This window comes from Coprococcus sp. AF16-22, assembly GCF_003461545.1.
GTDB classification, from domain to species: Bacteria; Bacillota; Clostridia; order Lachnospirales; family Lachnospiraceae; genus Coprococcus; species Coprococcus aceti.
The window spans coordinates 1-57,671 of sequence record NZ_QTXH01000013.1 but is presented as its reverse complement, the minus strand read 5'-3'; the positions used below and the strand labels follow the sequence as shown (position 1 = coordinate 57,671).

52 protein-coding genes (1 of these 52 running past the window's edge) are annotated in these 57,671 nt (G+C 44.1%); 46 read left to right on the top strand and 6 right to left on the bottom strand.

Translation table 11 applies throughout. The features are described 5' to 3' along the window. The 9 genes from DWW60_RS12055 to DWW60_RS12015 all read left to right on the top strand — a co-directional run. Window positions 1-161: the 3' portion of a hypothetical protein gene (locus tag DWW60_RS12055; RefSeq protein ID WP_133300880.1), read on the top strand. Its footprint begins 274 nt before the window's first position; 161 of the gene's 435 nt are visible here — the last part of the coding sequence; the start codon falls outside the window, past its left edge; its stop codon occupies window positions 159-161. Window positions 162-187: 26 nt separating this feature from the next. Beyond that, on the top strand, window positions 188-667 hold the full coding sequence (locus DWW60_RS12050; RefSeq protein ID WP_117875470.1) for a GNAT family N-acetyltransferase: 480 nt from the start codon (window positions 188-190) through the stop codon (window positions 665-667). 129 nt (window positions 668-796) lie between these two features. Beyond that, window positions 797-1,366: a cytidylate kinase-like family protein gene (locus tag DWW60_RS12045; RefSeq protein ID WP_055145241.1), complete on the top strand. Its 570-nt coding sequence runs from the start codon at window positions 797-799 to the stop codon at window positions 1,364-1,366. Window positions 1,367-1,439: 73 nt separating this feature from the next. Continuing rightward, window positions 1,440-3,212 (top strand): MutS-related protein, encoded by a 1,773-nt coding sequence (locus DWW60_RS12040; protein ID WP_117875469.1) that lies wholly within the window; start codon window positions 1,440-1,442, stop codon window positions 3,210-3,212. A gap of 103 nt (window positions 3,213-3,315) precedes the next feature. After that, window positions 3,316-4,035: a response regulator transcription factor gene (locus DWW60_RS12035; RefSeq protein WP_117875468.1), complete on the top strand. Its 720-nt coding sequence runs from the start codon at window positions 3,316-3,318 to the stop codon at window positions 4,033-4,035. A gap of 67 nt (window positions 4,036-4,102) precedes the next feature. Beyond that, the gene (locus tag DWW60_RS12030) at window positions 4,103-5,320 is read left to right on the top strand and encodes a sensor histidine kinase (protein WP_117875467.1); all 1,218 of its coding nucleotides are present in this window, start codon (window positions 4,103-4,105) and stop codon (window positions 5,318-5,320) included. Between the two features lie 107 nt (window positions 5,321-5,427). Continuing rightward, on the top strand, window positions 5,428-6,189 hold the full coding sequence (locus DWW60_RS12025) for an ABC transporter ATP-binding protein (protein WP_117875466.1): 762 nt from the start codon (window positions 5,428-5,430) through the stop codon (window positions 6,187-6,189). An 11-nt stretch (window positions 6,190-6,200) separates the two neighbouring features. Continuing rightward, window positions 6,201-8,657: an ABC transporter permease gene (locus DWW60_RS12020; RefSeq protein WP_243002958.1), complete on the top strand. Its 2,457-nt coding sequence runs from the start codon at window positions 6,201-6,203 to the stop codon at window positions 8,655-8,657. A 59-nt stretch (window positions 8,658-8,716) separates the two neighbouring features. Further along, window positions 8,717-9,295: a DUF1294 domain-containing protein gene (locus DWW60_RS12015; RefSeq protein ID WP_117875464.1), complete on the top strand. Its 579-nt coding sequence runs from the start codon at window positions 8,717-8,719 to the stop codon at window positions 9,293-9,295. Here DWW60_RS12015 and DWW60_RS12010 read toward each other — a convergent pair. Then, window positions 9,282-9,800 (bottom strand): DUF6512 family protein, encoded by a 519-nt coding sequence (locus DWW60_RS12010; RefSeq protein WP_117875463.1) that lies wholly within the window; start codon window positions 9,798-9,800, stop codon window positions 9,282-9,284. The two genes, DWW60_RS12015 and DWW60_RS12010, sit on opposite strands and share 14 nt — an antisense overlap. 171 nt (window positions 9,801-9,971) lie before the next feature. Between DWW60_RS12010 and DWW60_RS12005 the strand changes: the two genes are divergently transcribed. Together DWW60_RS12005 and DWW60_RS12000 are read left to right on the top strand one after the other, a co-directional pair. After that, complete coding sequence (locus tag DWW60_RS12005; RefSeq protein ID WP_117875462.1) at window positions 9,972-11,144, top strand: exonuclease SbcCD subunit D; 1,173 nt, start codon at window positions 9,972-9,974, stop codon at window positions 11,142-11,144. Window positions 11,145-11,232: 88 nt separating this feature from the next. After that, window positions 11,233-14,004 carry an AAA family ATPase gene (locus DWW60_RS12000; RefSeq protein ID WP_117875461.1) on the top strand — a complete coding sequence of 924 codons (2,772 nt, stop codon included), beginning with the start codon at window positions 11,233-11,235 and terminating at the stop codon, window positions 14,002-14,004. Between the two features lie 5 nt (window positions 14,005-14,009). On the opposite strand, the gene DWW60_RS11995 is transcribed toward DWW60_RS12000, so the two are convergent. After that, the gene (locus tag DWW60_RS11995) at window positions 14,010-14,555 is read right to left on the bottom strand and encodes a type III toxin-antitoxin system ToxN/AbiQ family toxin (RefSeq protein ID WP_117875460.1); all 546 of its coding nucleotides are present in this window, start codon (window positions 14,553-14,555) and stop codon (window positions 14,010-14,012) included. A 445-nt stretch (window positions 14,556-15,000) separates the two neighbouring features. Between DWW60_RS11995 and DWW60_RS11990 the strand changes: the two genes are divergently transcribed. From DWW60_RS11990 to DWW60_RS11940, 11 genes are all read left to right on the top strand, one after another. Continuing rightward, window positions 15,001-15,552, top strand: coding sequence for an NUDIX hydrolase (locus DWW60_RS11990; RefSeq protein WP_117875459.1), 552 nt, complete (start codon window positions 15,001-15,003; stop codon window positions 15,550-15,552). 59 nt (window positions 15,553-15,611) lie between these two features. Beyond that, window positions 15,612-16,211, top strand: a complete 600-nt coding sequence (locus tag DWW60_RS11985) for a TetR/AcrR family transcriptional regulator (protein WP_117875458.1) — start codon at window positions 15,612-15,614, stop codon at window positions 16,209-16,211. Window positions 16,212-16,328: 117 nt separating this feature from the next. Further along, complete coding sequence (locus tag DWW60_RS11980) at window positions 16,329-17,150, top strand: class I SAM-dependent methyltransferase (RefSeq protein ID WP_117875457.1); 822 nt, start codon at window positions 16,329-16,331, stop codon at window positions 17,148-17,150. A gap of 84 nt (window positions 17,151-17,234) precedes the next feature. Then, window positions 17,235-17,660: a Fur family transcriptional regulator gene (locus DWW60_RS11975; protein ID WP_117875456.1), complete on the top strand. Its 426-nt coding sequence runs from the start codon at window positions 17,235-17,237 to the stop codon at window positions 17,658-17,660. A 96-nt stretch (window positions 17,661-17,756) separates the two neighbouring features. Further along, window positions 17,757-18,050 (top strand): hypothetical protein, encoded by a 294-nt coding sequence (locus DWW60_RS11970; RefSeq protein ID WP_117875455.1) that lies wholly within the window; start codon window positions 17,757-17,759, stop codon window positions 18,048-18,050. A gap of 174 nt (window positions 18,051-18,224) precedes the next feature. Next, window positions 18,225-19,241 carry a metal ABC transporter substrate-binding protein gene (locus tag DWW60_RS11965; protein ID WP_117875454.1) on the top strand — a complete coding sequence of 339 codons (1,017 nt, stop codon included), beginning with the start codon at window positions 18,225-18,227 and terminating at the stop codon, window positions 19,239-19,241. 43 nt (window positions 19,242-19,284) lie between these two features. Next, window positions 19,285-20,010: a metal ABC transporter ATP-binding protein gene (locus DWW60_RS11960; RefSeq protein WP_117875453.1), complete on the top strand. Its 726-nt coding sequence runs from the start codon at window positions 19,285-19,287 to the stop codon at window positions 20,008-20,010. Continuing rightward, window positions 19,976-20,839 carry a metal ABC transporter permease gene (locus tag DWW60_RS11955; RefSeq protein ID WP_055272305.1) on the top strand — a complete coding sequence of 288 codons (864 nt, stop codon included), beginning with the start codon at window positions 19,976-19,978 and terminating at the stop codon, window positions 20,837-20,839. The genes DWW60_RS11960 and DWW60_RS11955 overlap by 35 nt, the downstream gene beginning before the upstream one ends. A 10-nt stretch (window positions 20,840-20,849) precedes the next feature. Next, window positions 20,850-21,575 (top strand): hypothetical protein, encoded by a 726-nt coding sequence (locus tag DWW60_RS11950; protein WP_147341861.1) that lies wholly within the window; start codon window positions 20,850-20,852, stop codon window positions 21,573-21,575. Window positions 21,576-22,023: 448 nt separating this feature from the next. Then, window positions 22,024-22,635, top strand: coding sequence for an NUDIX hydrolase (locus DWW60_RS11945; protein ID WP_055280265.1), 612 nt, complete (start codon window positions 22,024-22,026; stop codon window positions 22,633-22,635). 84 nt (window positions 22,636-22,719) lie between these two features. Continuing rightward, window positions 22,720-24,456: a phospho-sugar mutase gene (locus DWW60_RS11940; RefSeq protein WP_117550309.1), complete on the top strand. Its 1,737-nt coding sequence runs from the start codon at window positions 22,720-22,722 to the stop codon at window positions 24,454-24,456. A 71-nt stretch (window positions 24,457-24,527) separates the two neighbouring features. Here the strand turns inward: DWW60_RS11940 and DWW60_RS11935 are convergent, their stop codons facing one another. Continuing rightward, a complete protein-coding gene (locus tag DWW60_RS11935; protein ID WP_243002957.1) occupies window positions 24,528-25,028 on the bottom strand; it encodes a sensor histidine kinase in 501 nt (166 codons plus the stop codon). A 240-nt stretch (window positions 25,029-25,268) separates the two neighbouring features. On the opposite strand from DWW60_RS11935, the gene DWW60_RS11930 reads away from it, so the two are divergent. From DWW60_RS11930 to DWW60_RS11910, 5 genes are all read left to right on the top strand, one after another. Next, window positions 25,269-26,993 carry a phospho-sugar mutase gene (locus DWW60_RS11930; RefSeq protein ID WP_117875450.1) on the top strand — a complete coding sequence of 575 codons (1,725 nt, stop codon included), beginning with the start codon at window positions 25,269-25,271 and terminating at the stop codon, window positions 26,991-26,993. 110 nt (window positions 26,994-27,103) lie between these two features. Beyond that, window positions 27,104-28,867, top strand: coding sequence for a phospho-sugar mutase (locus tag DWW60_RS11925; protein ID WP_117875449.1), 1,764 nt, complete (start codon window positions 27,104-27,106; stop codon window positions 28,865-28,867). 263 nt (window positions 28,868-29,130) lie between these two features. Next, window positions 29,131-29,922 (top strand): hypothetical protein, encoded by a 792-nt coding sequence (locus DWW60_RS11920; RefSeq protein ID WP_117875448.1) that lies wholly within the window; start codon window positions 29,131-29,133, stop codon window positions 29,920-29,922. A 35-nt stretch (window positions 29,923-29,957) separates the two neighbouring features. Then, a complete protein-coding gene (locus DWW60_RS11915; RefSeq protein WP_117875447.1) occupies window positions 29,958-32,159 on the top strand; it encodes an alpha-galactosidase in 2,202 nt (733 codons plus the stop codon). 60 nt (window positions 32,160-32,219) lie between these two features. Beyond that, window positions 32,220-33,245: a LacI family DNA-binding transcriptional regulator gene (locus DWW60_RS11910; RefSeq protein ID WP_022216158.1), complete on the top strand. Its 1,026-nt coding sequence runs from the start codon at window positions 32,220-32,222 to the stop codon at window positions 33,243-33,245. A gap of 23 nt (window positions 33,246-33,268) precedes the next feature. Here DWW60_RS11910 and DWW60_RS11905 read toward each other — a convergent pair whose 3' ends face one another. Further along, window positions 33,269-34,189 (bottom strand): helix-turn-helix domain-containing protein, encoded by a 921-nt coding sequence (locus DWW60_RS11905; protein ID WP_117875446.1) that lies wholly within the window; start codon window positions 34,187-34,189, stop codon window positions 33,269-33,271. Window positions 34,190-34,479: 290 nt separating this feature from the next. Here DWW60_RS11905 and DWW60_RS11900 point away from each other — a divergent pair, with 290 nt between their 5' ends. From DWW60_RS11900 to DWW60_RS11865, 8 genes are all read left to right on the top strand, one after another. After that, the gene (locus tag DWW60_RS11900) at window positions 34,480-35,925 is read left to right on the top strand and encodes an ABC transporter substrate-binding protein (protein WP_117875445.1); all 1,446 of its coding nucleotides are present in this window, start codon (window positions 34,480-34,482) and stop codon (window positions 35,923-35,925) included. A gap of 148 nt (window positions 35,926-36,073) precedes the next feature. Further along, on the top strand, window positions 36,074-37,105 hold the full coding sequence (locus DWW60_RS11895; protein ID WP_117875444.1) for a carbohydrate ABC transporter permease: 1,032 nt from the start codon (window positions 36,074-36,076) through the stop codon (window positions 37,103-37,105). 1 nt (window position 37,106) lies between these two features. Further along, on the top strand, window positions 37,107-37,991 hold the full coding sequence (locus DWW60_RS11890; protein ID WP_022216162.1) for a carbohydrate ABC transporter permease: 885 nt from the start codon (window positions 37,107-37,109) through the stop codon (window positions 37,989-37,991). A gap of 24 nt (window positions 37,992-38,015) precedes the next feature. Continuing rightward, the gene (locus DWW60_RS11885; protein ID WP_117875443.1) at window positions 38,016-39,191 is read left to right on the top strand and encodes an AGE family epimerase/isomerase; all 1,176 of its coding nucleotides are present in this window, start codon (window positions 38,016-38,018) and stop codon (window positions 39,189-39,191) included. A gap of 41 nt (window positions 39,192-39,232) precedes the next feature. Continuing rightward, window positions 39,233-40,411 (top strand): glycoside hydrolase family 130 protein, encoded by a 1,179-nt coding sequence (locus DWW60_RS11880; protein ID WP_015534705.1) that lies wholly within the window; start codon window positions 39,233-39,235, stop codon window positions 40,409-40,411. A gap of 129 nt (window positions 40,412-40,540) precedes the next feature. Beyond that, the gene (locus tag DWW60_RS11875; protein WP_022216164.1) at window positions 40,541-41,566 is read left to right on the top strand and encodes a glycoside hydrolase family 130 protein; all 1,026 of its coding nucleotides are present in this window, start codon (window positions 40,541-40,543) and stop codon (window positions 41,564-41,566) included. A 578-nt stretch (window positions 41,567-42,144) separates the two neighbouring features. Continuing rightward, window positions 42,145-43,092: a type I phosphomannose isomerase catalytic subunit gene (locus DWW60_RS11870; RefSeq protein ID WP_022216165.1), complete on the top strand. Its 948-nt coding sequence runs from the start codon at window positions 42,145-42,147 to the stop codon at window positions 43,090-43,092. Between the two features lie 38 nt (window positions 43,093-43,130). Continuing rightward, window positions 43,131-45,104, top strand: coding sequence for a GGDEF domain-containing protein (locus DWW60_RS11865; protein WP_243002956.1), 1,974 nt, complete (start codon window positions 43,131-43,133; stop codon window positions 45,102-45,104). Between the two features lie 70 nt (window positions 45,105-45,174). Here DWW60_RS11865 and DWW60_RS11860 read toward each other — a convergent pair whose 3' ends face one another. Together DWW60_RS11860 and DWW60_RS11855 are read right to left on the bottom strand one after the other, a co-directional pair. Then, on the bottom strand, window positions 45,175-45,579 hold the full coding sequence (locus tag DWW60_RS11860) for a hypothetical protein (RefSeq protein ID WP_158565911.1): 405 nt from the start codon (window positions 45,577-45,579) through the stop codon (window positions 45,175-45,177). Between the two features lie 43 nt (window positions 45,580-45,622). Continuing rightward, entirely contained in the window at window positions 45,623-46,009 is a 387-nt protein-coding gene (locus tag DWW60_RS11855; RefSeq protein ID WP_147341860.1) for a hypothetical protein, read from the bottom strand. Between the two features lie 223 nt (window positions 46,010-46,232). On the opposite strand from DWW60_RS11855, the gene DWW60_RS11850 reads away from it, so the two are divergent. From DWW60_RS11850 to DWW60_RS11800, 11 genes are all read left to right on the top strand, one after another. After that, window positions 46,233-47,096, top strand: coding sequence for a DegV family protein (locus tag DWW60_RS11850; RefSeq protein WP_117875439.1), 864 nt, complete (start codon window positions 46,233-46,235; stop codon window positions 47,094-47,096). Between the two features lie 254 nt (window positions 47,097-47,350). Further along, on the top strand, window positions 47,351-47,761 hold the full coding sequence (locus tag DWW60_RS11845; protein ID WP_015534709.1) for an RrF2 family transcriptional regulator: 411 nt from the start codon (window positions 47,351-47,353) through the stop codon (window positions 47,759-47,761). A gap of 109 nt (window positions 47,762-47,870) precedes the next feature. Then, window positions 47,871-48,620 carry a Fe-S cluster assembly ATPase SufC gene (gene sufC / locus DWW60_RS11840; protein WP_004851768.1) on the top strand — a complete coding sequence of 250 codons (750 nt, stop codon included), beginning with the start codon at window positions 47,871-47,873 and terminating at the stop codon, window positions 48,618-48,620. Window positions 48,621-48,623: 3 nt separating this feature from the next. Beyond that, on the top strand, window positions 48,624-50,030 hold the full coding sequence (gene sufB / locus DWW60_RS11835) for a Fe-S cluster assembly protein SufB (RefSeq protein WP_117875438.1): 1,407 nt from the start codon (window positions 48,624-48,626) through the stop codon (window positions 50,028-50,030). A 14-nt stretch (window positions 50,031-50,044) separates the two neighbouring features. Then, the gene (locus DWW60_RS11830; RefSeq protein ID WP_117875437.1) at window positions 50,045-51,112 is read left to right on the top strand and encodes a SufB/SufD family protein; all 1,068 of its coding nucleotides are present in this window, start codon (window positions 50,045-50,047) and stop codon (window positions 51,110-51,112) included. After that, window positions 51,093-52,310 (top strand): aminotransferase class V-fold PLP-dependent enzyme, encoded by a 1,218-nt coding sequence (locus DWW60_RS11825; protein ID WP_117550342.1) that lies wholly within the window; start codon window positions 51,093-51,095, stop codon window positions 52,308-52,310. The genes DWW60_RS11830 and DWW60_RS11825 overlap by 20 nt, the downstream gene beginning before the upstream one ends. Continuing rightward, window positions 52,300-52,740 carry a Fe-S cluster assembly sulfur transfer protein SufU gene (sufU, locus tag DWW60_RS11820; protein WP_004851759.1) on the top strand — a complete coding sequence of 147 codons (441 nt, stop codon included), beginning with the start codon at window positions 52,300-52,302 and terminating at the stop codon, window positions 52,738-52,740. The genes DWW60_RS11825 and sufU overlap by 11 nt, the downstream gene beginning before the upstream one ends. A gap of 165 nt (window positions 52,741-52,905) precedes the next feature. After that, window positions 52,906-54,018: a sensor histidine kinase gene (locus DWW60_RS11815; protein ID WP_330416307.1), complete on the top strand. Its 1,113-nt coding sequence runs from the start codon at window positions 52,906-52,908 to the stop codon at window positions 54,016-54,018. Continuing rightward, window positions 54,008-54,736: a response regulator transcription factor gene (locus DWW60_RS11810; RefSeq protein ID WP_117550346.1), complete on the top strand. Its 729-nt coding sequence runs from the start codon at window positions 54,008-54,010 to the stop codon at window positions 54,734-54,736. Before DWW60_RS11815 ends, DWW60_RS11810 begins: the two co-directional genes overlap by 11 nt. Window positions 54,737-54,815: 79 nt before the next feature. Then, entirely contained in the window at window positions 54,816-57,326 is a 2,511-nt protein-coding gene (locus DWW60_RS11805; RefSeq protein WP_117875436.1) for an Ig-like domain-containing protein, read from the top strand. Between the two features lie 145 nt (window positions 57,327-57,471). Next, window positions 57,472-57,671: hypothetical protein (locus DWW60_RS11800; protein ID WP_147341859.1), on the top strand; the 200-nt coding region annotated here is incomplete at its 3' end.

The following is a 57,671-nucleotide window of genomic DNA, read 5'->3' as shown; positions in this document are numbered from 1 at the left end:
ATAAAATATATACGATGTTAAAACTATTGCTTAGTACAGATGAGGATGATTTTAAGATAGCTAATGCAGTTCTAAGATTCTCAGAGATGTGTGCGTCAGATTGGAATGAACCAGAACTGGATGATAGTATATACAATAAAGAACTGCTTGATTTGTTGTAATCATTTTTAGAAAGAGGATCAGACATATGAAGATAATAAATGCAACACCAAAAGACAAAGAAGAACTGCTCTCGCTCTATCACGCCATGATAGGCGGACCGTGTGAGTGGAGCGAGAATTATCCTGACGAGAATACCATAGCATTTGACCTGAAGAATGAGGATCTGTTTGTTATGAAGAATGACAAAGAAGAGATTGTGGCCACAATATCCATAGATCACGACGATGCTGTTGAGGCACTTACGTGCTGGAGAGCAGATCTGGCTCCATCGGGAGAACTTTCAAGGCTGTGCGTCAGGAAGGATATGCAGGGACAGGGAATTGCGAAGACTATGATGAACTATGCCTGTGATGTCCTGAAAAGCAGAGGCATGAAGGGCGTTCATATGCTTGTCAGAGAAGGACATGTGGTGGCGCTTTCGACATACGCCAAGATTGGCTTTGAAACGGTTGGAGAGTGTGATCTTTTTGATAAGCATTTCGTATGTATGGAACGGGGATTCTAAAGATGTAGATATTGCAAGTTATAGGATGCAGCTGCAGCTATATTGTAATATAATGGGGGTGTATTGTTTGATGAGTTATAGAGATGAGACATTTCTATTATATAAGAATGACGAGTGGAGGTGCACAGAATGATAATTACAATAGGCAGAGAGTGTGGATGTGACGGCGATGAGGTGGCAGCAAGACTTGCCTCAAAATATGGTATAGCCTGTTACACAAAGAAAGAGATAATAAGGCTGGCAAAGGAGAAGGGTGTGTATGACAAATATCCGTTTTTCTTTGGAGAGAAGGCTATAGATTCTATGATGCAGTCGGTGTCAGATGACTTTGTCGTGAAGAGAAGAAAGACCCCGGAGGATGTACTTGAGAGATTGCTTGACGGACAGGATGGCGTTGTAGTGGGAAGAGCCTCGGACTTTGCATTCAAGAACAGGAACGATGCAGTGAGAATATTCCTGTGCGGAGATAAAGACAGCAGAATAAAGAGGATAATGGACAAGCATGGCATATCAGAATCAAAGGCAAAGAGTCTTGTGGAGGAGACTGATGCCAAGCGAAGAAGCTATCATGACTATTACTCAGGAGAGAACTGGGGATATTCAGGACATTATGACCTGTGCCTTGATGAGGCGAAGCTCGGCGTGGACGGCGTCGTGGAGATGGTTTCAGCGTATATGAAGGTGATAGGCAGAAATTAGAATTGAGCTTGGCGGAAGATATATGGTATGAGCTGGATTGACAGGCTTTAGGCATTACTTGAAAGGTGTAGATATGGGGAAAAATACAACAGGAAAATACAGTCTTCTGGTACCGGATGGTGAGTATTCATTTAGGGCACTGAGCCCTGTGGTCATGCATGACCTTGGGCTTGATATGATATGCAGACAACTGTCGGCAAATGAGTCTGAACAGAATTATATAATGGGAGTTATGTCACGAATATATGCAGATCCATCTGTTACAAAGTACAGAGGTGGTGTGTTTGACGACATAATTGGAAATAAAAAACTCAGAGACGACATGATGGAGATTCTTGGGAAGATAAGCTTTCTCAAGGATTACGGCAGCTTTAAACGCGATTATGATGAGAATTCAGGTATATGGGATCTTATGCACAGACTTGATGAGATAGGCGATTACATAGAATGCGTAGATTCGTTATATTCCTGCCTGAAGGATAAAAACTTGCATTCCGAGGGATTTACAGGTCTTAAGGAGTATGTTCAGAATATATATGAGGACAACGGTTTCAGTGAGCTGAAGAAGGACATATCAGAGCTGAAAAAGGTGAGTGGTGAGGTTCGAAGTATAACTATAGGAGTTAATCTGAACAGCAGATATGAGGCTGATGGCGTTGGCTTGATATCTGTAAATAGTAAGCAATTTACGAGGGGCGGTGTGCTGAGCAATTTCTACGGTCATTTGATGTCCAGAGATAAGATAAGTGACAACCTCGACGCTAAGAGTGACTTCAGATTTCAGCCGTTAGATGCGGTAAATGAAGCATTATCCAAATTTCAGCAGGAACTTCAGGGAAGAGTGGTAACTGGAGGTGCAAATAACTTGGCGGCAGGAATTGTTGGTATTCCTGATTCTGACAAATCTAAAGACATTACGAGGTATACAGACAGGGTAGTCACCAAGCTCATAACAAGAATTGTAAAGAGAATGAGGGAGACGTTAAATAAGTATGTGTCGATTACCATAACTGACATGACGGATCTCATACCGGAGCTTACATACTATATAAGATGGGCTGAGTACATAGAAAAACTGCAGAAACGCGGCGCAGCATTTTCCAAGGCAAAGGTTGTGAACTCTGCATATCAGCCGAACGCAGATATTTCCGAGGAGGACGATTCAAAGAGCAGATATTATATGAAGGCTCGTGGCATATACAATATCAAGCTTGCGGCATTTGACACGGAGGAGTCGGAGCACATAGTGACCAATGATCTGGACTTTGACAGCGAGCACAGAGTGTATATTCTGACAGGAGCAAATAGGGGTGGAAAGACGACCATAACCCAGACGATAGGTCAGCTTTTTGTACTGGCTCAGGGTGGTATATATATCCCGGGTGATGAATTTGAATTTGCTCCGGTGGACTGCGTATTTACACATTTCCCTGCTGACGAAGACAAGACCCTGGATCTTGGAAGACTTGGTGAGGAGTGTAAGAGATTCAGGGAGATATTTGACGGTGCGAATGATCGCAGTCTCATACTTCTCAATGAGACATTTTCAACTACGTCATTTGAGGAGGGCTATTATATAGCCAGGGATTCCGTGAGAGCGATTCTGACAAAGGGAACGAGAACGATATACAACACGCATATGCATAAGTTGGGCTTTGATGTGGATGCAATGAATGAGGGACGAGCAGTGGGAGCGGGAAAGGCTTACTCACTGGTCGTACATAATGAAGGTGCTAAGAGATCATACAAGATAGAGATAACGCCACCTGCTGGTAAATCATATGCCAGTGACATAGCGGAGAAATATGGTGTTACATATGACATGCTGGTGAATAAAGAAAAATAGTTGGCTGTATGCACTGCTTGCGGATGATATTACAGACGATATGTGGGCGGTTTAGAGTCATATAATATGAATTGTCTACAGTGAAGATATTGGAGGGTATAGGATGACAGAAAAGCATACAGACAAGAGAACAGTACTTATAGTGGATGATGACGCTGATCTGTCTATGCTGATACAGGATATGCTGGAGGACAACGGCTATGCTTTTCTGTACGCAGCCAGCATAGACGATGCATATGAAGTGCTGACAGATAACAAATGTGATCTCATACTTCTGGATATCAATCTTCCCGATGGTACAGGTTTCTCATTCTGTAAAGAACTCAGGCATACTTCGCAGGTGCCAATCATATTTGCAAGTGCAAGGACGAGTGAGGATGACAAGGTGAATGGCCTTGATATGGGTGGAGATGACTATATCGCAAAGCCGTATTCACTGAAAGAGCTTATGTCTCGTATCCGTTCGATACTCAGGAGAACTTATGGTGTTGATGACAATAAGTCTGAGATGTTGACCCTGAACACAGACGGGAACGAGATAGAGATCAACAGGCACGCACGGACTGTGGGCAGAAACAAAAGTAATGTGGATATGAAGCCGAAGGAATTTGACCTGCTTGTATACATGGTGGAGAACAGAGGCAGGGTATTGTCCAAGGAACAGATCATGAGTGCCGTGTGGGGGCTGTACAGTGATGTGGAGCCATCCACGGTTGCGGTGCATGTGAGGTGGCTCAGAGAAAAGCTTGAGACAGATCCGTCACATCCGCAGCTTATCCGTACGGTATGGGGAACGGGATATGTGCTGGGAGATAGTGAATAGACAAAGACAGTGAGGATAATATGAGCTTGTAATGTGGATGTCCACTTGGCAGCTATAGGGAGTTTATATGAAACGATATTCAGTAAGAAACAATATAATAAAAATGCTGATCGTGTTCATGTGCGCCATAACCATAGTTTTTGGCTGGCTGTTCTACAGGGAGAAGCAGGACGAGACACGGCGGATAAAAGATGATGAATATGGGCAGTATATAGTGGAACTGAATGAAGTGAAACAACTGTATGATTCGGGATCCACAGATGCTGACGAAAAGCTTGACGCTGTAATGAATGAACTCAGGGAACAAAAGATAGATACCGGCAAGTCAGGACTTAGGAATATAGTGATCATGTATATTGTTGTCTTGTGTGTTGTGATTGTATTATTCCTGTACATATACGTGTGTGTTCTCAGGCCATTTGACGAGCTGGAGGATTATGCATCACATCTGGCAGCAGGGGATATGGACACCGAACTTAAGTACAGACGGGTAAATATGTTCGGAAGCTTCACGTGGGCATTTGACCATATGAGAACGGAGATAGTGCATGCAAGGCGTAGAGAGCAGGAAGCGATAGAGAACAACAAGACAGTTATAGCCACGCTGTCACATGATATAAAGACTCCGATCGCATCCATAAGAGGATATGCGGAGGCATTGGTCATGAATATGGATGCCACCCAGGAGCGCAGGGAGAGGTATGCGTCGGTCATCATGAAGAAATGTGATGAGGTGACGTCCATAACGAATGACATGTTTATTCATTCCTTGCATGATCTGGACAGACTGGTGGTGAAGAGTGATGAGGTTGAGATAAAACCTCTGATGGAACAGGTCCTGTCAGATATAGGACTTGGTATGAATATCGTGGTGAATGGAGATATAACCGAGGCAGTGCTTGAGCATTCAGATTCGGGAAGAGTAGTTCAGGTGATAGAAAATATACTGTCAAATGCCTCTAAGTATGCCAGAGACACGGAGATAAGTATTGTTACGGAATGTATATCGCCCGAAAAACTTCCAAGAAATGTCCATGTGGGCGGCGCTGATATGATATACAGTCTGTCCATAAAGGATCATGGAACAGGAATTCCGGATAAGGATATGCCGTTCATATATGAGAAGTTTTATCGAGGGGAAAACTCCGGTGATGAACCTGGAGCGGGCCTTGGACTATTTATTGTCCATTATCTCATGGACAGAATGGGCGGAGATGTGGAACTTGTAAATCATGCTGATGGCCTGGAGGCAGTGTTATATTTTGCAGCAAGAAAGGTTTGTTAAGGACTTGTTAATAAATAGGGTGATATGGTTGTAGCACGGTGGCGAGGTGAAGATCTGTAGAGGATGTCTGAATGCCCCCGTGCTACAACTATAAAAAGGAGAGAAAAATGGCAGATATAATACTTCAGGCAAGAGACCTTTGCAAAAGCTTTTCCAGTGAGGGCGTGCAGAATCATGTGCTCAACAACATGGATCTGGATATCTATAAGGGAGATTTTACAGTCATCATGGGAGCGTCAGGCTCGGGAAAATCCACACTGCTTTACAGTCTGTCCGGGATGGACAGACCGACTTCGGGAAAGGTCATATATGATGACGAGGATATAACAGAATATAATGAGAAGCGCATGGCAGAACTCAGGGTGTATGAGTTTGGATTTGTGTTTCAGCAGATACATCTTGTTAGTAACCTCAGCATTAGAGAGAACATACTTGTGCCGGGGTATATGAATAAGGATACGAGAACAAAAGAGACTGAAAACAGGGCTGATGAACTCATAAAAAAGATGAATATAGAAAGTGCTGCTGACCGACTTCCTGCACAGGTGTCCGGCGGAGAGGCACAGAGGGGCGCTATTGCCAGAGCGGTCATCAACAGTCCGGGTATCCTTTTCGCGGATGAGCCGACAGGCGCATTAAACCGCAGAAATACCCAGGATGTGCTGGACCTTCTCACCGAGCTCAACGTGGAGGGACAGAGCATACTCATGGTTACCCACGATGTGAGGGCTGCTATCAGGGCGAACAGGATCATCTACATAGAGGATGGAAGGATCATAGGTGAGCTGAAGCTGTCACAATATATTGAAGAAGATCGCAAGAGCCGTGAGAGCCAGATAGATGCATGGCTTGGTTCCATGCAGTGGTAGGAGGTGCCGGGATGAGATATATCATGATGGTGCTTCGAGGAAATATGAGAAGAAACAAGGGCGTGCATATAAGTGTGTTCGTGCTTATGCTTATCATTTCTCTGGCATTCTGTTCAGTGCTTTCTTACTACACGAATTCCATAAGGCATGATTCGGAAGCTATGGAAGAGGTTGGTTATGGAGGTATGCTTGCCGCACTTTATGGGGAGAACAGGCTGGATGCCTATGGAACAAGTGCAGACAAGATAATAAAGAATATTGGCAAATGTGATGCGGTGCAGGAAGTGAAAGCAGCAGATGTTGTATATCTGCTGCTTAAGGACTGCAATGGAAAAGGCGGAAACAGCAGCTTCGTTTTGAATGATACAGACAGCGTGCTCACATATGATCAGTATGATGTGGATAACAAAATGACAGATCGCCGGCTTGAAAAAGGTGAGGTAAGTGTGCCGTTCAGTTTCATAGGTATGTATGACTGCAAGATTGGTGATACAGTCGAGCTGGGCAATGATAACGGTTCTTATACCTTCAGAGTTGCGTCATTTTTCGAGGATCCATATATGGGATCTTCGGTCATGGGAATAAAGACGATATTGATCTCAGATGAGGATTTTGCGGATCTCAAGGCAAAGGCTGCGGAAGATAATAGAAGCGGACTGGAAGATGACAAGAGATCCTTTGAATTGTCAAAGCTTATCATAATAGATAAAAAGCCGGGCCTGGACCTCACGGAGATGGAGTTTGAGAGAGAACTGAATAATGTGAGTGATTTCGCGTCATATTGCTGGATAACTTTATCAAAGGAGCAGGCGGGAAGTTACATGCTTCTTATGACAAAGGTATTCTCCGCGGTGCTGCTTATATTTGTTGTGCTGCTTCTAGTGGCGGCTATGATAGTTCTAGGACACAACATCGGCAGCAGCATAGAGATGGATTTTGTTAACATAGGAATACTCAAAGCGGTCGGAATGACAAATGCATCGGTGAAGCTGGCGTTGCTTGCCGGGTATATGTGCACTGTGGCGGCTGGACTGTTTGCTGGAATACCACTGGCCATTCCGATACTAAAAATTATAAATAGTGCCACAAGATCTTCTTCAGGACTTGAAGTTCCGTCTGATATTAATGTAGGACTTGTGCTGTGTGTCATATTGGCGATACTGCTTCTGGTAGCAGCATTTATCATGTTGAAGACAAGGAGAATATCCGAGGCCACACCTATAAAGGCGATAAGAGGCGGACGGGGCAGTGTGCATTTCTCAAGCGTTCTGAAGCTTCCGGTCTCAGGCAAGAAACTTGGTGTGAGTCTTGCATACAGACAGTTTATATCTGGGAAGAAACAGTATGCCGCAGCCATCATAGTGACTGCTATACTTGCCATGTTCATGATACTTATGAACGATATGATGCGCTGGTTTAATTCACAGAATATGCTGGTGGATATGTTTTCAGTCACGAAGTATGACCTGACTGCTTCGTTTGTCGATGAGGATACGCAGAAGGATATAGAGAATGTTATATCAGAACACACAGCGTATAGAAAATATCAAATGTTCAGCGAGTACCTTCTGTTCGATGATGTGCAGATGTATTGTTATATAGTGGAGGACCCTGATATGATCAACACGATAAGAAAGGGAAGAACCTGCACATATGACAATGAAGTGCTGATAACCCAGTATGTGGCTGATGGATTTCACATGAACGTAGGTGACACAGTCACAGTCAAGCGCGGCGGCGTGGCAAGGAAGATGGTGATATCCGGCATATACGATTCGGCAAATGATATGGGCAAGAACTTTGCAATTAGTAAGGCTGCATATAGTAAGTTTGCCCACGAAGAGACCGTAAGTGAGTCTGGTGTCAGTGGAGCTGCCAAAAGCAGTTCAGATGAAGAGGAATGGAGCGGCAAAGGAATATGTTATGATCTTGACAATACTGATGAATGTGATGCGATAATCCAGGAGATAGATAAGAGATATGGCGATAATCAGGGCATCACGTATTCAATACATTCAGCAAAGGATGATTTTGAAGGAGTGGCGGGTACAGTCAACATTGCAATACAGGGACTCACATTGCTCACATATATGTTGGGGGCTGTATTCGTGATAGTCACGGTCATAATCGTCTGTGGCAAGGTTCTCATGCGTGAGCAGAAGGATATCGGAATATATAAGGCACTTGGATTTACATCCTTCAGGCTCAGATGCCAGCTTGCGGTCCGCTTTATCGTGACGGCAGTTGTGGGTTCGCTGCTTGGTATAGTTCTTGCACTTATCGTCAGCAAGCCATTCTTCAAGGCAGGATTTGAATCATTTGGAATATACAGTTTTAATTTAAGTACAAGCGTGATATCACTGGTTATACCATTGGTATTTATGAGCGTGTTATTCTCTGTGGTAGCATTTATCAGAGCGGGGAACATCAGAAAGGTTCAGCCGCAGGTGCTCATCGCAGATCAGTAGAAGTATATAGGAGAGTGGAACTATGTATACAATGTCAGTAGACAAGGTGGGTATATATAATGGATAAGCTGATCATATATCTGATATGTATAAATATACTGGGAGCTGTCCTCGACGGGGTGACAGCGGCAAAGCGCAGGAGAACAAGCCATAAGGCACTCAGTGTTCTGTTGGGAATCATAGCCATTGCCGGTGGTGCGCCTGGCATGATAATTGCATTTGCGTTGTGTGACAGAACTGCATCCAAGACGAATATGATGCTTAGAGTGTTTACTGTGTGCGTGTGTGTGATAGAGCTGGCGGTGTTCATGACTTGGAAGCTCAGACCTGCGGGCAAATTGAACTTTGCATTCTGGGATGTGTTTGTGGAATACAGATGGACGTTGTGGTTCGTTGCGGCAGTGAGTGTTGTAACATTTGTCATGTTCGGAATTGACAAATACAGAGCGGTCAAGGGCGGATACAGGATACCCATAGCTGTACTGCTCGGCATGGCATTTGCCGGTGGAAGTATCGGTGCTCTGCTTGGAATGGTGGTGTTCAGGCATAAGATAAGGAAGAATTATTTCTCGGTTGGAGTGCCACTTATACTTGTAATGCAGGTGGTGCTTTTGATGTGTGTGGTTAATCTGTTGTAGGATCCGCAAATATCCCCAGTTCAGGCGGATAGTTGGTAAATGCAAAGAATGCAACCGCGAGAATTGCCAGGATAGTCATGGAAACGTAGTCGTTTATGCACATTTGCCTGGATTCTAATCTGTTTTCGGTGTGCAATGCATATACAACCCCAGCGAAATAAAGTGCGATATTCAGAAACTCATAATTCCTGCCCAGTACACCATTTAGAGTGTAGAAACCGACCACAATGAATGCCATACCTGACAGGATACCGACAGTCCTTGCTGGAAGATAATGTTCCGGCAGGGGCTTATCTTTTATATGATCCCAGAGAAATTCAATCATTGTCAGCAGGAGCATTGGGAAGAATATAAGTTTTAGGTGTTCCCAGGTTGATTCGTTCACTGCTGAGAATAGTCCGACAGCGGGATTGTCATTTGACCACTCGTAGGTGAAATGCAGCAGCACTCCAAGGATCGATATGAAGAAAAAACGAAAAAAATTGAGTTTGTTAGTAGTTGCCATAGAGCGTTCTCCGATGAAAACTAGTACTATATTACATAGTATATGACGAATATGGTATTTCATGTAGCGGAGAAACCGAAATCAACGAAATTAAGATAAACATAATTGGGATATATTGTCGGTGATGTTATAATTATTTCAACGAATGTTTTGTTTAAAGGGGAAGTACATATGCGTTTGATCCATTTATCTGATCTTCACATAGGAAAGCGTGTAAATGAATTTTCCATGCTGGAGGATCAGGAGTATATATTAAAAGAAATACTGTGCATCATCGATGATGAGCAGCCGGATGGAGTCATCATAGCCGGGGATGTATATGATAAGTCTGTGCCGAGCGAGGAGGCGGTGAAACTGCTGGACAGCTTCCTGACTTCGCTTGCAAAGAGAAAGCTGCAAGTATATATCATCAGCGGCAACCATGATTCGGCGGCCAAGCTGGCATTTGCATCAAGTCTGATTGATCTCAGTGGAATCCATATATCGCCGGTATATGATTCGGCACAGATAGCCATGATGGGAGATGGGTTGGTCAGACCATATAAGCTGGAGGATGGAAAAGGACAGATGGTGAACATATACATGCTGCCATTTGTGAAGCCGGCAATGGTCAGATCGGTGTTCCCTGATGAGGCGGATGATATAAATGATTACACGGATGCCTGCCGTGTGGCGGTAGAGCATATGGATGTAGATGAGAAAGCGACAAATATACTGGTTGCCCATCAGTTTGTAACCGGGGCTGTGCGCTCAGAGTCGGAGGAGAATGTGGGCGGACTGGACAATGTGGATGTATCGGTATTTGACTCATTTGACTATGTGGCGCTGGGGCATATACATGGGCCGCAGAAGGTGGGCAGGGAGACTGTCAGATACTGTGGCACACCACTTAAGTACTCACTTTCGGAGGCTAACCACACCAAATCGGTGACGGTTGTTGACATACCTGAGAACAAAAAAATAGAGATAAGGACTGTTCCACTTGTTCCAATGCATGAGCTGCGCGAGGTAAAGGGAACATTTGACGAGCTGATGGACAGGCGAAACTATGAGGGGACGGCTGTGGATGATTATCTGTATGTGGTTCTCACGGACGAGGATGACGTGCCGGATGCTTTGGGAAAACTCAGAACGGTCTATCCAAATGTGATGAAGCTTGGATACGACAACACCAGAACCCGTGTGACACAGACGATAGACGATGGTGCTGTGCTTGAAGGGAAAAAGCCTATAGATCTGTTTGGAGAGTTGTATGAGAAGCAGAACAACCAGGAAATGAGCGATGAACAGAGGAGTTTTGTTCAGGATATTATAGACTCTGTATGGAAGGAGGAGCGCTTATGAGCGAAGCGAATAACTCAAATGCGCTCCGACGACCTGCCCCGCTCGCAGAGGCGAGAGGGGCGATACATTGTGAAAGAGAGGAGCGATTATGAGACCACTTAATCTTACGATGTCGGCATTTGGACCATATGCGGGAGTCCAGATGCTTGACATGGCCCAGCTTGGGGCTGAAGGCTTGTATCTTGTGACTGGGGATACAGGTGCGGGAAAGACCACGATATTCGATGCCATCTGTTATGCGCTGTATGATGAGCCGAGCGGAGCGAGCCGCGATGCGAGGATGATGAGATCAACGTATGCCGATGTGGACACAGATACCTACGTTGAACTGACATTTGATCATATGGGGAAGACTTACAGAGTTAAAAGAAATCCTTCCTATGAGAGACGTAAGAAAAAAGGTGAGGGAACTACCCTGCAGGATGCGGCTGCAGAACTGTATCTGCCGGATGACTTGGTCATTGCCAACAGAACGAAGGTAAATTCATATCTTCAGGAATTGTTGGGTGTGGACAGAGAGCAGTTTTCGCAGATATCCATGCTTGCTCAGGGTGAGTTCAAGGAACTGTTGGTGGCGGAGTCCGGGGACAGACAGAAGATATTCAGCAAGCTTTTTCACACATCAAGGTATTTTGTTCTGCAGAAGCGTCTTCAGGATGAGACGAGAAGGCTTCAGAGTGAACGCGACGATATGAAGAAGAGTATAGAGCAGTATATATCCGGGATAGTCTGCGGAGAGGATGACCCTTTTGGGCTCAGTGTTCAAAAGGCGAAGGACGGCCAGATGCCAATTGATGAGGTGATCACACTCATCGGAAAGCTTATTGTAACGGAGAAGGCAAGAACAGATTCATATGAAAAGCAGATAGGTACACTTGAGACCCGGGTCGGGGAACTTGACACGCTGATAGGCAAGGCACAGCAGACAGAGAAAGCCAGAGTGCAGCTTGAAAAGGCACATTTGGAGCTTGCAAATGTACAGAATGACAGAACTGCTGCTGAGGCAGAGTTAAACAGGACAAAGGAAGCGCGCCCAGAAACGGAAGAGCTCCAAAGGCAGGCAGCAGTTATAAATAACGAGCTTCCAAACTATGAGAAACTGGACGAGAAGCGAAAAAATATTGCAGACGAGGAACAGCTCCTACAAAGGCAAAATGAACAGGCAGAGAAGGGCAGAATGATTGTGACAGACAAACAGAAGAGCATAGAAAAGCTGAGACTGGAACAGACACAGCTTGCGGATGCGGGGGAGAAAATAGTTGCAATCACGGCATCGAGGGAGAAGATGGCTGACGCTGTTGACTATCTGAATGGCATAAGCAGACTGCTCATGGAATACAGCAGAAGAAAACAGGCGGTGGACAAAGCACAGAAGCAGTATCTGTTTGATAATGATATGTATACCAGAAAACAGGATATGTATGAGCATATGAGCACGCTCTACAGGAATGCCCAGGCGGGAATCCTTGCAAAGGATCTGAAGGAGGGACAGGCGTGCCCTGTGTGTGGTGCGACGGAGCACAAACTCCTTGCATTGCTGCCAAAGGAGGCTCCGACAGATGCGCAGTTAGAGGACGCGAAGAAGGATGCGGACAGAGCACGCGACAGGGCAAATGCCAGTGCTACGGATGCAAAGATAAAGCTTGCCAGTGTCATGGAGATCAGAAACAGCATTATTGAGCAGGCTGAAAAGAAATTTGACGATCCGGAGGATATAGACGGTCTGCCGGAAAAGGTTGAGAAGAATATTGGATACTATAATGAGAAGATTGCGAAGACTGACAGACAGATCGAGGCTGAACGCAAAAGGGTCAGCAGAAGGGATGAGCTTGCTGCAAAACTTCCTCAGGAGGAAGAAGCATTTGCCGGGATGCAGGTGAAGCTGGCGGATCTTGAGAGAAATATATCGGCGCTCACGGCAAAGGTTGTCTCAGACAGAGAACAGGCGACAGAACTGGCCGCGGGGCTCAGATTCAGGAATCGGAGTGAGGCGGAAACGAAGATGAACGAGATTCTTGGCAGAGCAAAGAAACTGCAGAATTCATTTGACGCCGCTGAGAAGAGACATAATGCTGTGATCCAGAATATTAAAACGCTGGAGGGGCAGATAAAGGCTCTGACAGACACGCTGGAATCAGCAGAGAGGCTCGAACTTGCTAAGCTTGAGAAAGATAAAACCGCAGTGAGAGATGAACTGGGAAGGATCAGGCTTCTCATGCAGGATGGAAACAGCCGCATCCGTGCAAATGAAACGGCGATGGCGAATATAAGCAGAAAGTCCGATGAGCTTTCGGCAAAAGAAAAGAAATATGTAAGCGTGAAGTCGCTCTATGACACTGCCTCAGGAAATGTATCCGGCAAGAACAAGATAAACCTTGAGGCGTATATACAGATGTCGTATTTTGACAGGATAATTCAGCGTGCAAATCTGAGATTCCTGAAGATGTCAGACGGTCAGTATGAACTGGGGCGTGTGACGGACAGCAGTGACAGGCGAAGCCAGATCGGCCTTGACCTCTGTGTTGTGGATCATTACAACGGCAGCAGACGAGACGTTAAGTCTCTTTCTGGGGGCGAGTCATTTATGGCATCACTCTCCCTTGCACTTGGACTCTCCGATGAGGTGCAGGCTTCGGCTGGCGGCATACAGATAGATACGATGTTTGTGGATGAGGGCTTTGGATCCCTTGATACAGAAAAGACTCTGCCACAGGCATACAAAGCGCTGGTCAGCGTGACCGAGGGACGCAAACTGGTGGGAATAATATCGCACGTGACTGAACTCAAGGAGAAGATTGACAAGCAGATAGTGGTGGAAAAGGACAGAACCGGCAGGGCGAAGGCGAGGCTGGTGGTGTAGGAATTTTAGTCATCTGAGTATTTAGATAAAATTTGCTCAAGTTTATTAAAGTCTACACATCTTTTTGTAAGGTTGCGATTTTTGTCGGGAAAATCAGTTATGAGAGAGTAGACTTTATTGGCTCTGTTGATTATAGTATCGGAATGATCCCGACACCAGGATAATTGTTTCTGCATAAGAATCTTTCGTTTTGTTTTATCTGGGGTATCGTGAGGGTTTAATTTCAGATTGACCTTAGATATAACTGAGTTGTTAACTGGAATCATATTGTTTAGATTGAGAATTCCTATGATTTTAGAAGAATACTCAGGATGCTTGCTGTTGTGGTCAAATACTTTGATGAAATCAATCTGGCTTTTCATATTTTCAAATTTCTTTTTGGGTGAGGTAAGGGGGAGGCAATATTTCTGACCACCTATAAGAATGATTATTCCAAGAAATGGTCGATTCTCCTTACCTACCTGAGGGGAGACTGACATTACGTTGTCATCTGCACGAGACAGATTTCTTATGTATTTTAAATCAATATAGTAAAAATTTAGGATATCCATTATCGCCTTTCTGAGAATATAAAAGAGCTGTGCTAAAATGCACAGCTCTTAAAAACCTTTTTGCATGGTAGGGCTCCCATAAAATTGTTCCATTTTGTATGGTAGAACATCCATATTAAAATTGTTCATTTGTTTTATATGGTAGAACACCCATCTCTTAAAGTTCCCATTTCGCATGGTAAGGTTACCATAATCATATCATACAAGAATTCTAACATTCAATAATGTTAGTGTCAATTAGAGCTGACTTATTTAGTAACTTATAGTGATCTGAGAATATCCTAAAAAGTGGTCAATATCAAGTGCGATTACTGATATTTTATAAAACGTTTATAAAAGTATACAAAGTGTAGAATAGTAGAAAAATGTTAGCTGTTTGCTTTACAAATCGGAGTTGATAAACAATAATGGTTCATGTATGAATGAATAAGGACGGTACACTATAATGGAACTTTTTGATATATGCGACGAACAGGGCAACCCTACCGGAGACACAGTGGAGAGGAGCGAGGCACATGCAAAAGGCATATGTCACAGGACTGCCCATATCTGGATAGCGAAGCAAGAGAATGGAAGGTATAAGGTTCTTCTGCAGAAGAGGTCGATAGATAAGGATTCTTTTCCCGGAAGGTATGACACTTCCTCTGCCGGACATATACAGGCGGGCGATGAACCGATGGGGTCGGCACTCAGGGAACTCGGAGAGGAGCTTGGCATCAAAGCTGAGGCCGCAGATCTTGATTTCGCGGGAACATTCAGGATCCGGTATGAGAAGGAATTTCATGGCAGAATGTTCAGGGACAACGAGGTGGCATTTGTGTTCGTGTATCAGAAACAGGTGGACATAGCAGATCTGACAATACAGAAGGAAGAGCTTGACGGCGTGTGCTGGTTTGATCTTGAGGACACTTATGAGGCATGTAAGAATCATGACCAGAAGTTCTGCGTGCCACTCGGCGGCCTTGAGACGGTGCGAAGATACCTAGATGGCAAATAGAGATAACTTTCAAAAATATGTTGCCAGACTAGTTAGTTTGTGCTAACATAACATATGTTATGGAAAACGACAAGCGCAGTGAAACGATAGAAAAACTGAAAAAAGCAGGTAAAGAGGAATTCCTTAAAAATGGTTACCAGAGGGCAAGTCTTAGAATGATATGCAATAGTGCGGGAGTTACCACCGGAGCCTTCTACTTTTCATTTGAGAGTAAGGAGGCATTGTTCAAGGCGATACTTGAACCGCTTGTGAACCAATATGAAGCCATGCTTGGAGAACTTATGAAGGGGGAGATTGAGAACCCCGCTACGGGCGTAGATGCAGATAAGATCATGATGCAATTCCTTCTGGCACACAGGGAAGAGGTAATGATCATCATGCATGGCGCTGATGGCAGCTGTTATGAGAATTATCACCAGAGGGTTGAGGAGTTCATGAGGCATTCATTTGCGGCATATTACAGGTCACAGCTTGGATGCGAGCCGGATGAGACTTTGGTTCGCGTGCTGGCTAAGATGCGGCTTGAGGGAGCCATGGCGATACTGAACGAGGATGTAGACGTGGAGAAGAAAATGTATCTGACAGAAAAGATCGGCATTCATGCCACAGGCGGTACAGAAAAGTTGATAGAGAGTTTAAAGAAAGAGGTTCATCGATGATGAACCTCTTATTTTTATGAACATAACAAAACATGACAAATGTTATATTTTATGTAAACGCCGCGCGCAGCGCCTCTCATGCGTTTGCACAATTAAAAGGCAGGAGGAAATGAGAAAATGGTTAGCACACAGAACAGCACAGCAGACAGGTCAAAGGTAGACATAACGGGAGTCCCGGAGACGATGCTCCAGACACTCTATGCCAGAGCGAAAGAATCAAGAAAACCGGATCATGTCATATATGACGGCAAGGCTATAGAGATAGTGGACAGTCTGGATTATGACTTTTCACTGGCGGACAAGGATCTGGCGATGGGAAGCGGAGTTATAGCGAGAACCATAGTGCTTGATAAGCTTGTATCAGAATTCCTGAAGAAGCACAAGGGTGCTGTGGTTGTGAATATCGCCTGTGGTCTTGACACCCGTTGCTATAGAAATGAGGGTAAATATAAAGGCTGGTACAACATTGATCTCCCGGAGACCATGACTGTAAGGGCAAAGTTCCTGCAGGAGGACGGACCGGTGTACCAGATAGCGGAATCCGCCATGGACGGCAAATGGGCAGACCTGGTAGAGTATGCAGGTGAACCTGTGCTGGTCATCATAGAGGGGCTTACGATGTATCTCACAGAAGCTGATGTGAAGAAAATATTCGACATAATAGACAGGAAATTTACTCATGCTACGGTGCTCGTAGAGACTATGGCTCCGTTCATGGCAAAGCATATCAAGGAGAAATCCATCCATGGAAGCCATGCCAGGTTTTCCTGGGGCGTGCCAAATGGAAAGAAGCTGGCGGAGATCATACCGAAATACAGATACATAGAACAGCACAGTCTTGTAGAAGGAATGGCTGAGTTCATACCGGTATATAAAGTCATTGGCAAAATACCATTTGTCAGCAATATATCTAACAAGATAGTAGTGCTGGAAAAGTGATAAAAAAGTGTTGACATAAAGTTAAAAGCCATTTATGATACAGTAAAATGCAAATGACTTGCAAATTCAAAAAAGAGGAATACTATGGCGAGGGAGTATAAAACGAGAATAAGTCAGGCTATAGAGGCATTTGCTGCAGAGAGGCAGGACAGAGGTTTTTGTGTGGCTGATGTAAGTGTGTATTTGGATGAGAATGGCATAGATGCGAATACAACGACCGTATATCGCAATCTTGACCGCATGGTCACCCAGGACAAATTGATAAAGTATCAGAGTGCTGATGGTAGTTCAAGTATGTATAGAATGGAAAAGGCTGATCATAGTTGTCACGAGCACCTTCATATGCAGTGTGTTAAGTGTGGAAGAGTCATACATATTGACCGCGATATCATGAATCACATAGCTAAAGGAGTTCAGGAGAGGTATGGATTTATGATCGACTGTGACAGATCGTCGATATGTGGTATTTGCAAAGATTGTCAGAGACGTTGTGGAGTCGCTGTAGTCTAAGCTAAACGGGATTGTTACAGACGGGCTGTATCGTTACGGTCGCATCAAAAACTATATATCCCGAAATTTTCTAAGCATGAAAAGGAGGTGTGCAGCATGAGTAAAAAGAGAATAATGTCATGGATTCTTATAGTGTTCTTTGTGTCAGGAATACTTTTCTCTTACGGCTATATTGCGCGCAATGTGGAGCATGACTGTACGGGGCAGGAATGTCCTATATGTATGCATTTGCAGCAGGCTGCACAGTTCCTTTCAAATATAAAGACATTGTCAACTACGCCTGTGTTCTTGGTGTTCTTAAGTGTGTTCACACTAGGAGTTGTATTGGTGTATGCCCACGAGTATTGTACTGATACGCTCGTTTCCCTGAAAGTGGAATTACTGAATTGATTTAAAGTACGGATATTGACTGAGAATTGCGTCTGGAAATACATCTAAAGATAAGGGCGAATACTTATTATTGGTGTTTTTTGATCTAGAGGCAGTTTATTAAATTTACCCAATTATAGGCATCAAAATATGCCTGTCAATTATATCAATCAATTCGGAGGTTTATTGATCATTATGAAAAATAGAATATTTGGCCTTGTTATGGCATCGGTACTTACTGTTTCAGCATTTTGTGGCTGCGGAGCATCAATGACGGCAGCAGATTCTGATCAGAAAGGGGGCAGTGCGCCTGAAAATGCGGCAAATGCTGCGGCGTACAGCATTGTATGTACGACTTTTCCTCAGTATGACTGGATCCGCAATATTATAGGCGGTGATTCCGACAAGTTTCAGCTTACTATGCTGCTCGATCAGGGGATGGATCTTCACAGTTATCAGCCAACTGCAGAGGATATAGCAAAGATAGCTGACGCAGATATGTTCGTGTATGTTGGCGGTGAGTCTGATGGCTGGGTGGATAGTGCCCTGAAAGAAGCGACTAATAAGGATATGAAGGTTGTAAATATGCTTGACGCTTTGGGAACTGCAGTCAAAGAGGAAGAGGTAGTTCCAGGCATGCAGGCAGAGAAAGAAGAGGAAGGAGAGGAAGGCCCGGAGTATGATGAACATGTATGGCTTTCACTCAAGAACGCAGTGGCGTTGACGAATGTGTTGGCGGATAATATCCAGGCACTTGATCCAGATAATAAATCTGATTACATGGAGAATGCAGGCAAGTACGTTGATGAACTCAATGATCTTGATGGAAGGTACGAACTAACAGTTTCTAAGGGAAAACGTCAGGCAATTCTGTTTGGCGACAGATTCCCTTTCCGATATATGGCGGATGATTATGGGCTTACCTACTATGCTGCATTTGTGGGATGCAGTGCTGAGTCGGAGGCAAGTTTTGAGACGATAACATTCCTTGCGCAGAAGGTGGATGAGTTAAAGCTTCCGGTTATTCTGACGATAGAGGGTGCAGATCACAGTATAGCAGAGTCGATAAAGAAGACAACAGATTCGAAAAATCAGGAGATCCTGACGATGAATTCGATGCAGTCTGTGACTGCAAAGGCTGTAGCTGATGGTGAGACGTATCTGAACGTGATGGAAGATAACCTGAACGTACTTTCTCAGGCATTGAATTAATTGCTGAACAATAAAACAAATTTAGATTTATAGGAGAAAACAAATGTCATATATAACGTGCAAAGACCTGGCAGTCGGGTACGACGGAAGAGCGGTTGCGTCAGGCCTTAATTTCAGTATAGACAAGGGAGACTATCTCTGTATAGTTGGAGAGAACGGAGCGGGAAAGAGTACCTTGGTAAAAACTCTGCTTGGCCTGTTGAAACCGGTTTCAGGAGAGATAAAGTTTGGCGATGATCTGACATCGCGTGATATAGGCTATCTGCCGCAGCAGACACCTGTGCAGAAGGATTTCCCTGCGACTGTATGGGAGGTGGCTTTGTCGGGAACGCTGCCTAAGTGCGGAGCACGTCCTTTTTATGGCAGAAAGGAAAAGCAGCTTGCACAATCTCAACTTGAACGACTTGGAATATGGGATATACGCAGGAAATGTTACAGGCATTTGTCAGGAGGACAGCAGCAGCGCGTCCTTCTGGCGAGAGCCCTGTGTGCAACTGAGAACCTTCTTCTGCTTGACGAACCGGTAACTGGCCTTGATCCTGTTGCAACGGCACAGTTCTATCAGATGATACAGCAGTTAAATGAAAATGGTGTGACAGTGATCATGATATCACATGATCTGAGGGCAATAGATTGCGCCAGACATGTGCTTCATATGAATCATGGGGGCTCGTTCTGGGGCAGCAGAGAGGAATATAAGAACAGCAGATATTGGAACATCATTTCGGTAGAATATGAGAAAGGTGGTGGACAGAGTGCAGCTTGTTGATAAGTTAATTTACTATATGCAGTATCCATTTGTTAAGTATGCTCTTGTGGTTGGTATTCTTATAGCATTGTGTTCGTCACTTTTCGGTGCAACATTGGTTTTGAAAAGATTTTCATTTATCGGCGATGGACTTTCGCATGTTGCATTTGGAGCAATGGCGGTAGGATCTGTTCTGAAACTGACAAACAACACGATCATAGTGATGCCGGTGACTGTGGCTGCTGCAATTCTCATACTTATGTCGGGACAAAATGCGAAGCTTAAGGGGGATGCCGCGATAGCTATGATGTCTGTCGGTGCTTTAGCCGTAGGTTATCTGATAATGAATGTATTTTCCACGTCGGCAAATGTATCTGGCGACGTGTGCTCAACGTTGTTTGGTTCAACCTCAATACTTACATTGACAATGGGAGAAGTGTGGCTGTGTATAGTTATGTCAATATGTGTAATAGCGTTTTTCTGTTTATTCTACAACAGGATATTTGCAGTCACATTTGACGAGAGTTTTACCAGGGCAATCGGGAAAAATGCAGGGGCATATAATCTGGCGCTGGCGGTGATAATCGCTGTGATAATAGTGCTTGCAATGAATCTGGTGGGCTCCCTGCTCATCACGGCGCTTCTGGTATTCCCTGCACTTTCAGCAATGCGAGTTATGTATAGCTTCAGGTCGGTGGTATTATATTCGGCTGTATTGTCAGTTGTGGGAACTTTGGCTGGAATGTTGGTATCCATATTATTTTCAACACCGGTGGGTTCTACGATAGTTGCGTGTGATATGGTTATATTTGCTTTTAACAGTATAGCAGGGAAAGTGATGAGGAGATAAGAATATGTATATGAATAGAAATAGAAGAATGCATGGATGCAGACACAGATTTAAGCGATTGATTATGTCAATATTGGTGCTTAGTATGCTGCTGACTGTCACAGGCTGTGGTGGAGCATCTCAGACTGCGGGCAGTCGTTTGAACACACAGAATGCAGTGGATAAGGTGCTTAATCAGAAAACAGGCGATGGTGATGTGGAAAGTAAGTCGTCAGTGGGAGCCACAACAGAGACGATGATCACAACAGAGATGCAAACCACGACAGAGACAGAATCCGCATCTGTAACTGAGGCGACATCAGAACCAACATATGGGCAGGTTGTGAATGGAGACAGCTCAGTTATAGCGCAATACAAGTCTGAGGGTGTGGATGTGGATCTCACACTTATGGGAAGCGATCTTGTATATGCGACGGTATATCAGATGATGTCAAAACCTGAGGAATATGAGGGCAAGACGATAAGGATAGAAGGAAAGTATTATGCATCCTATTATCCAATAACCGACAAATATTATAATTATTGTCTCATAGCTGACGCTCTGGCATGCTGCAGTCAGGGGCTTGAATTTGAACTTGGTGGAGGTGCAGTATATCCAGGCGATTACCCGGCGGACCAGAGTGAGGTGATCGTTACGGGAGTATTTGAAACCTACACAGAGGAGGCTGGACAGACATTTTATTACTGCAGGTTGAGAGATGCAGAATATCAACTGGTATCGACAGAGAATCAGTAGAGTATAAATTGCATAACATTTTTGGAATCCGGGCAGATCAAAGTGCCCGGATTTTTTGAGTAAAAAATATTCAGAATCAGGAGGAACATAGTTGCATCAAAACCAGGAATCACATAGAAAAATATGGCAAAATGACGCAAATATACTAAAAAGCATTAAAAATAGCTAAAAAATGATAAAATTACTTAAAAAAGAATTTGATATATTGTAAAAACTATGCTAATTTTGAATAAAGGTAAATATTCAGCCGTGCAGGATAAGAACAGCGGATTCGACATGCTTGCATGTAAGAATCAGGTGTTCTTATCCTGTGGTGACTCGAATAGAGTCACCGCCCCATACAATGAGCAAAATAGCTGCGCAGCAGCGAAAGAACACGGGAACCGTGCGGTTTTGCGAATGTATGGTCGGCTGAATACATTAAAATACACAGAAGGGATGTGATGAAGTGAAAGAGAAATACAAAGGTGTACAAAAACTCACAGATAATCCGTTCCTCAATCTCTATCATATAGATGCGGTTGACACGGCTGGAAAAGACTTCAATTATTACTTTGCTTCAAGGAATAAAGAGAACGACATCAAGATAAAGACCCACGATATAAAACCGGAAGGAATAGTTATATATGGAGTTAAGCTGGAAGATGAGCCGAAGCTGGTGCTCATAAGGCAGTACAGATACCCACTCGATGCGTATATATATGAACTTCCTGCAGGACTGGTGGACGGAGATGAGACTCCGGCGCAGGCAGCAGTCAGGGAGATGAAGGAAGAGACAGGGCTTACCCTTGATGTATATGAGGGCGGAGAAGAACTCTACAGAAGGCCATTCTATATGGGCCCGGGATTTACGGATGAGATGAGCAGTGCTGTATTTGGAACAGTTACAGGAACACCAAATCTCGACAGCAAGGAGAGCACAGAGGACATACAGGTCATACTCGCAGACCGAGGTGAGGTCAGAAGAATCCTGTCAGAGGAACAGGTGTCGCTCAGAGGAGCATACCTCATGACACATTTTCTGGCTGAGGGAGATCCACTAGAATTCCTGAGAAAATAGGAAGCGCTGAGCAGTGATTGCTCAAACAGCAGAACGTTCATAAAAGGGCATACTAAATGAGAAAAAAGAAGGAGAAGTAGAAAGATGAGTTACAGAGACACATATGATTTTTGGATGACAGATGATTATTTTGATGAGGACACCAGGAAGGAGCTTGCAGCCATAGCTGATGATGAGGCTGAGATCGAGGACAGATTCTATCGTGATCTTGTATTTGGAACTGGTGGACTCAGAGGTGTGATAGGCGCGGGAACCAACAGAATGAACTTCTACACCGTCCGCAAGGCTACACAGGGTCTTGCAAACTTCATTGTGAAGCAGAATGCGCAGGACAAGGGCGTGGCAATAGCATACGATTCAAGAAAGTATTCTCCAGAGTTTGCAGCAGAAGCAGCTCTCTGCCTGTGTGCAAATGGAATCAAGTCATATCTCTTTGAGTCACTCAGACCTACACCTGAGCTTTCATATGCAGTCAGAAAGCTTGGATGTACAGCAGGTATAGTTATAACAGCCAGCCACAATCCACCAGAGTACAACGGTTACAAGGTATACTGGGAGGATGGCGCGCAGATCACGGCTCCAAAGGACAGAGAGATCATCGCAGAGGTTAAGGCTGTAACAGATTTCCATACAGTAAAGACCATGGATAAGCAGGAGGCACTTGATAAGGGCCTTCTCACTATCATAGGTGCCGAGATAGATGACGCATATATGGAGGAACTCAAGAAGCAGATCATTCATCCTGAGATCATCAAGGAGCAGTCAGAGAACATCAAGATCGTATACACACCGTTCCACGGAACCGGTCTTGTACCTGTAAAGAGAGTCCTGTCCGAGCTTGGTTTCAAAAACGTATACATTGTTCCTGAGCAGGAGCTTCCAGACCCTGAGTTCACAACGCTTGAGTATCCAAACCCAGAGGATCCAAAGGCATTTGAGCTTGCCCTCAAGCTGGCAAAGGAGAAGAATGCGGACATAGTTCTCGCTACAGATCCTGATGCAGACCGTCTTGGAATATACGCACTCGATACAAAGACAGGCAAGTATATGCCATTTACAGGAAATATGTCAGGACTTATAATCGCTGAATACCAGTTCAGAGAGAGAACAAAATGCGGTCTCATGCCAAAGAATCCGGCCATGGTCAAGACTATTGTAACCACAAATATGGCTGATCCGCTGGCTGCAGATTACAATGTCAACCTCATCGAGGTTCTAACAGGCTTCAAGTTCATCGGTGAGCAGATCAAGTTCTTCGAGCAGAATAATTCATACAATTTCGTAATGGGTATGGAGGAGAGCTACGGATGTCTCGTTGGAACATACGCAAGAGACAAGGATGCTCCGGTTGCAGTTATGTGTCTCTGCGAGGCTGCAGCATACTGCAAGAGCCAGGGAATCACTCTGTGGGATCACATGCTTGATCTCTATGAGAAGTACGGATATTACAAGGAAGGCCTCTACACAATAACGCTCAAGGGTGTTACAGGAGCAGAGAAGATCCGCAAGATCATGTCCTCACTCAGAGCTGAGTCACTTACTCAGATCGATACACTCAAGGTTCTCAAGGTTCGTGATTACGAGAAGAACACGATCACAGATCTTGCCACCGGAGAGGTCACAGAGTCAGGACTTCCACAGTCCAACGTTCTCTACTACGACCTTGAGGATGGCGCATGGGCATGTGTACGTCCATCAGGAACAGAGCCAAAGATCAAGCTGTACTACGGAATCAAGGGAACAAGCCTTGATGATGCAGATGCAAAGCTTGAAGCTCTCCAGACAGCACTTGTTGAGAAGCTCAACAAGCTGGCAGAGTAGCATAAGTATAATATATAGCAAATACAAAAAAGCGCCGTCTGGTCTGGTGACCGGACGGCGCTTTGCTGTCATTATACGATTACGTCGAACTGTATGTAGTCTCCCTGGTCGGTATTTACCGTGTCGAGATATATTTTACCATTGTACTTGTCGGTCAGTTTTTTCAGGTTGTAGAGACCGTAACCATGGCCATGTCTGTCTCCGGTTTTGGTGGTATATCCAGGTGAGAACATATTCTGGCGGAATTCGTTGGTTTTGACGGAACCCTTGTTTCTTGTTCTTATTTCTATCTGGTTCTGCCTGCTGTCCAGGTACAGATATGCAGTGCCAAATGGGGCGGTCGATTCAAGCGCATTATCGATCAGTATACCGATGATCCTGATCAGTTCATACTCCGGCATTCGGCTCTTCAGATCCCTGGATGCCACCTGGACTACGAGCTCCTTCTGATCCTTCTGTGCCTCCGTGATCTTGCTGTACACAAATCCGGCTACAACGCTCAGGTTGATCTTGAGCAGATCACAAATGGCCTCTGTAAAGGAATAAAAAAGGTCGGTTATATTACAAGTCAATTGCAGAAAATATAATTCTTTTAGTTAATACCGCCATAATAAAACGGCTGCAATATACATCTGCGCAACAAAGTGATATAAATTGCAAGATTAAATATTGAATTTAAAAACTGCTTAATATATTATACAAATAACAATAAATTAGCTAAAAATAGCCTAATAAAATGAACGAAAGATAAATTGTGGATAGATAAAAAGGAAAAATCTGTGTGGCCTGTGAGGTCAGGAAAGGGGTAGAAGATGGACGCAAAGCAGAGATACGAGATGTGGCTTGGCAGCGATCAGGTAGATGATGTTACGAAGCAGGAGCTCGTAAACATAAAGGATAATGAAGCGGAGATTGAAGATAGATTTTACACAAACCTTGAGTTTGGAACAGGTGGACTTCGAGGCGTGATGGGAGCGGGAACGAACCGCATGAACATTTACACGGTTCGCATGGCAACACAGGGAATTGCTAACTACCTGGCGAAGATCGGAATATCAGAGCCGTCGGCAGCTATAGCATTTGACAACAGAAACAATGCTTCGCTGTATGCGCTTGAAACTGCTCTCTGCCTGTGTGCAAATGGCGTGAAGGTGTATCTGTTTGATGCGCTCCGCCCGACACCGGAGCTTTCATTTGCAGTGAGACATCTGCACTGCAATATCGGCGTGAATATAACGGCAAGCCACAATCCAAAGGAATACAACGGATATAAGGTTTACTGGGATGATGGAGCCCAGATCGTATCTCCTCAGGATAAGGAGATCATTGCAGAGGTCAACAATATAGAAGATTTCTCCATGGTTAAGACTATGGACAAGGACGCTGCAATAGATGCAGGACTGTTGAATGTGATCGGTCAGGAGATCGATGACGCATATATAGGAGAGCTTCACAAGCTTGTCATGAATCCGGAGGAGATTCAGAAGGCGGGAGATCTGAAGATCGTATATTCTCCGCTTCACGGAACAGGCCTTAAGCCTGTTACAAGAGTTCTCAGCGAACTTGGTTTCAAGGATGTACATGTCGTTGAGGAACAGGCTGTTCAAGATGGTAATTTCCCAACTGTGAAATCTCCAAATCCTGAGGGCGCAGAGGCGTATGCCCTGAGTCTTGAGCTGGCGAAGAAGGTCGGCGGCGAGCTGATTCTTGTCACAGACCCTGATGCTGACAGACTCGGAATGTATGGATATGACAGCAAGAATAATGAATATAAAGAATTTACGGGCAATATGTTCGGTGCGATCCTCTGTGATTACGTGCTGATGCAGAGATCCCAGAGCGGAAGACTGCCTGAGAATCCGGCGATTGTAACTACGGTTGTTATCACCAATATGGTCAAGGAGATATGTAAGAAGTACGACACTTTCTGTGACTGCAACAACCTGATCGGATTTAAGAATATAGCATCGAGAATGAGGGCTTATGAGCAGACAGGTGAACACAATTATGTGTTCGGGCTTGAAGATACATTTGGATGTCTGCCTGGTACATATGCAAGGGACAAGGACTCGGTTGGAACGCTGATGCTTCTCTGTGAGGCTGCGGCATACTACAAGAACCGTGGCATGACTCTGTGGGACAGAATGGTTGAATTGTGGCAGGAATATGGTTACTACAAAGAGAAGGTTCAGACCATGAAGTTTGACGGACGCGAGGGTGCTGCAAAGATACAGTCAATGATACAGACGCTGAGAGATAATCCGGTGCAGAAGGTCGGAACTTACAGCGTGGAGAAGATCTACGACTACAAGCTTGGAACAGAGACAGACGCAGCGACAGGCAAGTCCGAGGCGGCGGTGCTTCCAAAGTCCAACATGATATATTATCAGCTTGCGGATGGCGCATGGTTCCTTGTGAGACCTTCAGGCACAGAGCCGAAGATCAAGTTCTATCTCGGGGTAAAGGGAAACTCACAGGAGGATGCGGCAGAGCAGCTTGACGGGCTTGCGGCAAATGTGAAGGCGATGTTCTCATAAAACGGGATGATTGGTAAGAAACGAAATGGCTGGCAAATAAATGTCAGCAGAAAATAGGTTCGAAGATCGCGGTCGCGACTAAAAATAATTACAAGGTGGAGGTAAAAAAGATGGGTTACATGGACGAATACAAGTTCTGGCTTGAGTCAGACTGCTTTGATGAGAAGACCAAGGAAGAGCTTAGAAGTATCGCAGATGATGACAAAGAGATCCAGGACAGATTCTACAAGAATCTGAAATTTGGAACCGGCGGAATGCGCGGAATCATGGGTGCTGGAACCAACAGAATGAATATATATACAGTTACAAAGGCTACACAGGGCCTTGCAGAATACATACTTGAGGTTGGCCCTGAGGCTGCTAAGAGAGGTGTAGTAATTGCCCATGACTGCCGAAATATGTCAGCAGAGTTCACAGAGGTATCAGCTCTGTGTCTCAATGCAAATGGCATAAAGACTTATGTGTTTGATGCACTCCGCCCTACACCTGAACTGTCATTTGCAGTGAGAGAGCTTGGATGTATAGCCGGAATCGTGGTAACAGCAAGCCACAATCCACCTGAGTACAACGGCTATAAGGTGTACTGGGAGGACGGCAGCCAGATCGTATCCCCTCAGGATCAGGATATCCTGAAGCATGTGGCGGATGTAGAGAGATACGAGGATGTCAAGACCATGGACAAGGACAAGGCGGTTGCAGACGGTCTGTTCTGTATGGTTCCTGCAAGTGTTGATGAGAACTATTATCAGGCGCTCATAAAGCAGACCATCCACGGCGACATAATTCCGAAGGTTGCAGACGATATCAAGATAGTATACACACCACTTCATGGAACAGGAAATGTACCTGTAAGGGAAGTGCTCAAGAGACTTGGCTTCAAGCACGTATATGTTGTAGAGGAGCAGACTGTTCCTGACGGGGACTTCAGTACAGTCAAGTCACCAAATCCGGAGGAACCATCAGCATTTGCCATGGGAATAGAACTGGCAAAGAAGGTTGATGCGGACGTTATCATGGCCACAGATCCTGATGCAGACAGACTTGGAATATACGTCAAGGACAGCACGGGAATCTGGAAAGACACGGAATTTGCAGATGATCCGGCATATCCATATGTCCGCTTCAATGCCAATATGACAGGTGCCCTGATAGCAGAGTATGTATGCCGTGAGCAGAAGGCAGTCGGCAAACTGCCGGAAAATGGTGCTATCTGTAATACAGTAGTCAGCACCAATCTTACAAAGGCGATAGCAGAGAATTACAATCTGAAATATATAGAGACACTCACCGGATTCAAGTACATAGGTGAGCAGATACTTCTCTTTGAGAAGAACAACACATACAAGTTCATCTTCGGAATGGAGGAGAGCTTTGGATGTTTGGTAGGAGACTACACTCGTGACAAGGACGCCTGCGCAGCCGTTGTCATTTTATGTGAAATAGCAGCATTTTATAAGCTGCAGGGAGAAACCATCTGTAATGCCATGGAAGAGGTTTACCGCAAATATGGCTATTACTTTGAAGGTGCGTTTGGGATAACTCTAAAGGGTGTAGATGGTGCAGCACAGATTAAGGAGATGATGGAGAACTTCAGAAACCATCCACTTACGACCTTTGCAGGTATCAAAGTTACCGGCATGAGGGACTATGTGAGCGGAATCCGCAAGCCGCTTGATGGCGAAGAGGAGAATATGGGCCTTCCAAAGTCGAACGTGCTGTACTATGAGCTGGAAAATAATGCCTGGTTCGCGGTTAGGCCTTCTGGAAATGAACCAAAGATCAAATTCTACTTTGGCGTGAATGAAAACAGCCTAAAAAATGCCATGTCAAAGATAGACGAGATGAAAGCATGTGTGCAGGAGCTTGTTAAATAAACAATCACAAAATATGGCAGAATTTACTGCCGAAAAATAAAAACATTCCTTCCATATACTACAAAAATTAACATACAAATGCACTTTCCAGCCAATGCGCTGAACAAGAGGGATCTCGGCTTTGAGGCTGAGGTCCCTTTTGTAAAAGTAAAATATAGTTAAAAATGCTAAAAATCTGTTTAAAAATTAACTAAAAAATGTTACAATGTATAAAGTAACTGCAGTGTGTGGCAAACGCGGATAGGAGTAGTATAGGAGATCATATGCCAGAAATAGAAAAAGAAATAGAAAAAGAAATAGAAAAGAAAAATGTAAAAAGTATCGCTGGACATATCATCGATGAGAAAACCGATGAAAAAGAGAAACGAGAGCCGGAGAGTGTCTTGGATGTGGATGAGCATATGTCTGAGAAACAGAAGCTCAGTCTTATGAACAAACAGCAGAAAAGGGAATATATACTGGAGTATTATGCCCCGAAGGCTCTATTTGCACTTGTTGTTGTTGGCATAGTTGTATTCCTTGTCGTAAAACATTTTACGGCGGAATCTGCTGCACTCAACATCCTTGCGGTCAACACTACACAACAGGAATCTGCGGCGAATGACAAGGCATATTATGAGGAATTCCTCAGTGAAAATGGCCTTGATGCGGAGAAGGAATATGTCAGCATAAGTACAGGGATCGGCGTATCAACTGATCCGAATGATGCCATGAGTCAGGATAGTCTACAGCTTATACAGAACAAATTCATGGCGAATGCGGTGGACGTGTTCTTTGCCGACACAGACCTTGTCATGAGTTTTGGAGAGTTCGGATATATGCAGGATCTTGATAAGGTGCTGACTGATGAACTGAAAGAAAAGTATAAAGATTCGTTTGTGTATGCAACGGTTATTGAAACGGGTGAGAAGATACCTGTCGGAATAAAGATCGGTGATAATTCCTGGGTGAAGGATACCGGTTGGTATGAAATGGATGTTGCAGTGGGATTTGGTGAGAATGCCAAGAATATGGATCTTGCACTTGAATTTCTTGAATACATAAGCAGAGAGTGATACCCATAAATAAAACGAGGAGACTATAGATACATATGAGCATAAGATATGATGAGGCAAACAGAATATTTGAACTTGATACGAGAAACACGAGTTACCGGATCGGAATCGTCGATGAAGAGGGGTTTGTCGGACATATATATTATGGACAGAAGATTCGTCCGCAGAAATGTGATCAGTTTTTGAGAACGTGTGAGGCTCCTTTTGTTCCGTCCAAGAATAACAGGGAGAGATGTTCATTTATGGATACATTTCCGACAGAGTATTCCGGAAATGGAATAGGAGACTACAGGGAGAGTTGTATTGCAGTAAAGACCGCAAATGGCAGCAGAACCGTTGATCTGAAATTTGTGGATTACGATATTGTAAATGGAAAACCGGGGATTAGTGGCCTCCCGGCATCATTTGCGGGAGAAGAGGAGGTTCAGACTCTCGTTGTCCATATGATGGATGGGGGATGTGGCATTGATGTTGACCTGATATATTCTGTGTTTGAGGATGAGGATGTTATAACTAGAAGTGTGAGCGTGAAAAATGCAGGTGATAAGGATATCAGGCTCACAAAGGTATATTCTGCATGTATAGACATGGATGACGAGGATTTTGAGATGCTTACTCTTCATGGCTCATGGGCCAGGGAGAGACAGATCGAGAGACGCCCGATAGCTTATGGCAAGCAGAGTGTAAGCTCTCTCCGCGGTGAGTCATCCCACCAGGACCATCCGTTTATGGCATGGATGACAAAGGGTACAGATCAGACTACGGGTGATGTATATGGAATGCATTTTGTGTACTCGGGTAACTTCATCGCACAGATAGAGAAATCACAGTTTGATTCCATACGCGCAGTCATGGGCATACATTCAGAGGGATTTGAGTGGTGGCTCACGCCTGGAGAGACGTTTACAGCGCCTGAGGTTGTGCTTACATACAGCCATGATGGACTTGGACAGATGACTAGAAATCTTCATGATTTTTACAGATGCCACATGATAAGGAGCAGATATCTTCACCAGAAGAGACCTGTCCTCATCAACAACTGGGAGGCTACATATTTTGACTTTGATACCGATAAGCTCCTTGCGATAGCAAAGAGTGCGGCAGAACATGGAATAGAGATGCTGGTCATGGATGATGGCTGGTTTGGACATAGAAATGATGATGCCACAAGTCTTGGAGACTGGTTTGTAAATGAAAACAAGATCAAGGGCGGTTTGAAACATCTTGTTGATGAGGTGAATAAGCTGGGGCTGAAATTTGGAATATGGATGGAGCCTGAAATGATTTCCCCTGATTCTGAACTTTACAGAAAGCATCCCGACTGGGCGTTTGCGGTTCCGGAGAGAACGGCTACATTATCGCGAAATCAGTACGTGCTTGATCTCTCGAGAAAAGAAGTTAGAGACTACGTGTATGAATGTGTGCATAACGTGATCTCATCAGCAAATATTGAGTATGTTAAGTGGGATATGAACAGACAGCTCACGGATATCGGCAGCGTAGAATTCACCGGAGACAAGCAGGGAGAATTGGCTCACAGGTATGTGCTTGGAGTATATGAGCTGCAAGAGCGCCTTGTTAACGATTTCCCAGATCTTTTGCTTGAGAACTGCTCGGGCGGTGGTGCAAGATTTGACCCTGGCATGCTTTACTACAGTCCGCAGATATGGTGCTCCGATGACACGGATGCCATAGAGAGACTTTCTATACAGGAGGGAACGGAACTGATATATCCGCTTTCGACCATGGGCGCCCATGTGTCGGATTGCCCTAATCACACAGTTGGAAGGAGTACACCTTTTATGACCAGGGCACATGTGGCTCTGGCGGGAACATTTGGCTATGAACTCGATATCACAAAAATAAGTGAAGAAGAACGTGCGATGATACCTGAGCAGGTGTCTATGTATCATAAATATAATGATCTTGTAAGGGAGGGTGATTATTATAGGGTTGCATCGTACAGGGAAAATGGACTGTATGATTGCTGGATGGTTGTTGCAAAGGATAAGAGTGAGGCGTTGGTGACTTACGTTCAGGTGCTTGGAAGACCTAACGTACACAGTAGAAAGATAAAACTTTTAGGGCTTGACGTGGCTGCAGATTACAGACTTGACGGAACGGAGAAAGTGTATGGGGGAGATCTCCTCATGAATGCCGGAATGCTCATTGAAACTATGCGTGGAGATTATATGAGCAGACTGTATCACTTTGTACTTGACAATAGTTTAACCTAAAAATAAAATAAAAATTAAGTTATTTAACCACGTGAAAAAATAAAGTGAGAAGGACTAGTTATGGCAAAATCAGTAAAATTGGGAGACATAGCTGCCATTGTTGGCGTGAGTACCGTGACGGTCTCAAAGGCACTTTCAGATCAGAAGGGTGTCAGCGAGGAACTCAGAGCACAGATCAAACAGTTGGCAGATGAGATGGGATACCAGTCACCATCTGAGATCAGAAAGAAGACGGCAAAGAAAAAGTATAATATTGGTGTTCTCATTCAAGAGATATACCTTGGAAAGTATCCGTCGTTCTATTGGCAGTTATATCAGGTACTTAACAAAAAGGCGGTGGCAAGAGGCTGCTTTACTATGCTGGAGTTTGTTTCCAGAGATAGTGTATTGAACGCTGAGATGCCTATGCTCTTGGAGGACGACAAGGTTGATGGAATAGTTGTTGTAGGTTCCATGGGTAAGGAATACCTGGAAAAGCTGGAGAAGACAGCCAAGGTTCCTGTAGAATATGTGGATTACTATGACAATTCGAGACCGATAGACACGGTTATAGCAAATAGTTTCTATGGAAGCTATATGCTGACTAATTATCTGTATGATATGGGACATAGAGATATTGCATATGTTGGCACGATAGGTTCAACGAACAGTATAACTGACAGATATTTGGGCTATATAAAGTCTTTGTTGGAGCATGATATTCCGCTCAGAGAAGACTGGGTTATTCCGGACAGAGATGTGAAGACGGGTCAGTTTGACGAGGAGAACTGTTTTAAACTTCCAAAGAATATGCCTACAGCGTTTGTGTGCAACTGTGATCTTGCGGCAGCTACGCTCATAAAGATACTCAATGCTGCGGGCTACAGAGTTCCTGAGGATGTGTCCGTTGTGGGGTTTGATAATTACATGTATCCTGGAAGCTGCGATATAGGCGTGACCACATACGAGATCAATATGCAGGAGATGGCAGAGAGAACCATGCATAAGATTATAAAAAAGATATCCAACGAAAAATATACTGATGGCATATTTGTCGTGGATGGACGAATCGTGGTAAAGGATAGCGTTGCCAGAATAGAACGATAATGGAACGATAATAAAACTACATATCAATTGTAATGCAAATCGGAAATAGACACCGGTGCAGCCTGCTTGAAAGACAGCGGAGTTGTACCGGTGTCTTTTTTGAACAGATTTATAAAATGGTTTGTGTTCTCGATTCCAACCTGGGATCCGACCTCGTGGACGGACAGATCTGTTGTGAGAAGGAGCCTTTTGGCAGCATCGATCCTGCGACTGTTGAGATAGCGCATAGGTGATTCACCGAAGTGAAATGAAAATTCTCTGCATATCCTGTATCTGCTGATCCTGTAAGTTGCCTCGAGGTCATCAAGCGACATCGGTTCGGCGTAGTTTGTATCCATCTGATTCTTTACCGATAAAAGATAAGAAGGCACACAATCCATCTTCTTGGATGAGTTTTCAATAAATACACATAATTCGGTCAGGATATCATTAAACCATTTGGAAATTCTGAAAATATCGGTGGCAGACAACTCCCCCTGGAGTCTGATTATCAGTGAAAGATGGCTCCAGAGTACAGAGGCTCCGGCAGAGTCCTTTTTATAATATATGGATTCGGGGAGAAACTCGTGATACAGGCGAAGCGGAGCTCCGAGGATGAATGCATCGTAGAAACGACACTTGCCGTTCGTGGCGTATGTTATTTCTGATCCTGCCTCAAAAAGCGCGGCTGTATTCTTGGAATATGATGATTTGCTGTTGCCCGATGTTACTGTAAGAGTTCCTTCATATATATAGAAGAAATGGTAACACGGAATGAAAGAGAAGGTATAACTGCATGAATAAGCAAAAGAAATATCGCCGTTGGCCAGAAGATGAATCAGGCCATCGTTAATCATTGATTCTTCATATGTAAAGAACGCACTGTGGAATCTTGCGTTCTCAATATCTTTCTGAATATTGTAACCTGACAGTACAGTGCAGGAAATTAATTCTTTAGCTAACATGTAAACCACCTCCTATCTATAATAATACAATTATTAAACAATCATCACAAGCTAAAAGCGATATAAATTAGTGGCTAATTAGCTAAAAAAACAATAAAATGCTAATTAAAGATAAAAATATATAGATAAAATGTCTATATGATATTGAAAAAAAATAATGATAATGGTAAAATTAACGAAAAGTACAAAATACTGTGATTAAAAACAAAATTGAGTGATGACTAAAAAGTAAATTAATGTATACTTAATATAAAGTTAAAAACAAAGAAGGTTTTAAGGAGGACAAAACTATGAAATCAAAGCGTATTGCATGTATCGCAATGGCTGGTCTTATGGCTGCATCACTTGCAGGTTGTGGAGGCTCAGACAGCGATAACAAGGACACAACAGAGGCAACAAAGGCTGCCACAGAGGCAGCAGGAAGTGATTCAGCAGATGACACAACAGCTGATGCTGAGGGAATCAAGTCATATGCAGACATCCAGTTAGGAACAGACTTCACAGATCTTTCAGCGGAGATCAAGTTCTACAACAACAGAACTGATATGGACTCAGATGACTACGGCGGAAAGAACTGGAAGCAGTATCTTGAGGACTTCAACAAGGAGTATCCAAACATCAAGGTTGATGTTATCACAGATACAAACTATGCAGAAGATGCTCTTACACATCTTCAGTCAGGAAACTACGAGACAGTAATGTGTATCCCGGCAGTTGACATGGCAGACCTTTCAACATATTTCATGTCATTTGGCGATTATGATACAATGAGCAGTCTTGTAAATTACTCAAACAGATGGCTGTATCAGGGTCAGGTATATGGTGTACCTCTTGCAGCTACAACACAGGGTATCGTATACAACAAGAAGGTATTTGCTGATGCAGGTGTAACAGATTTACCTAAGACACCAGAGGAGTTCATCGCAGCTCTTAAGGCCATCAAGGAGAAGAATCCAAAGTGCATCCCACTTTACACAAACTATGCAGCAGGCTGGACAATGGGAGCTTGGGATGATTATATCTCGATCACAGCAACAGGCGATGCTACATACAAGAACCAGAAGTTAGCCCATACAAAGGATCCATTCAAGAACTATGGCGACGATACACATGCTTATGCAGTATATAAGATCCTTTACGATGCAGTATCACAGGGACTTACAGAGGATGATTACTCAACAACAGATTGGGAGTCATGTAAGGGAATGATCAACAACGGCGAGATCGGATGTATGGTACTTGGTTCATGGGCATACCCACAGATGGAAGCAGGCGGACCTAACGCAGACGATATAGGATACATTCCTTTCCCTATCTCAGTAAATGGTAAGCAGTACGCTTCATCAGGTGCAGATTACTGCTACGGTATCAACGTAAACGCTTCAGATGATGAGAAACAGGCAGCTCTTGTATTTGTTAAGTGGATGACAGAGAAGTCAGGATATGCTTACAACGAGGATTCACTTGCACTTGTTCCTGGTTCAGAGTCAAAGATCTCATTCGACGGTGTTGACTTCGTTGCAGACGAGGCAGCACTTGAGGGCGAGGAGGATTACCTCAACCAGCTCAACTCAGAGTCAGAGCTTAACGTAAGCAATGGTGGTAACGACAAGATCCAGGCCATCATCGAGCATGCTGCAAACGGCGACATGTCATTCGACGATATCATGGCTGAGTGGAACCAGAAGTGGTCGGATGCTCAGGAGTCATTAGGAATCGAAGTTACTGAGAAGTAATAAAGATTTCAATATAAATAAGTAAGAATAAGCTACAGACCGGGGCGGGGGTTGCCCGCCCCGGTTTATTTTGAGAAAAATGTCATCAAACGAGTATTTGATGACAGGCTACCAGCAGTGTAGCTCATGATTATAAAAAGGCGGTGGAATGAGTATGGCTAACAAAAAACAATCCGGCTTTGGTAAATGGGCGTCAAGCAGGAAGGGGCAGCAGGTTATAATATGCGCAGCCTTCGCAATTATCCCATTGCTTTTGCTATTAGTATTTACATATATACCATTCGGAGAGATGGTTAAATTTAGTTTCTACAAGATGAAATATACGACGCCTGTAGAAAAGAGAGAATTCGTAGGATTAGAAAATTATATCGATGTGTTCACAAGAAAAGACTGTTTCGGTGCATTAAAGCTCAGTTTGTATTACATCGTAGGAGCACTTGTACAGTTAGTGCTTGCACTTTTTCTTGCAACTCTTCTGAGTTTCAAAGTAAAAGGTGGTAACCTTTTCAAGGGATTTATTTTCTTCCCTTATCTTATCAGTGGTATCGCTGTAGGTTTCATTTTCAAATTCTTCTTCACAAGAGGATTCGTGTTTGACTCAATCCTTCAGTTGTGTGGATTTAGCTTAGACAACCTTCCATACTGGCTCAAAGACCAGAGTGTCAACAACTGGACACTGGTTTCAACCTCGGTCTGGAGATACCTTGGACAGATGATGGTTCTCTTCATTGGAGCTATCATGTCGGTAGATGCAGAACTTTATGAGGCGGCAGAGCTTGATGGTGCAAATAAATTCCAGCAGTTTAAATATATCATACTGCCAAGTATCAAGACAATCGTTACATTAAATGTAATTTTAGCAATAACAGGATCACTCAGTGCTTTCGAGCAGCCTTTCGTTATCACAACAGGTGCAAACGGAACAGGTACTTACTTCATCATCATGAACAAGATAGCACATACAAGCCAGAAGGTCGGTCTTGCTTCAGCAATGGCCGTTGTACTTCTCCTTATCATACTTATATGTGCTGCGCTTCAGAAGCTGTTCTTTGAGTACATCTTCAAGGATTCAAGCTCAGATGATGAGAGTTATAAGGCAAAGAAGCTTCGCAAGAAACAGGAGAGAGATACCAAGAAATACATGAAGCAGATGACTGCTTCTGCGAAGGGAGGCAAGTAACATGGCAAGAGGAAAGACAGATGTGCCAGGCATAGCACCAATAAAAGAAAAACGAACCGTTGGATATTATGTAAGAGGTTTCCTCAAGTACTTTGTACTCATATTCTTCTCACTGTGTGCGGTTGTACCTCTTATATCATGTGTTACAACAGCCTTCAAGACAACAGATGAGTATAAGGCTACTTCAGTAATGGAACTTCCTGAAAGCTTTCTGAACTTCAGCAACTTTGTAAAGGCATTCACGACTGCCAACATGGGACGTGCATTCCTCAACTCAGTAATAGTCATGGTATGCGTACTTATCGTGTCAGTTGTAATAGGAACACAGCTTGCATATGTGCTTAATAGATTCAAGTTCCCGGGAAACGGCTTTATCAGAACACTTTTCCTTGTGGCATCATTGCTCCCTGCAGTTGCTATGCAGGTTACAGTCTACAACATCATGGGTGATCTGAGATTCATAGATCACTTATATGGTTACATCATCATGAGCTGTGGTACAGATGTTATCTCGATCTACATCTTTATACAGTTTATGGAGAACATATCAGTATCTCTTGACGAGTCAGCTATCGTGGATGGTGCATCATACTGGACCATCTACTGGAAGATCATACTTCCACTTCTCAAGCCGGCTATCGTTACTGCTTGTATACTGAAAGGCGTTGTAATCTATAACGAGTACTACGCTGCAAACCTTTACCTCATAAGCCCGGAGATCAAGACAATGGCTATCTCACTTTACAAGTTCGTAGGACCTATGGGCAGCCAGTACAACCTGATATGTGCAGGTGTTATCATATCGATCATACCGGCACTTATAGTATTCATCTGCTGTCAGAAACAGATCTACAGTGGTATTACACAGGGTGCTGTAAAGGGTTAATAATTTATTAGAAGAAGAGAGTTCATGAATATGAGAAATGAAATTCAAAAAGAATTAATAGATGCTATCATCCCATTCTGGGAGGCCCTGAGGGATGATGAGTACGGCGGATTTTATGGGTATATGGATTATGACCTCAACCTTGATAAAAAGGCTGAGAAGGGTTGTATTCTTAACAGTAGAATTACCTGGTTCTTCGCAAGTGCGTATAAGGCACTCAAGGACCCGAAGCTTCTAGATGAGGCTGCTCATGGATATGAATTTCTGAAAGAATATTGTATAGACAGGGAATATGGCGGAATATATTGGTCCATGAATTACGATGGTTCACCCAAAGATACGACAAAACACACCTACAATCAGGCATTTAGTATATATGCCTTATCCGCCTATTACGAAGCTTCCGGCGATTCGGAAGCTTTGGACCTGGCCCTGCAGCTTTTCCATACAATAGAAGAGAAATGTACTGACGAAGGTGGCTATCTCGAGGCATTTACAAGAGAGTTCAAGCCAGAGTCAAATGATAAGCTTTCTGAGAATGGTGTTCTCGCAGAGAGAACAATGAACACACTGCTCCATGCACTTGAGGCTTACACAGAACTTTATAAGGTATCCAAGGATTCCAAGGTAAAGGAGCGCCTGAAATGGCTGCTCGATGTATTTGCTGATAAGGTATACAATCCGGAGCTTAAGAGACAGGAAGTGTTCTTTGATAAGGATTATAACTCTCTGATCGATCTGTACTCATACGGACATGACATTGAGACATCATGGCTCCTGGATAGGGCGACCGAGGTGCTTGGAGAGACAGAGTACACAGAGAAGATTACAAAGATAACAGATATCCTTGCAGAGCAGATATACGAGCTTGCTTTCGATGGACATTCAGTTCTGACAGAATGTGAAAAGGGCGTGCCATACACGGTAAGAGTATGGTGGGTTCAGGCGGAATCAATAGTAGGATTTATAAATGCTTATCAAAAGTCGGGTGATAAAAAGTATTACGAGGCTGCCGAGAAAGTCTGGGAGTACATAAAGGAATATTTTATCGACAAGAGACCGGGATCAGAGTGGTTCTGGGATCTGAATGCAGATGGAACACCGAGAGTCGGACGTCCTATAGTTGAGCCATGGAAGTGCCCATACCACAACGGCAGAATGTGCCTTGAGATTATGAGCAGACTCGCTGACGGCAAGTAGATAGCGTTCAATTGCTTTCAAATTATAAGGAGAATGCCTAAATGATGAATGAGAAATATTATGTAGAGCTTGACAAACTGAACAAGCTTCTTGAGAGAAAGAATAAGAAGACAGATTTCTATAATGGAATCTATGACAGATATGAGTACCCTGTACTCACAAGAGAGATGATACCTCTCACATGGAGATATGACTTAAACCCTGAGACAAATCCATACTTCATTGAGCGTCTCGGAGTTAACGCTGTCATGAACTCAGGTGCTATCTACCTGAACGGCAAGTATTATCTTGTCGCAAGAATAGAGGGAAATGACAGAAAGTCATTCTTCGGCGTAGCTGAGAGTGACAACGGTATCGATGGATTCCGTTTCTGGGATTATCCAATCCTTCTGGATGATGTATGTCCTGAGGAAACAAATGTATATGATATGAGACTGACACAGCACGAGGATGGATGGATCTACGGTGTGTTCTGTTCAGAGAGCAAGGATACAACTGTAAATGACCTCTCAGCAGCAGTTGCAGCAGCAGGTATCGTGAGAACAAAGGATTTAAAGCACTGGGAGCGCCTTGACAACCTCAAGACTCTTCGTTCCCCACAGCAGAGAAATGTTGTACTTCACCCTGAATTTGTGGATGGCAAGTACGCATTCTATACACGTCCAATGGATGATTTCATCGAGACAGGAAGCGGCAGCGGAATAGGATTCGGTCTCTGTGATGATATAGAGCATGCGGTTATAGACGAGGAGAAGATGACAAGTCTTCGTAAGTACCACACTATAACAGAGGCAAAGAACGGTGCAGGTGCACCTCCAATAAAGACAGACAAGGGCTGGATCCACATCGCACATGGTGTGAGAAACACAGCTGCCGGTCTTAGATATGTACTCTACGCATTTGCAACAGACCTCAATGATCCTTCAAAGGTTATCGCTGAGCCATCAGGAATGCTCATCGGACCTCGTGGTGAGGAGAGAGTCGGCGATGTATCCAACGTTGTATTCACAAATGGCGCCATCGTAAACGAGAACAACGAAGTGTTCATCTACTACGCATCAAGCGATACAAGAATGCATGTTGCAACAACAACAGTTGACAGACTTATCGATTATGTATTCAACACACCATCTGATCCGGGAAGAAGTGTAGAGTGCGTAGCACAGAGATGTGAGCTTATCAAGAAGAACCTGGAGTTTCTTAAGAATACAGACAAGTAAGAAAGTATAATATATGGGCTGCCAGATGAAACAGCACGTTGGTTAGTATGCCCTTTGCCTGTGCAGATACCATATAACGTGATAATAAAATAAAAAATCCGGCTAAGATGCCGGAAGAAAGAGGTACTTATGTCAGAAGTAAAAATGTTCAGCGAGCCTGTGCCAAACGTGCCATGGCAGGACAGACCGGCAAATGACAATCATGACGCTCCAATCTGGAGATATACAGAGAATCCTATAATAGGAAGAAATCCGGCAAAGGGTGTTGCAAGAATATTCAATAGTGCAGTAGTTCCATTTGATGGAAAGTTTGTTGGAGTATTCAGAGGTGAGCAGGTGAATGGAATTCCATACATCTACCTCGGAGAGAGCGAGGATGCTATCCACTGGAATATCAGCGAGGAGAAGATCAAGTTTGTTGATGAGAACGGTGAAGAGTTCATGCCTATATACGCATATGATCCAAGACTTGTAAAGGTAGAGGATACATATTATGCAATCTGGTGCCAGGATTTCTATGGTGCAGCGATAGGCATCGCAAAGTCAAAGGATCTCAAGACATTTGTGAGAATCGAGAACCCATTCCTTCCATTTAACAGAAATGCAGTTCTCTTCCCAAGAAAGATCAACGGTAATTTCGTGATGCTGTCACGCCCAAGTGACAGTGGACACACACCATTTGGTGATATATTCGTAAGTGAGAGTCCTGATATGGTTTACTGGGGTAAGCACAGACATGTCATGGGCAAGAGCAGCGAGTGGTGGGAGTCACTCAAGATTGGCGGCGGTGCAGCCCCTATTGAGACTTCTGAAGGATGGCTGTTATTCTACCATGGAGTAGCGGGAACATGTAACGGTTATGTATACTCAATCGGTGGAGCAATCCTTGATATCGACAACCCATCGATCGTTAAGTATCGGTGTGAGAACTTCCTTCTCACACCGGAAGAGTGGTACGAGGAGCGTGGATTTGTTCCTAATGTATGCTTCCCATGTGCTACTATTCACGACAGCGAGTCTGGAAAGATCGCCATTTACTACGGTGCAGCTGACAGCTATGTTGGCCTTGCGTTCACAAAGCTTGATGAGATCGTAGATTATATCAAGTCACACAGTGTGGTAACAACTTCTGATACCGAGATCGGTAGAAGATAGTTAGTTATAGATCGCTATGAGCCCCTACTCATACGCGGCAATTGTATTATTTTTTTCTCATTTCCCAAGGCGGTGCCCGCCGCCTTCGGGGCCCCTCTAAAAAGAAATGTAATGGCAGGTGATTGCCAAAACTTTTAGACTATGACAGCCTGGCAGTAAGCCGGGCTGAATTTGGTTCTGAGAGCTTTGGCAATCATATGACAGATTTTGGATCTAATAAGCCGGGAAAAGGACTCTGATGTATAGAAAAAGGCAACAGATGCAATAAAATAACAGTGGCATACATTATCATGGAAATGACGAGTGAAGAAGTCATAGTCAATGTAAAAATATGATTCCTTCAACGTCTTATATAGAACAGGCAATTGGGGAATGGTGTAATCAGTAACAGGTGTACATATTCGACATTGTCATGGTTCGGACATTTGAGCCCGCCGGTACTTAGATGGCGCGTTAGCGGCATCTTAGTATCCGCTGCAGGGCGAAACGAGCGGGAGCGTTCCGAGCCAGACAAGTCGGATGTGTACACCGTACGGATATGCACACAATTGCCGTACGTCAAAAGGAGGAAAATGACAATGAACAAGGAAATACTTTTTTTAAATCCCGTGTTTACGCACAATATCTGGGGCGGTACAAAGCTCAGAGAAGAATACGGATATGATGTTGAGGGCGATGATATAGGCGAGTGCTGGGGAGTTGCGGCACATGAGAATGGCAACTGTACAGTGAAAAATGGCGAGTTTGCAGGTCAGACGCTTGCCGACTTATGGGACAGCCACAGAGAGCTGTTTGGCGGCATAGACGGTGTCAGATTCCCACTGCTTATAAAGATAATCGATGCAAAAGATGATCTGAGTATTCAGGTGCATCCGGACGATGCATACGCAGCAGAACATGAGAATGGTTCATTTGGCAAGATGGAGTGCTGGTATATTCTTGACTGCAAGGAAGATTCAACACTTGTAATCGGTCATAATGCAAGGACAAAGGAAGAATTATGTGATATGATCGAAGGTAAGAAATGGAAGGAGTTTATCAGAGAGATCCCTGTTAAGAAGGGGGATTTCATTCAGATAGATCCTGGTACAGTACACGCGATCAAGGGTGGAATTACACTTCTTGAGACACAGCAGAACAGTGACATCACATACAGAGTTTATGATTATGACAGACTGAGCAATGGAAAGCCTAGAGATCTTCACGTAAAGCAGAGCATAGATGTTATAACAGTTCCTGCAAAGCCGGTTGAGGACAGCGTTATAAGTGTCAAGGCAGATAAGGCAAATGAACTCTGTGAGCTTATAAGCTGTAAGTATTACACAGTATACAAGCTGGATGTTGAGGGAAAGGCAGAGCTGAATGTGGGCGACAAGCCATTCCTTATCATGTCTGTAGTTGCGGGAAGTGGAACAGTGGATGGAAACGCTATAAAGAAGGGTGATCACTTTATCCTGCCAAACGGATACAGCAACCCAGTGTTTGAGGGCAATATGGAGATCGTAGCATCCACAGTCAGCAAGTAAGATCCTGCCTTTGGAAGAGAATGTCAAGGGGGATAGTTATGAAGAGAAAGACGATAGGTGTTCTGGTAGGTGGAATCACGGATGATTTTACGAGGCTGCTCTGTCATGGGGTTATAGAGAGAGCAAAGACGCTTGATGTCAATATAGTTGTTATTCCGGGTAAGTTTCTTGACCGGGAATACCCAGAAACGTCAGATATATATTATGAATATCAGTATCAGACACTGTTTTCCTATGCTACAAATGAGAATCTGGACGGCGTTATTGTTGCATCGAGTTGTATTGGCTGCTTTGCAACCAAGGAGCGTATCAGCGAATTTATGAAAAGATATCTGCAGATGCCGTGCGTGATAGTGGCTGCAGATGAGCCGGATCAGATTTGTGTCAGATATGACAATGGAGCAGGCATAAGAGAAGGACTCAATTACATGATCGAGGAACTTGGTTATACAAGAATAGGCATGATAGGCGGTCCGGACTCCAATTATGATGCAAAGGAGAGAAGGAGAACCTACATTGAGGTGCTTGAGGCTCATGGAATAGAGTTTGATCCGGGACTTTATGTGGAGGGCAATCTTACATCGGAATCAAAAGAGGTTTTCAGAGATATTCTGGACAGAAATCCGGATATGCAGGGAGTGTTCTGTGTGAATGATTCCTGTGCATCTGGTTTTTATGAAGAACTTAAGGCGAGGGATATTCTGCCGGGAAGAGATATATCAGTCATGGGTTACGATGATATTGAGTGGGCTACACAGATATATCCGACGCTCTCGACTGTGCGTGCAGACGCGGGAAAACTTGGCTCAGAGGCTGTAAATCTTATGGTCAGGCTCATTGATGGCAAGCAGGTTGAGAGTAAGATACTTCCTACTGAGTTTATCAGAAGAGATTCATTCTGTAAAAAAGGCGGATCAAGAAAACGTAGTAAGAATGTCATTGAGGGATATCTCTCAATGAACCATATGCTCTCAGAGCAGTGGGAAGAGCGGAATAAGACTCAGTTCAAGATGAAGACATTTATCCAGAAGGTCTTGAGCTTTGATAGAGGCAACGACAGAAGTTATGGAGAGATTCTTGGCACCATGGACTGGTTGGACATAGAGAATGCATTTATATTCTTATATAAAGAGCCAATAATACATCTGATCGGTGAGCCATTTGAACTGCCTGACCAGTTGTATCTCAAGACTAAGGATCTTAAAGAGAAGGTCAGCAGTGTGATCACTGTGAACCAGAAGGTGTCATCATCAAATCTTTATGATTTTGAGAGCCTCGGTGTGGAAGGAGCTGGAATATATGTACTCTTGCCGCTGTATTCCAACGAAATACTCTATGGAGTCCTTCTGTGTGATCTCACGGAAGGAGTTCTGGTGAATGGGGAGTTTCTTGGAAACCAGGTCTCAGCTGCTGTCAAGATGATCAATCTGCTCAAGACGAACGAGGAGATCATGAAGCGCCTTGAGGAGAGTATGGCGATCCTGCAAAAAAACAACATTATGCTTGACAATCTGTCAAAACAGGATCCCCTTACAGGAATCATGAACAGACGAGGTTTCTTTGACAGATCATTACAGCTGCTCAAGGAATGTGAGGAGCAGAAAAGGACGGCTACGGTATTCTACGCTGATATGAACAGTCTCAAGATCATCAATGACAGATATGGACATGATGAGGGTGATTTCTCTCTTAAAACCATAGGAGATATTCTGATCAAATCTGTAGGCGATAATGGAATCGTAGGCAGAATAGGCGGCGACGAGTATTGTTGTCTTGTACTCGGCCTTAAGGACTCTGACGCTGCAGATGCATTTGCTGAGGAAGTATACAGTTCATTTGAGAAGTTTAATGAGCACTGTGATAAGCCTTATAAAGTGAGTGTATCGCTTGGAAACTGTCAGATCGTAGAATATAACAAGAAAGGTCTTCAGAATGCCATGACTATGGCAGATGAGAAGCTGTATGAGGTGAAGAAGTACAGAAAGAAGGACGTTGTTAAGGTTAAGAATTGATAATTTATATAATAAATAAAAGGTATGATCAGGTTGCGTTGAGTGCAGCTTGATCATACCTTTTTTGTTTCTAGTTATTTTTCTGGTTGTTTTTAGCCTTCAGGGCGGCAATCTCGGCTTTTAAACTGGCGATCTCGGAGTCTTTTTCGGCAATCAATGCATCTGTTTTTTCGCGTTCAGCCGCTAATAGTCTTTCGTCTCTTTCTGCTAAAGCTCTACACAATGGTTGTTCTCCTCCCTTCGAGTCAACAGCAGTATAATAAAGATTTGCATCGCCGGATAAGATTCCGGCTAAAGCCAATGTTGAATTATCAACAATGGATGAGTCTATATCTGCTGTATATGAATATATAGAATGTAACACGAGTCTTAATTCATCAAGTGCTTTGTTATCAAATGATAAATCCTCATCGTGTCCTATGTCAATAACATGTAATGGGTAATCAGGTACGAATGGAGATATTTTATCATCCATATCCATCATCTCGTGCAGTGAGTTTGGGCCATCCCATGGATCTTCACCTGTGTAGAATACAGCAGTAACTATCGGTGTTACCTATTGCTGAAAGCTCAGAACTATATCCCAATGCATCGTATAACATTTTTCTAACTGGCATAGAATAATGAACTTTGGATTGATCTTCAATACCCAGTATAACAAGATAACCTAGCTTTGCCCTACGTATGTTATCTCTATACTTGTTTATTTTTTCTACTTTATATCTGCGTTTATCATTTTGAATTTTTATTGTTCCTGCATATGCAGAATCGTCACGTTCCAGTTCATCTGCCTTAATGATATGTTCGTTGCTGAAAAAGAATCCGTTGAACAGAGCAGCAAATGTTTCGTTATCTTTAAAGAAGTCCTTCAATGCTGAATCAGGACTTGGCATAGTGTGTGTCAAAGTTTCCCTCCTTATAAAAATTCCCGGCCGGTAGGCCTACTTTATGCCATGGAAGGAGGCGTGTCAATAGATTTTGGCAAAAGCGCTAACAAAGCGAATTTTGCCACTCAGAGTGGAAAAACGGGGGGTAAAAATATAGGGATTATACGTGGTGTATAGAAGTGGGAAATATTTCTCATAATACTTTCAGATGGATATGCGATGATTTGGAGGTATAGCTGAGATGAAGAAAAAAGAAGAAAGATTATTTGATGGCTGGAAGCTGGTGACGGATTCGGGGTGTGGCCTGCTCGTGCCGGAGGATGCAGATATAGATCATGAAGTGGTTCCGTTTACAATATCGGTGGATGATATGGATTACATGGATGGGGATGATATGGATACAGGGGATATGCTCGAACATATTGACAGAAGCTGCGAGGGCGGCAGAACGAGCTGCCCTTCGCCGCATGCGTGGCTTGAGGCGTGGGGGGATGCTGGCAATGTGCTTGCATTTACATTGTCGTCTGCGCTGTCCGGCAGCTACAACAGTGCCATAGCTGCAAGGCATATGGCGCTTGAGAAGAACCCGGACAGGAATATCGCGGTTATAAATACATGTGGTGCGGGAGTATTCCCTGAACATCTGTTGCATGCAATATGTGAAGGGATTGAGGATGGGGATTCATTCGATACAATAGTAAGCGTTGCTGACAAAGCAGTGAGGGAGACGCAGGTGATGTTTGCCTTGGGGAGTCTGGACAACCTGATAAAGGCGGGCAGATTAAATAAGCTTGTGGGTTATGCGGCTCATAGATTCAATATATCCGCAATAGGTGTGGCATCACCTGGTGGACGAATTGAACTCAGACACAAATTCAGAGGTATGAAGAAGACATATGATAAGCTGATAGATACTCTCCGGGAGACGGGATTTGCAGGGGGAGAGCTGGTCATAAGCCACTGTATGAATGAGGAGGGAGCAGAAAAGCTGGGGCATCTTATCAAGGCTGAATGGCTCGACACGGATGTGAGCGTCGTACCTGCAAGCGGGCTGTGCAGCTATTATATGGGAAAAGACGGGATGATAATAACATATCATGAGTAGACTGCTGCACGGATAAATTATATAAAATGCTTGAAATAGACAAAATAATGAAAAATAATGGAAGGCTGCCGCACCTTCTATTATTTTTTGTGTATTAACCTATTGACATAGTAGGTAAATGGGAATATCCTATTTTTGCGAGTCAGATATTGACTTATTACGCCAAAAAATGGCGGATGAGGGTGATGACTGGAATGACCGTGTATTTGCGGCTGGAATGTGATCACACTCATATGTAAGGAGGATTTACAGATATGGTGATTTCTTCAAAGGGAGAATATGCCCTGAGGGTCATGGCAGACCTTGCCATAAATCACGACGGCAGATTCATTCCGTTAAAAGAAATAGTTCAGAAAGAGGAACTGTCCCAGAAGTATCTGGAGAGTATAATGCGCATGCTGTCCAAGGCAAATCTGATAGAGGCAGCCAGCGGACATGGCGGAGGCTACAGACTCAAAAAGGCTCCTGAGGAATATACGCTTTGGGAGATACTTGAACTCACGGAAGGTGGACTTGCTCCGGTGGCATGCATGAAGAACAGCGCAATGACCTGTGACAGATCCGGACAGTGCTACACTTTGCCGATATGGCAGGGACTGGCGGAGTTGATACAGGATTATTTCCAGGGTAAGACATTGGCGGATATAGCCAGAAATGTGGAATGAGCAGAGTGATTTGATACAAGCAAAAAGATAATTAAAGCGGGACAATTGAATCGCCGGATATAGAAGTGATAAAGCAATTGTCGGGCTTGGTATAAAAGGAGGCAGACTGATGTCAGATAAAAAATTATTGGAAGTTAAGAATTTACATGTTGATGTTGAGGATAAACAGATCCTTCACGGTGTGAACCTGGAGATCGGCAAGGGTGAGACACATGTACTTATGGGACCTAATGGAACCGGAAAGTCAACCCTTGGATATGCACTTATGGGCAATCCTAGATATACAGTCAGAGAGGGCGAGATATGGTTTGATGGTAAGAACATCACAGAAGAGGCTGTCAATGAGCGTGCAAAGGCAGGAATATTCCTCTCATTCCAGAATCCTCTAGAGGTGCCTGGTGTGACACTCAGCTCATTTATAAGAAATGCCCTTGAGCAGAAGACCGGCAAGAGAATCCGTCTCTGGGATTTCAAGAAGGAGCTTGAGAGAACCATGGAGATCCTTCAGATGGATCCTTCATATGCGGAGAGAGACCTGAATGTGGGATTTTCAGGTGGTGAGAAGAAGAAGGCAGAGATACTTCAGCTTCTGATGCTCAAGCCATCACTGGCAATCCTTGACGAGACAGATTCAGGACTTGACGTTGATGCAGTCCGTACAGTATCAGCAGGTATCGAGGAATACCAGAAGAACTGCAAGGGAAGTCTGCTGATCATTACACACAGCACCAAGATCCTTGAGTCGCTCACCGTTGACTACACACATGTCATGGTTGAGGGTAAGATCATAGAGACTGGTGACGCATCACTTGTGGACAAAATCAACGAGTCTGGATTTGCAGAGTATGAAAGGATATAGAAGATGAAGGAAAAGACATATGTAGAGGACATAGACAGAAATATATATGACTTCAAGTATGACGACAAAGATGCCTATAAGCTTAAAGCTGGTCTCACACCTGAGATAGTTGAGCAGCTTTCAAAGGAGAAACATGATCCGGCATGGATGCAGAATTTCAGACTTGAGTCTTTACAGATATACAACAATATGCAGGTGCCTGACTGGGGGCCATCCATCGAGGGTCTGGATATTGACAATATAGTTACTTACGTAAGACCAAATACCAAGATGAAGGGCAGCTGGGATGAAGTTCCTGAGGATATCAAGGATACATTTGAGAGACTTGGAATCCCTCAGGCTGAGAGAAAATCCCTTGCGGGAGTTGGTGCACAGTACGACTCAGAGCTCGTATATCACAATGTCCGTCAGGAGGTTGCGGACATGGGCGTTGTGTACACTGATATGGAGAGTGCACTCACAGGTGAGTATGCAGACATGGTGCAGAAGCATTTCATGAAGCTTGTCACCCCTCATGATCACAAATTTGCAGCACTTCACGGAGCTGTGTGGTCAGGCGGTTCATTTGTATATGTGCCACCTGGAGTAAAGGTTGAGATCCCACTTCAGTCATACTTCAGACTTAATGCAGCGGGCGCGGGTCAGTTTGAGCACACACTCATCATAGTAGATGAGGGAGCAGACCTCCACTTTATAGAGGGCTGTTCAGCACCGAAGTACAATGTGGCGAACCTTCACGCAGGCTGTGTGGAGTTGTTTGTCGGCAAGAACGCAAAGCTCAGATATTCAACCATAGAGAACTGGTCCAAGAACATGTACAACCTGAACACCAAGAGAGCTCGAGTTGAAGAGGGTGGAACCATCGAGTGGGTATCGGGTTCATTTGGATCACATGTGTCATACCTTTACCCGATGAGCGTGCTCAAGGGCAAGGGCGCCAGGATGGAGTTCACCGGAGTTACATTTGCCGGTAAGGGACAGAACCTTGACACAGGAGCGAAGGTAGTTCATGCGGCACCTGACACAAGCTCATATATCAACACAAAGTCTATCTCCAAGGACGGGGGTATAAGCACATTCCGTTCATCAGTTGTAGTGACAAAGGAGGCTGAGGACTCCAAGGCAGCAGTTTCCTGCCAGTCACTTATGCTTGATTCGCTATCACGTTCGGACACCATACCGGCCATGGATATTAGAACCAAGAAGGTAAATGTGGGACATGAGGCACAGATAGGAAGCATCAGTGACGAGGCTGTGTTCTACCTGATGTCCAGAGGAATGAGTGAAGAAGACGCGAGAGCATGTATCGTCAGTGGATTTGCAGACAATGTATCGAAGGAGCTGCCGCTTGAGTATGCTCTTGAGATGAACAACCTCATCCGTCTTGAGATGAAGGGCAGCATAGGTTAAGGAGGTGCGGTGACATGGAGAACAATAACGAGATGAAGATCAACAAGCTCCCGGCAAAGACATGGTACTGGCTTCGCATGAACGACACAGCACTTAACTGGAATCCGGACATGGCGGGATGCAGTGTGAAGATAGATGGCGGCAAGGAAGCTGATAAGCAGGCTTCTGATTTCGATGGAATAGAGACTGGTGCAGGAAGAGATGCGGACGTACTCTTCGCACAGCAGGCAGCAGGAAGTGTACTCGTTGCGGACGAGACCAATAAAGGTCAGACAGTGCACGTGCTGATAAATGGAACCAGGGCAAATGGCAGCAGCGGTTATGCTTACGTGCAGGCAGATGCAGGCTCAGACATGACAGTCATAGAGACATTTGGCGAGAATGCGGAGGGCGGCAGTCTGGCATTCCGTACGCGTTTTAATATAGAGAAGGACGCACACATACGTCTTGTACAGATATTTATGCAGGATGAGAACACGACCATACTCAACGACGTGGGAAGTGAGTGTGCGGAGAATGGGCAGCTAGATGTGCTTCAGATATTTATCGGCAAGGGCAATCTGTACAACGGCGTGAGAACTGAGCTCATTGGTAAGCGTGCTTCAACCAACATGGATATAGGTTACCTTGGCCAGAAGAAGCAGGTCATAGATATCAACCTTGTGGTTAACCATATAGGCAAGAAGACCAACTGCAACATACAGGTGGATGGAACACTTAAGGATGCTGCGGAGAAGATATTCAGAGGTTCGATAGATTTCAAGACAGGTTCATCGGATTCGAAGGGCGCTGAGACTGAGAATGTACTGCTGCTCGGCGATGATGTGGTGAACAAGACTATACCGCTTATCCTCTGTGCAGAGGAAAATGTGGAGGGATCACATGGAGCGACCATCGGTGAGCTTGACGAGGATACTTTATTCTACTTCGCGTCAAGGGGAATCGATATGGAGACAGCCGAGGACATGATGACCAAGGGCAAGATGGAGGTCCTCTACCGCAAGATCCAGGACGAGAACACAGAGAAGCTGGTGGAGAAGCAGCTTGCGGAGGTAATGGAATATGACAGACAGGAATTATAGAGAGGATTTTCCTCTGTTGAGAAACAATGACACAGCTTATATAGACAATGCGGCCACAGCGCAGAAGCCACAGGTGGTCATAGACGCTGAGAGAGAGTTCTATGAGAAGAGCAATGCGAATCCACTCAGAGGATTCTATCCGCTCAGCCTTGAGGCGACAGAGAAGTATGAGAGTGCCAGAAAGGTAGTCAGGGACTTCATTCACGCTGACTCTGAGAAGGAGATAATCTTCACCAGGAATACCACAGAGAGCCTTAACCTTGTGGCATACAGCTACGCGCTGAATAACCTTAAGGCTGGTGACGAGATAGCAGTTACGATCATGGAGCACCACAGCAACATGCTTCCATGGCAGATGGCGGCCAGAGTCACAGGTGCAACTCTCAGATATCTCGACTGCGAGAAGGATGGAACGCTGACTGACGAGACCATCAATGCGGGAATCAACGAGCACACAAAGCTGCTTGCTGTCGGACATGTGTCAAATGTCCTCGGATGTGTGAATCCGGTCAGAAAGATGGCTGACAGGGCGCACAGCTTTGGCGCGGTTGTCGTTGTCGATGGCGCACAGAGTACACCGCATATGGCTATAGATGTGCATGAGCTTGGCGCTGATTTCTTTGCATTTTCAGGCCACAAGCTGATGGGACCTATGGGAATAGGAGTGTTATACGGAAGACAGGAACTGCTTGACGCGATGCCTCCATTTATGTCAGGTGGAGAGATGATAGATTCGGTTTCAAGAGATGGTGCGGTATATGCGGAATTGCCTCACAAGTTTGAGGCTGGTACAGTCAATGCGGCAGGAGCTGCGGGACTTGCGGCTGCTATAGGCTACATCAAAGAGGTTGGATTTGACTATATAGAAAAGAGAGAGCTGGAGCTCACGACCCGTGCCATGGAGGGACTTGCAAAGCTTCCTCATGTGCATGTCATCGGTTCAGATAAGCCGGAGAACCACACCGGAATAGTGGCGTTCACCATAGACAATGTACATCCGCATGATGTCAGCGAGATCATGGCTGCGGATGGAATAGATGTGAGGGCTGGACATCACTGCGCACAGCCACTGCTTGTACACCTTGGCGTGTACAACACGACAAGGGCAAGTTTTATGTTCTACAATACAGATGAAGAGGTAGATGCATTTGTGGAGAGTGTCGCAAATGTGAGAAGGAGAATGGGATATGCAGAATAATATTCAAAACAGGAATTTTTATAATGAGATCCTTACAGAGCACAATATGAGACCTGAATTCAAATATGATCTTCCTGCAGCAAATGTTGTGCTGGAGGGTGTAAATCCCAACTGTGGTGATGACATCTGGCTTAAACTGAAGGTTGAGAACGGAGTCATCGAGGATGGATCATTCGTGGGAGACGGATGTGCTATATCCCAGGCGTCGGCAGATATAATGCTTGGAATGATCATAGGAAAGACCAAGGAGGAGGCCTTGAAGCTTGGGCAGCTCTTTCTGAAGATGATACAGGGAGAGGCGACAGATGAGGAGATAGACCAGCTTGAGGAGGCGTCTGCGCTTAAGGATATAGCGCATATGCCGGCCAGAGTAAAGTGTGCGGTCCTCGGATGGCACACCCTTGAGGAAGCGTTGAAGAATATATCATAAGGGTGGATTCCTTATGATATATTCTTTATCTGCATCTTAACTATAGGCATGATATACTTCACTTGAATGTGTGAAAGCGGGCGCCGCTGGTAAGATCTATGTCGTTTGTGACATGAGGTGTACTGGTGGCGCTTTCTTTAAAATAATCCAAAGGGATTGATACATATGAAAAAAATAAATATACAAAAAAGCATAAATAATACGGAGTGTAAATGTAAGGATGTTATAAAAAATGTGCTGTTGATGCTGGTTGTGATAGCCATAGGGGTTGGACTGTGTCTGATAATAAAGACAACATTTACTACAGACATATTGATACCGGCCGTTATGGTGTTTTCGGTATTTTTGATATCGGTGTTTACTGACGGGTATGTATATGGAATACTGGCATCTATAGTCAGTGTGATAATAGTGAATTTTGCATTTACATTTCCGTATTTCAAGATAGATTTCCTTATACCTGAAAATATCACATCGGCGATAATCATGATAGCCATAGCGTTTATCACCTGTGGATTTACAAGCAAGATAAAGTATCAGGAAATGCTCAAGAAAGAGAGTGAGATGGAGAAAATGAGAGCGAACCTGCTCAGGGCGGTATCCCACGATTTCAGGACTCCGCTCACAACTATATATGGTGCGAGCTCGGCCCTCATAGAGAACGGAAGGGAGTTCACGGATGAACAGAGGGAGAAGATGCTCAGGGGAATACAACAGGACTCCCAGTGGCTTTACCGTATGGTTGAGAATCTGTTGTCCATCACCAGACTGGATGGTGATATCAAACTTATAAAGACGCCCATAGCACTGGATGAACTTATAGATTCTGTGCTCATCAAATTTGCAAAGAGATATCCTGATCAGGAGGTGGAAGTCAATCTGCCCGATGAGCTGGTCATCATACCGATGGATGCCATTCTCATAGAACAGGTTATCATAAATATCCTCGAGAATGCAGTACAGCATGCGAAGGGAATGAAGAATCTGGCATTGAATGTGAAATGCGATGGCGACAGGGTTGTGTTTGAGATCCAGGATGATGGCGATGGAATACCGGAGGATAGGTTGAAACACCTGTTTGATGGCAGTCTTTTAGGAGACAGCTCCAATGAGGTGTCCGCGGACTGCAGGCAGAGAAAGAATGCCGGAATAGGTCTGTCGGTATGTGCGACCATCATAAAAGCACATGGCGGAGATATAAGCGCATACAATTCCGTGGAAGGCGGTGCAGTATTCAGATTTACATTGAAGATAGAGGAGGTTACGGATGAGCAATAACAAATATAAAGTCCTGATAATAGAAGATGAGCAGAATATCAATAATCTGCTGGATACTTTAATGCAGGCAAATGGCTATCAGACGATCATAGCCACATCCTGCGGAAGCGGTCTTATGATGTATGCGTCCCACAGACCTGACATAGTGATACTTGATCTGGGACTTCCAGATAAGGATGGAATAGCATTTCTCACGGAGATAAGAAAGACGGATTTCACGCCGGTCATAGTGCTCTCGGCGAGATCTGATGAGAAGGATAAGGTGGAGGCGCTCAACCTGGGGGCAAATGATTATGTGACCAAGCCGTTTGGCTCTGAGGAGCTGGTTGCCAGGGTCAGATCTGCGCTCCGCACAGTGCTTTACCAAGCGCATGACAGTGAACTGCCGACAGGGAAATTCCAGACTGGGGATTTGCTCATAGACTACGAAGCCAGACGAGTGTTCATAGGGGATGAGGAGATCAAGCTGACTCAGACTGAGTACAACATAGTCGATCTTCTGTCCAGACATCCGGGCAAGATGCTTACATACAGTTTCATCGTAAAAGAGGTATGGGGCTACAATGACATGGGAAGCACCAAGAGACTTCAGGTAAATATGGCGAATATAAGAAAGAAGTTCGGAGTGAAGCCGGGCAAGAAGAGTTTTATCATCAATGAGCTGGGCGTGGGATACAGGATGTGTGATGACAGCGAAAAACTCATTGATAGTATTTGATTGTAGATTAATAAAATAAAGTCCGCTATACTGATTTTATGAAGTATAGCGGATTTTTTATTAAATCAGGAGGAGTGTTATGAAAGGGTACAGAAAAATCATGAAGGCTGTGGCGGTCATTCTTGCATTTGCACTGATATTTTCAGGTATGAATGTTCCGGGAACTGCGCTGGCAGCTACAACGGCGGCTACGGCAAAAAACACGGTTGTAAAGAGCATCACTGTGAGCAATCTGCCAGCCGGCACACTTACGCTCAAGGCGGGAAAGTCATTTGCTCTTAAGACAAATGTGGCGGCGAAAGAGCTGAAATTCGTAACCAGCAACAGAAGGATAGCAACCGTGACAACTGCGGGAGTGATCAAAGCAGGAAATGTAAAAAATGGGACAGCTAAGATTACAATGTCGCTGAAGGCTGATCCTAAGGTAAAGAAGGTTATTACGGTAACTGCAGGACAGCCTGTCACGAGTGTAAAGCTTACTAAAAGCAAGCTGACGCTGGTAAAAGGAAAAAGTGCTGTGGTAAAGGCTTCTGTTGGAACAAGCAAGGCAAGCAATAAGAAGGTCGTATGGAAGAGCAGCAATATAAAGGTTGCTAAGGTTAATTCCAGAGGACGGATAACAGCAGCCGGAGGCGGTTCAGCAGTCATCACAGCAGTAGCTGCAGATGGTTCCGGCAAGAAGGCAAGTTGTAAGGTATCAGTCAAGGCGTATGTAACTTCTATAAAGTTCAAAAAGGGCAGCGGTAAGATGTATGTGGGAAAAACAGAACAGTTAAACCCAGTCATTGCACCGGCAGATGCAACAAACAAGAAGTGTACCTGGAAGTCTTCGAATGATAAGGTCGCTATGGTAAGTTCATCCGGACTCGTTGTGGCTGTTGGCGCTGGAACCACAGTGATTACAGCAACAACTACAGACGGAACAAAAAAGACAGTAAAATATAAGCTGACAGTTCTAAATGCTGTGAAGATTGCTTCGGCGCAGGTGGATAACAGGCAGACAATAAATGTTACATTGTCATCTGCACAGAAGCTGACAGCATCAAATTTTGCTGTTAAAGTAAAGACCACATTAAATGGCGGCATATACAACAAGAGCATTCCGATTGAAAGTGTGTCTACAGGAGACAATAAAAAATACACGATCAGGTTTAACAAGGAGAACAGGCTTTCATCTTCGGACAGAATATGTGTGTACGTAAGTGGACTTACAGGAACAGGAACCGGTAAGGTGGAGACATATTATTCTGACGGAAAGTATAATAAGACATATTATGAAGCCAGAGCAATTGAGCAGAATGCGAATGTGAATACAGACGTTAATTTATCTGGCAGTGGCTACCTCAAGGTTTCTGTAAAGGACGTTCCGGCTGGAATGAGGTATACAATAGGTGGAATGCGTTCCAACTGTATTACTTTCACAGGGAAAATAACCAAGTCTGGCACATCAGTCACGACAATTACAGCAGTTGATGAGTATGGTAATACAATGACAACTATCGTAACATGGTGTGTATACAACAGCTCCGTGATATCAGCTTATTACAGCCCAAGGTATTATCGCACTCGTGGTGAAAGTGGAGCGGCTGTGCATGTAGCTGCTGATATAAATTCTGTAGCTGGTGGCTCAGGAAATTATATCTATGATATAGTTGGCAATACTTATGGTCTTGATATTTATAGTAATGGTAAATTGGAGGGTTACATCAATAAGGCTGGTACTTATAATATAAAAGTCAGGATAACGGATTCCGATAATGCCGGAGTCAGCACAACTGTAGACTGTGTGATAAATGTTGCACAGGGAATTACAGTATCGGGATATATCAGGGATGTGGCAGGAGAAGTATTGTCAAATGCATATATTATATTTACGAATAGGGACAAATCCACAGAGTATACATATTACTGTTATTCTGATGTAAAAAGAGATGGATCGTATTCTGTAGATATTGTTCCTGGGACATATGATATAGCTATATATTCGGGTTCGGACACAACATACATATATTCACAGCGGTTTACCGGAAACATTTCGGGAAGAAATTATTCGTCGGATGTAAAAAAGATATCCGTTAGATCAAAGGATAACGGATATAATATAGAGAATATCGGCACATGGTATGACGAGGATGGCAACAGCGTTGGAGCTGGTGCATACGTTTATCTGGCGCCTGGTACTTACAGACTTACAGGTCGCGGGGTTGCTTTAGCCGGAACTATAACCGCAACGATAAACAGCAAGACTTCATATGTTGTAGCAGATATTAAGACAGACTATGAGGAGATTGGTGATAGAACCTCTATAAATGCATCAGTGGGAACATACTATAGATTTGTTCCAAAGATGACGGCAGCATACTATATCTATTCAAGCTCTGGATCGAGTAATAATCCATATGGACATCTTTATGATGCAGATGGAGAAGTGCTTACAATTAATGATGATGACAAGCAGGAGCATATCAGCACAGGAAATGACCACGATTTCTATATGTCATATAACTGTGAAGCAGGAAAAGTCTACTATATTAATGTTACACGAAACAGCAGTATGGTATATATAACCACAGAGTATCCTGGAAATTAAGAGGATACCCGTACGTCTTTTTATGTGGGTATGAATAATGCTCAATAGCATGTGCGAGATTGACAAGCATAGTATATAATTTATACCATATGATATGGTGTATTAAAAAGGGAAGGTTATGTTTTAAGGAAAAAGGAGGAACTTTATGAAAAGAAGTAACAGGTTTATGGCGGTCGTTGCGGTGATCCTTGCATTTGCATTGACATTTACAGGTGTCAGCATTCCGGCAAATGCGGCGGCCACATCAACCGTCAAGAGTATCGCGGTGAAGAATCTTCCAAGTAATACTCTTACACTCAAGGCGGGGAAAACATTTACACTGAAGACAAATACGACTTCAGGCAA

Coding starts and splice junctions, on each gene's coding strand:
- DWW60_RS12050 (WP_117875470.1), top strand. CDS start 188: ATGAAGATAATAAATGCAACACCAAAAGACAAAGAAGAACTGCTCTCG.
- DWW60_RS12045 (WP_055145241.1), top strand. CDS start 797: ATGATAATTACAATAGGCAGAGAGTGTGGATGTGACGGCGATGAGGTG.
- DWW60_RS12040 (WP_117875469.1), top strand. CDS start 1,440: ATGGGGAAAAATACAACAGGAAAATACAGTCTTCTGGTACCGGATGGT.
- DWW60_RS12035 (WP_117875468.1), top strand. CDS start 3,316: ATGACAGAAAAGCATACAGACAAGAGAACAGTACTTATAGTGGATGAT.
- DWW60_RS12030 (WP_117875467.1), top strand. CDS start 4,103: ATGAAACGATATTCAGTAAGAAACAATATAATAAAAATGCTGATCGTG.
- DWW60_RS12025 (WP_117875466.1), top strand. CDS start 5,428: ATGGCAGATATAATACTTCAGGCAAGAGACCTTTGCAAAAGCTTTTCC.
- DWW60_RS12020 (WP_243002958.1), top strand. CDS start 6,201: ATGAGATATATCATGATGGTGCTTCGAGGAAATATGAGAAGAAACAAG.
- DWW60_RS12015 (WP_117875464.1), top strand. CDS start 8,717: ATGGATAAGCTGATCATATATCTGATATGTATAAATATACTGGGAGCT.
- DWW60_RS12010 (WP_117875463.1), bottom strand. CDS start 9,800: ATGGCAACTACTAACAAACTCAATTTTTTTCGTTTTTTCTTCATATCG.
- DWW60_RS12005 (WP_117875462.1), top strand. CDS start 9,972: ATGCGTTTGATCCATTTATCTGATCTTCACATAGGAAAGCGTGTAAAT.
- DWW60_RS12000 (WP_117875461.1), top strand. CDS start 11,233: ATGAGACCACTTAATCTTACGATGTCGGCATTTGGACCATATGCGGGA.
- DWW60_RS11995 (WP_117875460.1), bottom strand. CDS start 14,555: ATGGATATCCTAAATTTTTACTATATTGATTTAAAATACATAAGAAAT.
- DWW60_RS11990 (WP_117875459.1), top strand. CDS start 15,001: ATGGAACTTTTTGATATATGCGACGAACAGGGCAACCCTACCGGAGAC.
- DWW60_RS11985 (WP_117875458.1), top strand. CDS start 15,612: ATGGAAAACGACAAGCGCAGTGAAACGATAGAAAAACTGAAAAAAGCA.
- DWW60_RS11980 (WP_117875457.1), top strand. CDS start 16,329: ATGGTTAGCACACAGAACAGCACAGCAGACAGGTCAAAGGTAGACATA.
- DWW60_RS11975 (WP_117875456.1), top strand. CDS start 17,235: ATGGCGAGGGAGTATAAAACGAGAATAAGTCAGGCTATAGAGGCATTT.
- DWW60_RS11970 (WP_117875455.1), top strand. CDS start 17,757: ATGAGTAAAAAGAGAATAATGTCATGGATTCTTATAGTGTTCTTTGTG.
- DWW60_RS11965 (WP_117875454.1), top strand. CDS start 18,225: ATGAAAAATAGAATATTTGGCCTTGTTATGGCATCGGTACTTACTGTT.
- DWW60_RS11960 (WP_117875453.1), top strand. CDS start 19,285: ATGTCATATATAACGTGCAAAGACCTGGCAGTCGGGTACGACGGAAGA.
- DWW60_RS11955 (WP_055272305.1), top strand. CDS start 19,976: ATGAGAAAGGTGGTGGACAGAGTGCAGCTTGTTGATAAGTTAATTTAC.
- DWW60_RS11950 (WP_147341861.1), top strand. CDS start 20,850: ATGAATAGAAATAGAAGAATGCATGGATGCAGACACAGATTTAAGCGA.
- DWW60_RS11940 (WP_117550309.1), top strand. CDS start 22,720: ATGAGTTACAGAGACACATATGATTTTTGGATGACAGATGATTATTTT.
- DWW60_RS11930 (WP_117875450.1), top strand. CDS start 25,269: ATGGACGCAAAGCAGAGATACGAGATGTGGCTTGGCAGCGATCAGGTA.
- DWW60_RS11925 (WP_117875449.1), top strand. CDS start 27,104: ATGGGTTACATGGACGAATACAAGTTCTGGCTTGAGTCAGACTGCTTT.
- DWW60_RS11920 (WP_117875448.1), top strand. CDS start 29,131: ATGCCAGAAATAGAAAAAGAAATAGAAAAAGAAATAGAAAAGAAAAAT.
- DWW60_RS11915 (WP_117875447.1), top strand. CDS start 29,958: ATGAGCATAAGATATGATGAGGCAAACAGAATATTTGAACTTGATACG.
- DWW60_RS11910 (WP_022216158.1), top strand. CDS start 32,220: ATGGCAAAATCAGTAAAATTGGGAGACATAGCTGCCATTGTTGGCGTG.
- DWW60_RS11905 (WP_117875446.1), bottom strand. CDS start 34,189: ATGTTAGCTAAAGAATTAATTTCCTGCACTGTACTGTCAGGTTACAAT.
- DWW60_RS11900 (WP_117875445.1), top strand. CDS start 34,480: ATGAAATCAAAGCGTATTGCATGTATCGCAATGGCTGGTCTTATGGCT.
- DWW60_RS11895 (WP_117875444.1), top strand. CDS start 36,074: ATGAGTATGGCTAACAAAAAACAATCCGGCTTTGGTAAATGGGCGTCA.
- DWW60_RS11890 (WP_022216162.1), top strand. CDS start 37,107: ATGGCAAGAGGAAAGACAGATGTGCCAGGCATAGCACCAATAAAAGAA.
- DWW60_RS11885 (WP_117875443.1), top strand. CDS start 38,016: ATGAATATGAGAAATGAAATTCAAAAAGAATTAATAGATGCTATCATC.
- DWW60_RS11880 (WP_015534705.1), top strand. CDS start 39,233: ATGATGAATGAGAAATATTATGTAGAGCTTGACAAACTGAACAAGCTT.
- DWW60_RS11875 (WP_022216164.1), top strand. CDS start 40,541: ATGTCAGAAGTAAAAATGTTCAGCGAGCCTGTGCCAAACGTGCCATGG.
- DWW60_RS11870 (WP_022216165.1), top strand. CDS start 42,145: ATGAACAAGGAAATACTTTTTTTAAATCCCGTGTTTACGCACAATATC.
- DWW60_RS11865 (WP_243002956.1), top strand. CDS start 43,131: ATGAAGAGAAAGACGATAGGTGTTCTGGTAGGTGGAATCACGGATGAT.
- DWW60_RS11860 (WP_158565911.1), bottom strand. CDS start 45,579: ATGGATGATAAAATATCTCCATTCGTACCTGATTACCCATTACATGTT.
- DWW60_RS11850 (WP_117875439.1), top strand. CDS start 46,233: ATGAAGAAAAAAGAAGAAAGATTATTTGATGGCTGGAAGCTGGTGACG.
- DWW60_RS11845 (WP_015534709.1), top strand. CDS start 47,351: ATGGTGATTTCTTCAAAGGGAGAATATGCCCTGAGGGTCATGGCAGAC.
- sufC (WP_004851768.1), top strand. CDS start 47,871: ATGTCAGATAAAAAATTATTGGAAGTTAAGAATTTACATGTTGATGTT.
- sufB (WP_117875438.1), top strand. CDS start 48,624: ATGAAGGAAAAGACATATGTAGAGGACATAGACAGAAATATATATGAC.
- DWW60_RS11830 (WP_117875437.1), top strand. CDS start 50,045: ATGGAGAACAATAACGAGATGAAGATCAACAAGCTCCCGGCAAAGACA.
- DWW60_RS11825 (WP_117550342.1), top strand. CDS start 51,093: ATGACAGACAGGAATTATAGAGAGGATTTTCCTCTGTTGAGAAACAAT.
- sufU (WP_004851759.1), top strand. CDS start 52,300: ATGCAGAATAATATTCAAAACAGGAATTTTTATAATGAGATCCTTACA.
- DWW60_RS11815 (WP_330416307.1), top strand. CDS start 52,906: ATGAAAAAAATAAATATACAAAAAAGCATAAATAATACGGAGTGTAAA.
- DWW60_RS11810 (WP_117550346.1), top strand. CDS start 54,008: ATGAGCAATAACAAATATAAAGTCCTGATAATAGAAGATGAGCAGAAT.
- DWW60_RS11805 (WP_117875436.1), top strand. CDS start 54,816: ATGAAAGGGTACAGAAAAATCATGAAGGCTGTGGCGGTCATTCTTGCA.